The 57,671-nt window shown below is 37.9% G+C and carries 60 protein-coding genes and 2 pseudogenes (2 of these 62 only partly in view); 31 read left to right on the top strand and 31 right to left on the bottom strand.

Annotation, left to right across the window (positions count from 1 at the left end):
- The 3 genes from opcA to fbp form a co-directional block, all read right to left on the bottom strand.
- Window positions 1–772, bottom strand: partial view of a glucose-6-phosphate dehydrogenase assembly protein OpcA gene (gene opcA / locus CA730_RS21560; protein ID WP_096670424.1) — the 5' portion only. It extends 602 nt beyond the left edge of the window; 772 of the gene's 1,374 nt are visible here — the first part of the coding sequence; the start codon lies at window positions 770–772; its stop codon lies off the left edge, out of view.
- A gap of 112 nt (window positions 773–884) precedes the next feature.
- Window positions 885–2,414 carry a glucose-6-phosphate dehydrogenase gene (gene zwf / locus CA730_RS21555; RefSeq protein WP_096670422.1) on the bottom strand — a complete coding sequence of 510 codons (1,530 nt, stop codon included), beginning with the start codon at window positions 2,412–2,414 and terminating at the stop codon, window positions 885–887.
- A gap of 373 nt (window positions 2,415–2,787) precedes the next feature.
- The gene (fbp, locus tag CA730_RS21550; RefSeq protein ID WP_096670420.1) at window positions 2,788–3,825 is read right to left on the bottom strand and encodes a class 1 fructose-bisphosphatase; all 1,038 of its coding nucleotides are present in this window, start codon (window positions 3,823–3,825) and stop codon (window positions 2,788–2,790) included.
- A 418-nt stretch (window positions 3,826–4,243) separates the two neighbouring features.
- Here fbp and cruG point away from each other — a divergent pair, with 418 nt between their 5' ends.
- Both cruG and ndhO read left to right on the top strand, forming a co-directional pair.
- Entirely contained in the window at window positions 4,244–5,422 is a 1,179-nt protein-coding gene (gene cruG / locus CA730_RS21545; protein WP_096670418.1) for a 2'-O-glycosyltransferase CruG, read from the top strand.
- A 41-nt stretch (window positions 5,423–5,463) separates the two neighbouring features.
- A complete protein-coding gene (gene ndhO, locus CA730_RS21540) occupies window positions 5,464–5,679 on the top strand; it encodes an NAD(P)H-quinone oxidoreductase subunit O (protein WP_027401856.1) in 216 nt (71 codons plus the stop codon).
- A 339-nt stretch (window positions 5,680–6,018) separates the two neighbouring features.
- Here the strand turns inward: ndhO and CA730_RS21530 are convergent, their stop codons facing one another.
- Entirely contained in the window at window positions 6,019–6,369 is a 351-nt protein-coding gene (locus tag CA730_RS21530; protein WP_096670414.1) for a translation initiation factor, read from the bottom strand.
- An 11-nt stretch (window positions 6,370–6,380) separates the two neighbouring features.
- Window positions 6,381–6,866 (bottom strand): hypothetical protein, encoded by a 486-nt coding sequence (locus CA730_RS21525; RefSeq protein ID WP_096670412.1) that lies wholly within the window; start codon window positions 6,864–6,866, stop codon window positions 6,381–6,383.
- Window positions 6,867–7,269: 403 nt separating this feature from the next.
- Between CA730_RS21525 and CA730_RS21520 the strand changes: the two genes are divergently transcribed.
- Genes CA730_RS21520 through CA730_RS21510 form a run of 3 tightly spaced genes read left to right on the top strand, consistent with a single transcriptional unit; the run spans window position 7,270 to window position 11,286 of the window.
- Complete coding sequence (locus CA730_RS21520) at window positions 7,270–7,926, top strand: hypothetical protein (protein WP_096670410.1); 657 nt, start codon at window positions 7,270–7,272, stop codon at window positions 7,924–7,926.
- A 48-nt stretch (window positions 7,927–7,974) separates the two neighbouring features.
- Window positions 7,975–9,900, top strand: a complete 1,926-nt coding sequence (locus CA730_RS21515; protein WP_096670408.1) for a P-loop NTPase fold protein — start codon at window positions 7,975–7,977, stop codon at window positions 9,898–9,900.
- Between the two features lie 6 nt (window positions 9,901–9,906).
- A complete protein-coding gene (locus CA730_RS21510; protein ID WP_096670406.1) occupies window positions 9,907–11,286 on the top strand; it encodes a DUF1802 family protein in 1,380 nt (459 codons plus the stop codon).
- A gap of 73 nt (window positions 11,287–11,359) precedes the next feature.
- Here the strand turns inward: CA730_RS21510 and CA730_RS21505 are convergent, their stop codons facing one another.
- Genes CA730_RS21505 through CA730_RS21480 form a run of 6 tightly spaced genes read right to left on the bottom strand, consistent with a single transcriptional unit; the run spans window position 11,360 to window position 13,476 of the window.
- Entirely contained in the window at window positions 11,360–11,722 is a 363-nt protein-coding gene (locus CA730_RS21505) for an aspartyl protease (RefSeq protein WP_096670404.1), read from the bottom strand.
- Window positions 11,719–12,036, bottom strand: a complete 318-nt coding sequence (locus CA730_RS21500) for a hypothetical protein (protein WP_039204224.1) — start codon at window positions 12,034–12,036, stop codon at window positions 11,719–11,721. Before CA730_RS21500 ends, CA730_RS21505 begins: the two co-directional genes overlap by 4 nt.
- Window positions 12,037–12,079: 43 nt before the next feature.
- Window positions 12,080–12,442 carry an aspartyl protease gene (locus tag CA730_RS21495; RefSeq protein ID WP_096670402.1) on the bottom strand — a complete coding sequence of 121 codons (363 nt, stop codon included), beginning with the start codon at window positions 12,440–12,442 and terminating at the stop codon, window positions 12,080–12,082.
- Window positions 12,439–12,756, bottom strand: coding sequence for a type 2 periplasmic-binding domain-containing protein (locus CA730_RS21490; protein ID WP_027401848.1), 318 nt, complete (start codon window positions 12,754–12,756; stop codon window positions 12,439–12,441). The genes CA730_RS21495 and CA730_RS21490 overlap by 4 nt, the downstream gene beginning before the upstream one ends.
- Before the next feature lie 43 nt (window positions 12,757–12,799).
- Window positions 12,800–13,162 (bottom strand): aspartyl protease, encoded by a 363-nt coding sequence (locus CA730_RS21485; RefSeq protein ID WP_039204228.1) that lies wholly within the window; start codon window positions 13,160–13,162, stop codon window positions 12,800–12,802.
- Window positions 13,159–13,476, bottom strand: a complete 318-nt coding sequence (locus CA730_RS21480) for a hypothetical protein (protein WP_096670400.1) — start codon at window positions 13,474–13,476, stop codon at window positions 13,159–13,161. Before CA730_RS21480 ends, CA730_RS21485 begins: the two co-directional genes overlap by 4 nt.
- An 82-nt stretch (window positions 13,477–13,558) precedes the next feature.
- Between CA730_RS21480 and CA730_RS21475 the strand changes: the two genes are divergently transcribed.
- Both CA730_RS21475 and CA730_RS21470 read left to right on the top strand, forming a co-directional pair.
- On the top strand, window positions 13,559–14,143 hold the full coding sequence (locus CA730_RS21475; protein ID WP_096670398.1) for an L-threonylcarbamoyladenylate synthase: 585 nt from the start codon (window positions 13,559–13,561) through the stop codon (window positions 14,141–14,143).
- The gene (locus CA730_RS21470) at window positions 14,133–15,041 is read left to right on the top strand and encodes a sensor histidine kinase (protein WP_096670396.1); all 909 of its coding nucleotides are present in this window, start codon (window positions 14,133–14,135) and stop codon (window positions 15,039–15,041) included. The genes CA730_RS21475 and CA730_RS21470 overlap by 11 nt, the downstream gene beginning before the upstream one ends.
- On the opposite strand, the gene CA730_RS21465 is transcribed toward CA730_RS21470, so the two are convergent.
- From CA730_RS21465 to sufB, 5 genes are all read right to left on the bottom strand, one after another.
- Complete coding sequence (locus tag CA730_RS21465; RefSeq protein ID WP_096670394.1) at window positions 15,007–15,471, bottom strand: GNAT family N-acetyltransferase; 465 nt, start codon at window positions 15,469–15,471, stop codon at window positions 15,007–15,009. The two genes, CA730_RS21470 and CA730_RS21465, sit on opposite strands and share 35 nt — an antisense overlap.
- Window positions 15,472–15,762: 291 nt before the next feature.
- Window positions 15,763–17,028 (bottom strand): cysteine desulfurase, encoded by a 1,266-nt coding sequence (locus tag CA730_RS21460; RefSeq protein WP_096670392.1) that lies wholly within the window; start codon window positions 17,026–17,028, stop codon window positions 15,763–15,765.
- A gap of 135 nt (window positions 17,029–17,163) precedes the next feature.
- Window positions 17,164–18,501 (bottom strand): Fe-S cluster assembly protein SufD, encoded by a 1,338-nt coding sequence (gene sufD, locus CA730_RS21455; protein ID WP_096670390.1) that lies wholly within the window; start codon window positions 18,499–18,501, stop codon window positions 17,164–17,166.
- Window positions 18,501–19,286, bottom strand: a complete 786-nt coding sequence (gene sufC, locus CA730_RS21450) for a Fe-S cluster assembly ATPase SufC (RefSeq protein ID WP_096670388.1) — start codon at window positions 19,284–19,286, stop codon at window positions 18,501–18,503. The genes sufD and sufC overlap by 1 nt, the downstream gene beginning before the upstream one ends.
- Before the next feature lie 50 nt (window positions 19,287–19,336).
- Window positions 19,337–20,776 (bottom strand): Fe-S cluster assembly protein SufB, encoded by a 1,440-nt coding sequence (gene sufB, locus CA730_RS21445; RefSeq protein ID WP_096670386.1) that lies wholly within the window; start codon window positions 20,774–20,776, stop codon window positions 19,337–19,339.
- A gap of 237 nt (window positions 20,777–21,013) precedes the next feature.
- On the opposite strand from sufB, the gene sufR reads away from it, so the two are divergent.
- The 12 genes and pseudogenes from sufR (at window position 21,014) to CA730_RS21385 (ending at window position 29,254) form a co-directional block, all read left to right on the top strand.
- Window positions 21,014–21,691 (top strand): iron-sulfur cluster biosynthesis transcriptional regulator SufR, encoded by a 678-nt coding sequence (gene sufR / locus CA730_RS21440; protein ID WP_096670384.1) that lies wholly within the window; start codon window positions 21,014–21,016, stop codon window positions 21,689–21,691.
- Window positions 21,692–21,860: 169 nt separating this feature from the next.
- Window positions 21,861–22,925: an AAA family ATPase gene (locus CA730_RS21435; RefSeq protein ID WP_096670382.1), complete on the top strand. Its 1,065-nt coding sequence runs from the start codon at window positions 21,861–21,863 to the stop codon at window positions 22,923–22,925.
- A gap of 7 nt (window positions 22,926–22,932) precedes the next feature.
- The gene (locus tag CA730_RS21430) at window positions 22,933–23,847 is read left to right on the top strand and encodes a TOPRIM nucleotidyl transferase/hydrolase domain-containing protein (protein WP_096670380.1); all 915 of its coding nucleotides are present in this window, start codon (window positions 22,933–22,935) and stop codon (window positions 23,845–23,847) included.
- 146 nt (window positions 23,848–23,993) lie between these two features.
- Window positions 23,994–25,499 carry a serine/threonine protein kinase gene (locus CA730_RS21425; RefSeq protein ID WP_096670378.1) on the top strand — a complete coding sequence of 502 codons (1,506 nt, stop codon included), beginning with the start codon at window positions 23,994–23,996 and terminating at the stop codon, window positions 25,497–25,499.
- Between the two features lie 98 nt (window positions 25,500–25,597).
- Window positions 25,598–25,879, top strand: a complete 282-nt coding sequence (locus tag CA730_RS21420) for a hypothetical protein (RefSeq protein WP_096670375.1) — start codon at window positions 25,598–25,600, stop codon at window positions 25,877–25,879.
- Complete coding sequence (locus CA730_RS25810; RefSeq protein ID WP_231939904.1) at window positions 25,864–26,043, top strand: type II toxin-antitoxin system PemK/MazF family toxin; 180 nt, start codon at window positions 25,864–25,866, stop codon at window positions 26,041–26,043. The genes CA730_RS21420 and CA730_RS25810 overlap by 16 nt, the downstream gene beginning before the upstream one ends.
- Window positions 26,044–26,409: 366 nt before the next feature.
- Window positions 26,410–26,622: a type II toxin-antitoxin system HicB family antitoxin gene (locus CA730_RS21410; protein ID WP_027402416.1), complete on the top strand. Its 213-nt coding sequence runs from the start codon at window positions 26,410–26,412 to the stop codon at window positions 26,620–26,622.
- A 4-nt stretch (window positions 26,623–26,626) separates the two neighbouring features.
- On the top strand, window positions 26,627–26,842 hold the full coding sequence (locus CA730_RS21405; protein WP_407919809.1) for a type II toxin-antitoxin system HicA family toxin: 216 nt from the start codon (window positions 26,627–26,629) through the stop codon (window positions 26,840–26,842).
- A gap of 70 nt (window positions 26,843–26,912) precedes the next feature.
- Entirely contained in the window at window positions 26,913–27,560 is a 648-nt protein-coding gene (locus CA730_RS21400; RefSeq protein WP_096670373.1) for a Uma2 family endonuclease, read from the top strand.
- Between the two features lie 142 nt (window positions 27,561–27,702).
- Entirely contained in the window at window positions 27,703–27,963 is a 261-nt protein-coding gene (locus tag CA730_RS21395) for a hypothetical protein (protein WP_096670371.1), read from the top strand.
- 357 nt (window positions 27,964–28,320) lie between these two features.
- Window positions 28,321–29,091 (top strand): annotated as a pseudogene (locus tag CA730_RS26275) (SulP family inorganic anion transporter); the annotation flags it as partial.
- Window positions 29,081–29,254 (top strand): hypothetical protein, encoded by a 174-nt coding sequence (locus CA730_RS21385; RefSeq protein WP_231939903.1) that lies wholly within the window; start codon window positions 29,081–29,083, stop codon window positions 29,252–29,254. The pseudogene CA730_RS26275 and the gene CA730_RS21385, both read left to right, overlap by 11 nt.
- 66 nt (window positions 29,255–29,320) lie before the next feature.
- On the opposite strand, the gene CA730_RS21380 is transcribed toward CA730_RS21385, so the two are convergent.
- Window positions 29,321–29,968: a hypothetical protein gene (locus tag CA730_RS21380; RefSeq protein ID WP_096670369.1), complete on the bottom strand. Its 648-nt coding sequence runs from the start codon at window positions 29,966–29,968 to the stop codon at window positions 29,321–29,323.
- Between the two features lie 236 nt (window positions 29,969–30,204).
- Entirely contained in the window at window positions 30,205–30,531 is a 327-nt protein-coding gene (locus CA730_RS21375; protein WP_027402424.1) for a YbjQ family protein, read from the bottom strand.
- Between the two features lie 375 nt (window positions 30,532–30,906).
- Between CA730_RS21375 and CA730_RS21370 the strand changes: the two genes are divergently transcribed.
- Window positions 30,907–31,587: a tetratricopeptide repeat protein gene (locus tag CA730_RS21370; protein ID WP_096670367.1), complete on the top strand. Its 681-nt coding sequence runs from the start codon at window positions 30,907–30,909 to the stop codon at window positions 31,585–31,587.
- 77 nt (window positions 31,588–31,664) lie between these two features.
- Here the strand turns inward: CA730_RS21370 and CA730_RS21365 are convergent, their stop codons facing one another.
- Entirely contained in the window at window positions 31,665–31,814 is a 150-nt protein-coding gene (locus CA730_RS21365; RefSeq protein ID WP_027402426.1) for a hypothetical protein, read from the bottom strand.
- Between the two features lie 386 nt (window positions 31,815–32,200).
- Between CA730_RS21365 and CA730_RS21360 the strand changes: the two genes are divergently transcribed.
- Window positions 32,201–33,034 (top strand): SWIM zinc finger family protein, encoded by an 834-nt coding sequence (locus CA730_RS21360; protein ID WP_096670365.1) that lies wholly within the window; start codon window positions 32,201–32,203, stop codon window positions 33,032–33,034.
- An 11-nt stretch (window positions 33,035–33,045) separates the two neighbouring features.
- Here the strand turns inward: CA730_RS21360 and CA730_RS21355 are convergent, their stop codons facing one another.
- The 4 genes from CA730_RS21355 to psbD form a co-directional block, all read right to left on the bottom strand.
- Entirely contained in the window at window positions 33,046–33,669 is a 624-nt protein-coding gene (locus CA730_RS21355) for a Uma2 family endonuclease (protein ID WP_096670363.1), read from the bottom strand.
- A gap of 176 nt (window positions 33,670–33,845) precedes the next feature.
- On the bottom strand, window positions 33,846–34,835 hold the full coding sequence (locus CA730_RS21350) for a hypothetical protein (protein ID WP_096670361.1): 990 nt from the start codon (window positions 34,833–34,835) through the stop codon (window positions 33,846–33,848).
- A gap of 213 nt (window positions 34,836–35,048) precedes the next feature.
- Window positions 35,049–36,431 carry a photosystem II reaction center protein CP43 gene (gene psbC, locus CA730_RS21345; RefSeq protein ID WP_096670359.1) on the bottom strand — a complete coding sequence of 461 codons (1,383 nt, stop codon included), beginning with the start codon at window positions 36,429–36,431 and terminating at the stop codon, window positions 35,049–35,051.
- Window positions 36,415–37,470 carry a photosystem II D2 protein (photosystem q(a) protein) gene (gene psbD, locus CA730_RS21340; protein WP_096667244.1) on the bottom strand — a complete coding sequence of 352 codons (1,056 nt, stop codon included), beginning with the start codon at window positions 37,468–37,470 and terminating at the stop codon, window positions 36,415–36,417. The genes psbC and psbD overlap by 17 nt, the downstream gene beginning before the upstream one ends.
- A gap of 500 nt (window positions 37,471–37,970) precedes the next feature.
- Here psbD and CA730_RS21335 point away from each other — a divergent pair, with 500 nt between their 5' ends.
- From CA730_RS21335 to CA730_RS21320, 4 genes are all read left to right on the top strand, one after another.
- Window positions 37,971–38,540 (top strand): photosystem I assembly protein Ycf4, encoded by a 570-nt coding sequence (locus CA730_RS21335; protein ID WP_096670357.1) that lies wholly within the window; start codon window positions 37,971–37,973, stop codon window positions 38,538–38,540.
- Window positions 38,541–38,662: 122 nt separating this feature from the next.
- A complete protein-coding gene (locus CA730_RS21330; protein WP_096671716.1) occupies window positions 38,663–39,445 on the top strand; it encodes a peptidylprolyl isomerase in 783 nt (260 codons plus the stop codon).
- 94 nt (window positions 39,446–39,539) lie between these two features.
- Entirely contained in the window at window positions 39,540–40,676 is a 1,137-nt protein-coding gene (locus tag CA730_RS21325; RefSeq protein WP_096670355.1) for a beta-ketoacyl-ACP synthase, read from the top strand.
- A gap of 9 nt (window positions 40,677–40,685) precedes the next feature.
- Window positions 40,686–41,513 (top strand): class I SAM-dependent methyltransferase, encoded by an 828-nt coding sequence (locus tag CA730_RS21320; protein WP_096670352.1) that lies wholly within the window; start codon window positions 40,686–40,688, stop codon window positions 41,511–41,513.
- Window positions 41,514–41,564: 51 nt separating this feature from the next.
- Here CA730_RS21320 and gcvH read toward each other — a convergent pair whose 3' ends face one another.
- Together gcvH and gcvT are read right to left on the bottom strand one after the other, a co-directional pair.
- Window positions 41,565–41,957: a glycine cleavage system protein GcvH gene (gene gcvH, locus CA730_RS21315; RefSeq protein ID WP_096670351.1), complete on the bottom strand. Its 393-nt coding sequence runs from the start codon at window positions 41,955–41,957 to the stop codon at window positions 41,565–41,567.
- 82 nt (window positions 41,958–42,039) lie between these two features.
- Window positions 42,040–43,224, bottom strand: coding sequence for a glycine cleavage system aminomethyltransferase GcvT (gene gcvT / locus CA730_RS21310; RefSeq protein WP_096670349.1), 1,185 nt, complete (start codon window positions 43,222–43,224; stop codon window positions 42,040–42,042).
- A gap of 154 nt (window positions 43,225–43,378) precedes the next feature.
- Between gcvT and CA730_RS21305 the strand changes: the two genes are divergently transcribed.
- Window positions 43,379–43,876 (top strand): pentapeptide repeat-containing protein, encoded by a 498-nt coding sequence (locus tag CA730_RS21305; protein WP_096670347.1) that lies wholly within the window; start codon window positions 43,379–43,381, stop codon window positions 43,874–43,876.
- 237 nt (window positions 43,877–44,113) lie between these two features.
- Here the strand turns inward: CA730_RS21305 and CA730_RS21300 are convergent, their stop codons facing one another.
- The gene (locus tag CA730_RS21300) at window positions 44,114–44,392 is read right to left on the bottom strand and encodes a WD40 repeat domain-containing protein (protein ID WP_157750037.1); all 279 of its coding nucleotides are present in this window, start codon (window positions 44,390–44,392) and stop codon (window positions 44,114–44,116) included.
- A 113-nt stretch (window positions 44,393–44,505) separates the two neighbouring features.
- On the opposite strand from CA730_RS21300, the gene CA730_RS21295 reads away from it, so the two are divergent.
- Window positions 44,506–45,525 (top strand): transposase, encoded by a 1,020-nt coding sequence (locus CA730_RS21295; protein WP_053537527.1) that lies wholly within the window; start codon window positions 44,506–44,508, stop codon window positions 45,523–45,525.
- A gap of 51 nt (window positions 45,526–45,576) precedes the next feature.
- On the opposite strand, the gene CA730_RS21290 is transcribed toward CA730_RS21295, so the two are convergent.
- Window positions 45,577–45,900: a WD40 domain-containing protein gene (locus tag CA730_RS21290; RefSeq protein WP_096670343.1), complete on the bottom strand. Its 324-nt coding sequence runs from the start codon at window positions 45,898–45,900 to the stop codon at window positions 45,577–45,579.
- A gap of 344 nt (window positions 45,901–46,244) precedes the next feature.
- On the opposite strand from CA730_RS21290, the pseudogene CA730_RS21285 reads away from it, so the two are divergent.
- The 4 genes and pseudogenes from CA730_RS21285 to phnE form a co-directional block, all read left to right on the top strand.
- A pseudogene (locus CA730_RS21285) lies at window positions 46,245–47,270 on the top strand (transposase); the annotation flags it as partial.
- A gap of 1,263 nt (window positions 47,271–48,533) precedes the next feature.
- Window positions 48,534–49,505: a phosphate/phosphite/phosphonate ABC transporter substrate-binding protein gene (locus tag CA730_RS21280; protein ID WP_096670341.1), complete on the top strand. Its 972-nt coding sequence runs from the start codon at window positions 48,534–48,536 to the stop codon at window positions 49,503–49,505.
- Window positions 49,506–50,049: 544 nt separating this feature from the next.
- Window positions 50,050–50,814 carry a phosphonate ABC transporter ATP-binding protein gene (locus tag CA730_RS21270; RefSeq protein WP_096671712.1) on the top strand — a complete coding sequence of 255 codons (765 nt, stop codon included), beginning with the start codon at window positions 50,050–50,052 and terminating at the stop codon, window positions 50,812–50,814.
- 93 nt (window positions 50,815–50,907) lie between these two features.
- Window positions 50,908–51,654 (top strand): phosphonate ABC transporter, permease protein PhnE, encoded by a 747-nt coding sequence (gene phnE, locus CA730_RS21265; RefSeq protein WP_407919808.1) that lies wholly within the window; start codon window positions 50,908–50,910, stop codon window positions 51,652–51,654.
- A gap of 56 nt (window positions 51,655–51,710) precedes the next feature.
- On the opposite strand, the gene CA730_RS21260 is transcribed toward phnE, so the two are convergent.
- The 4 genes from CA730_RS21260 to CA730_RS21245 form a co-directional block, all read right to left on the bottom strand.
- Window positions 51,711–52,568, bottom strand: coding sequence for an alpha/beta fold hydrolase (locus tag CA730_RS21260; RefSeq protein WP_096670335.1), 858 nt, complete (start codon window positions 52,566–52,568; stop codon window positions 51,711–51,713).
- 221 nt (window positions 52,569–52,789) lie between these two features.
- Window positions 52,790–53,257, bottom strand: a complete 468-nt coding sequence (locus CA730_RS21255) for an NUDIX hydrolase (RefSeq protein ID WP_407919754.1) — start codon at window positions 53,255–53,257, stop codon at window positions 52,790–52,792.
- A 322-nt stretch (window positions 53,258–53,579) separates the two neighbouring features.
- Window positions 53,580–56,489, bottom strand: coding sequence for a hybrid sensor histidine kinase/response regulator (locus tag CA730_RS21250; RefSeq protein ID WP_096670333.1), 2,910 nt, complete (start codon window positions 56,487–56,489; stop codon window positions 53,580–53,582).
- A gap of 50 nt (window positions 56,490–56,539) precedes the next feature.
- Window positions 56,540–57,671 carry the end of a methyl-accepting chemotaxis protein gene (locus CA730_RS21245; protein ID WP_172891225.1) on the bottom strand. The gene runs 1,493 nt beyond the window's last position, so the window shows 1,132 of its 2,625 coding nt (coding positions 1,494–2,625); the start codon falls outside the window, past its right edge; the stop codon is at window positions 56,540–56,542.

Here is a 57,671-nt window from a genome sequence, read left to right as displayed (position 1 = left end):
TGAGTAAATCATCTTCTGGTGTATTAAAGTTGCAAGAATCAACAATGACATTATTGCAAACTGCGGCTAATCGTTTAAACAAAGGGTTGGCAGCATCCGGTGTCGCTTTCCACCAGAGGAACTTAGGTAAACCACCAATCAATAAAGCGGGAATCATGCCCCCAATGCGTTCTAACGCTGCAGCAGTACCAGTGAGTGTAATATATTCACAGCAAACAAGAGTGCTAGAAGACTGCTTTTGAATTGGGCAATAGGCAGAAACTTGAGCCTTTACCCCTTCATCATCCCCAGCAATAGGACATAAAGCAATGATTCGGCAGGGGTTACGGATAGCAATTTCGTCAGCAATGGTGGGACTTGTAGGACTGAAAGTATAGCCCATAGCGGCACCATGACTATCTCCATTTGGTCCGGTGTGCTGCTTTTGGAAATATTCTTGCCGCAAAGCAGTCAGAGTTTCTGGTGTTGCACTACCAGTTTCTGGAAGATGATGCTTTTTCTGTAATTCCTGCAATGCTGTTTTTGTTTGCGGTCCCAAAATGCCATCAATAGGACCCGTATAAAAACCTGTTGCAGTTAACAAATACTGGGTTTCTTCAGGTTCGTAAACCACCAAAGTGAATGTTGTGGCGCGGGTAGCAGCGGGTAAACCACCGTCTTCTCCCTGAATACCGTAACTTTGCCAAACTTTAGTCAGTTCTGCTTCAATTTCGGTGAGGGAAACATCCTTGGGCGCTTGTAAAGAATAAATTGTTGGTGCTTGGGAAATCATATTTGTCAGTTGTCAGTTGTTCTTTGTCAGTTGTTCTTTGCCAGTTGCCAGTTGTCAGTTGCCAGTTGTCAGTTATTTTGCTACTGACCAATGACCAATGACTAATGACTAATTAAAGTCTGCGCCAGCGGCGACCATCTTGGTTAATTAATAATTCTGCCTCTTCTGGTTCCCAAGTTCCGGCTTCATACTGAGGAACGGTTGCTGGATCTGCGGGTAAATCCCATACAGATAGGGCTGGTGTAACTACTTGCCAAGCTGCTTCTACTTCGTCTGCTCTTGTGAATAGAGTTTGGTCGCCCATCATACAATCAAGGAAGAGGCGGTCATAGGCATCGGAAGTGGCTGTAATCCCAAAAGAACCATAGCTGAAATCCATATCTACGGAACGAGTACGGAAATCACCACCGGGCATTTTTACATCAAAGCGGAGGGAAATACCTTCATTGGGTTGTATCCGCATGGTCAAAACATTGGGGTTGGCTTGCTGGGATGCGGAGGGGAACATTCTGGAGGGAACTTCGCGGAAGTGAATGGCAATTTCACTAACTTTTTTGGGCATCCGCTTGCCAGTTCTCAGGTAGAAAGGAACACCTTTCCAGCGCCAGTTATCTACCATAAATTTCATCGCCACATAGGTGGGGGTGGTAGATTCAGGATTAACTCCCGGTTCATTTCGATACCCTTCTACCTGTTGTCCTTTCATCCAGCCGGCACTGTACTGACCACGAATGGCTGATTTTGAGAGATTATGCACATCCGCTAATCGAGTAGCTCGTAGCACTTTGACTTTTTCTGTACGGATACTATCAGCATCCATAGCGTTGGGCGCTTCCATTGCTGTTAAACAATAAAGCTGCATGAGGTGGTTTTGCAACATATCCCGGAGTGCGCCGGCGGTTTCATAATAACCAGCCCGGTCTTCTACACCAACGGTTTCAGCTACGGTGATTTGGACATGATCTACAAATTGCCGATTCCACAAAGGTTCAAAAATGGCATTAGCAAAGCGGAAAACCAGCAAGTTTTGGACTGTTTCTTTACCTAAGTAGTGGTCAATGCGATAGACTTGGTTTTCTTTACAAAACTTTTGGACTACTTGGTTGAGGTTTTGGGCGGAAGCTAAATCACGTCCAAAGGGTTTTTCGATGACTAAACGATGTTTTTCAGGGTCGTCTAGCATTCCCCCTAGTCCTAGTTGTTTGATAGCTTCGGGGAAGAAGTTGGGGGCGACGGAAAGGTAGAACATCCGGTTTCCGCGTGTTCCCCGTTTTTCGTCTAGTTCTGCTAATAGGGTTTTGAGTTTTTGGTAGCCGGCTGGGTCGTCTATGTTCCCTGGGCAGTAGAATAAACCTTGGGAAAAGTCTTGCCAAAGTTCGCCTAGTTCTACATTAGCGTGGGCTTCTTCCATGCCTTTTTGCATCTGCTCACGGAAGTATTCATGACTCCATTCCCGACGGGCTACGCCTACAATAGTGGTTTCTGCGGGAATCCGTCTTTCTCTCCGCAATTTGTATAATGCTGGAACTAGTTTCCGCCAGGTTAAATCTCCAGACGCGCCAAAGATGACAATTATTTGTGGTTCGGGCATCCCTTGCTGCTGTAGACCGGCACGCAATGGATTTTCTAACAAACTGACCATAGGATTTTAGATTTTAGATTTTAGATTTGGGATTTGGGTTTGGGAAAGAGGCAAGAGGGAAGGGGCAAGAGGCAAGAGTAAATCTCACATTTCTTCATCTCCCCATTTCCTGATCATTCTCTATTTCCCCAATTCCCTCTACAGGTGAGAATAGCTTGACTTTGCCTTTTAAAGAGTTCATGAATGACACAGAAAAGACACGGAATGATTGTTGCAGGTATCTGGGGTAAAGAATCTAGAGTCCAGAATTTACAGTGATTCTCGTTCTTATGAAATGGAATAGATGGCGCAGCCCCTGCGCCCCTACGGGTTTTGTGATAAAAAACTGTATCTTAGAACAGGAAGTTTCATTGTTAATTAGTTGGGGTTTTGTCTAATTATCTGTTTTCAGAAAAGACATGACTTTGGCTACGTTTTCTTTACTACCAATAATTAATGGGGTGCGTTGGTGTAGTTTGGTGGGAACGACATCTAAAATATCCATTGTTCCTGTTGTTGCCACACCCCCAGCTTGTTCAATTAAAAATGCTAAAGGGGCGGTTTCATAAAGTAACCGTAATTTACCTTCTGGTTTTTGTAGTGTTCCTGGGTAGAGAAATACTCCACCTTGTAATAAAATTCTGTGAATATCGCTGACCATTGCACCACTGTAACGGGAACTATAGCCTTCCGTGCGATGAACATAACGGATATATTCTCTAAAAGGTTCTTCCCATTGCCAGAAGTTGCCGTCATTAACGCTATAAGTGGCGGCGTGATTGGGCATTTGGATATTTTCTTGACAGAGAATAAATTCACCCAGGCTAGGATCAAGGATGAAGGAATGTACTCCTGTACCTATTGTATAAACCAGCATGGTGCTGGGTCCATAAAGAATATATCCGGCTGCTAATTGTTTGCGACCATTGGTAAGTAAATCCTTGGCTTCACCATCTAAGTCTGCTCCTTCTTGCTGACGAATGGCAAAGATAGAACCTAAACTGAGATTGTTATCTGTGTTGGATGAGCCGTCAATGGGGTCATAAAGTAGAGTATAACGACCGATGGGGCAGTTTTCGGGGATATAGTAGGGTTTATCCATTTCTTCGGAAGCCAGACGACAGACTAGGCCGCTTTGGTTGAAGACGGAAATAAATACTTCGTTGGCGTAAACATCCATTTTTTTGACGGATTCTCCTTGGACGTTGACTTCTCCAGTGAATCCAAGAACTCCTTCCATTAAACCAGCACGACTCAAGCGACGGGCAACTAATTTACCCGCTAAAGCGATGCGGTTCATGAGCGCACTTAAATCCTGGGCATCGGGTCCAAAACTCTGTAGTTGTTGGAGGATGTGGCGGGATAATGTTGTACAATCACGATCTAAAGCTTTATCTGTGGATAAGTCCAAAGATTCTGATCCTTGAGTCATATTAGTTTCTTCCTAGCAGTTTGCTATGAGGTCGTGTTTATTTATGGCGATTTTCTATCGCTGTCTCTATCTTAGAAAGGGAATTTCATAACTTAGACGTGATTTTAGATAAACTAAAGAATTGAAAGATTAAGTAGATGTGCTAATTGAGGATCGAGATCACATTGAGGTTGGGGAGAATCATCAAATCCATTAATTCAACGTGAGTTCGACGAAAATAATTTGACCTCTCCTCGCAACGGGGCTACGGTGTATACACAAGTTGGAAATTGCCTGTTGGTTGTCATAAAACCCCACCCCTAGCCCCTCCCCGCTCTTCGAGAGGGGAACTGGATTTTCAATAAATTGTTCACGTCAATTTGCCTAAATTGCGAGAAGATTTAAACTAGCTAGTTTATACAAAAAGTCAGGGTTAAAATTGCTAAATATTATTCCACTCCTATTGCTACTTGTCCAAGTACCGGCAACGGCGATTTTGCTTTCCCGTTTGCTGAAGGGTCCTAGACGTGATCCAGCTTTAATACCACAACAGCCGACACCGGAACTTTTAGGCAGTGTGAGTGTGGTTGTACCGACGTTAAATGAGGCGTTGCGGATTGGTCCGCTTTTGGCTGGTTTGAGTCGCCAAAGTTATGAAGTTCGGGAAGTTATTGTGGTTGATAGTCGCTCTCAAGATGGTACTCCCGATTTGGTAAAAGCGGCAGCAGCGACTGACCCACGCTTTCGGGTGATGACGGATGATCCTTTACCTTCTGGGTGGGTGGGTCGTCCTTGGGCGTTGCATAATGGTTTTTTGTTCAGTTCTGAGGGGAGTGAATGGTTTTTGGGTATGGATGCAGATATCCAACCTGATGCTGGTTTGGTGGCGAGTTTGGTGAAAACGGCGATCGCTCAAGGTTATGATTTGGTATCTTTATCACCACAGTTTATTCTCAAGTATCCGGGGGAATGCTGGTTACAACCGGCTTTGTTGATGACGTTGTTGTATAGATTTGATCCGACGGGGATTTATACTGAACAACCGGAACGGGTGATGGCTAATGGTCAGTGTTTTTTGTGTCGTCGGTCTGTGTTAAAGGCTGTGAATGGTTACAGCAGCGCGAAGGGTTCTTTTTGTGATGATGTGACTTTGGCACGGAATATTGCCGCTAAGGGCTTTAAGGTGGGCTTTTTGGATGGGGCGAAGGTGCTAAGGGTGAGGATGTATGAGGGGGCGTGGGAAACTTGGAATGAATGGGGACGCAGCTTAGATTTGAAGGATGCTGCTTCTCCTGCTCAGATTTGGGGGGATTTATGGGTATTGTCGGCGGTGCAGGGTTTACCTATTTTGATTTTACTCGGTTATTTATTGCTTCCTTCTTTGATTTTTACACTGCCGTTAATGCTGTTGTTAGGATTGAATATATTTTTGGTGGTGATTCGTTTTGCTTTATTACTCGCGATCGCTCCCTCCTATGATCGCAAAGATGCCACTGGTGGTGGGTTATTCTGGCTTTCTCCTTTGGCTGACCCTTTAGCGGTGCTACGCATCTTTTTATCTGCATTTCACACTCCCAAGCAATGGCGCGGGCGGAAATATGGGGATGATGTCGGCTAAAATTTTTAATAAAACCGTTTATTTTGGAATGAGGGGAACTTATGGCTATTAAAAAAGGCAATATGGTGCGGGCTATTCGGGAAAAGCTGGAAAATAGTCTAGAAGCTCAAGCTAGTGATTCCCGTTTACCTAGTTATTTGTTTGAAACCCAAGGGGAAATTGTGGATATCAAGGGTGATTATGCTTTGGTGAAGTTTGGACAAGTACCAACGCCCAATATTTGGTTAAAGTTGTCACAGTTGGAAGAGTTTGCTTAATTTTAGATGTCGGCGTTGCTGATTAAGGGTATGAATTTGAGTCTCACGCCAAGGCGCAAAGACGCACTGAGGGTTGAGTTTTACAGCAAATTGTCATCAAACCTGGAATAAGAACCCCACCCCCAACCCCCTCCCCGCAAGCGATGAGGGGGCTAGGATGTACCTTATATGATTGGAAATCGCTGTAAATGTTCAATTTGGGAATTTCATACCTCAATATGGCTACGCCACGCAGGCTATCAGCAACGCCGAAATAGATATCTCCAAAAAAGTAGAGATGTTCCATGGAACGTCTCTACAAGGGTTGTGGAAAACGCAGATTTAATTTTCACCAGATAGTTAATTTTCCTCGTCGGCGGGGTCACCATAAGGATCTTCACTGGCGTGACGAACATTACCAAAGTTACCTTGGTCGGCGGGGTCGCCGTATGGGTCTTCACTGGCGGGACGAACATTACCAAAGTTACCTTGGTCGGCGGGGTCGCCGTATGGGTCTTCACTGGCGGGACGAACATCACCAAAGTTACCTTGATTGGCGGGGTCGCCGTATGGGTCTTCACTGGCGGGACGAACATTACCAAAATTGGCTTCGTTGAGGTCATCACGAGGTGGACGGATTTCTTCTTGATCTCGTTTATCGCCTAACCCTACTAAAAAATCTTTCGCTTTTTGCAAAAAGTCGTTAACCATGATCTGTTTCCTTATTGTGTTGCTTCTGGTAATTGAGTGAGATCCCGACCTGTGGTGCGTCCGTTATAGCCTTGGAAGTCACTATACTTTTGCGCTTCTGATTCGGGAACACGAATACCATCTGGGGGAGGAGTTACCCAGTGAGCGCGGTTTTGCTCATCACGGTAATATACGCGCCCATTTTTGGAGAGATAATATTTGCCTTTTGCTCCTGTTCCTTGAGCGTTTTTTTGTTTGTTGTAGAGATAGTAAAGAGCGGCTGCTCCCCCTAAAAGTGCCACTTTCTGACCTGTGGATAATCCTTTTTTGGCTTCGGGTTGATTTACTAAAGAGCGATCGCTCATGTTTCTACCTGCTGTATCATCAACAGGTGGTGGTACTGATGCGTTTCGAGAACCACCGCCACAGCCTGTTAATAAAAGAACTGAGAGTAATGTAGACATCAGTATTGCTTGCACGCGTAAACCGAGTTTACGCTCTTTATATATAGTCTTCATTCTTATTCCTATTATTTACAACTCTTTAATCTCCGTACAGACACAAAGGCAGATTTGAGCTTTTGTTTTTTCGTACCTAGAAAAAGATGGGTATAGTATTTGTATGTAATCATGAACTATTTTTGTCGGTCTTCCATCTTGCTGCTGATATAAGCGACTCTAATTTCTTACCTCTGCGGAAATATGCAATTAGGGACTTCCTACTCAAAAAATATCCCAATCCTGAGTATAAATGTAGGGGTTTAGCTCATGCTTTACCCTTACCTGTTCAGGGTATTTGCAGCATAAGTCATAAATATTGATATTTGTCTTATTTACATCAAAAGAGTCAATATTATTTGATCTTTGTCCTAGTAACAAATAAAATACTTATAATATTTTTTAGTTAAGTAGGATACTGAATATGAACGCCCAAGCCCAAAATTTACAGACTTTATATGCTAAAACTCGCTTGCTGCTTGCGTTGTGGGATTTAGGAGCAAATGAACAGGAAGTGAAAAAAGGTTTGCTGACGAAGCGGATAGTGGCTAAGGGTCAGAAAATGGCGGACTATAAGGGGATTTTAGAGGATTTACAGGAACAGGGGGCTGTTACTGTTTCTAAGACTGGTTATACTCTCAAGTCACCAATCGGTTTAGATGTATTGGGTGCGGGTTTGCGTAGTGGTGAGTTTAAGTTTGAGGGAACTATTGTGGGGACTTGGGCGGCTAATGCCTTGTTGCGGTGGATAGGTCAAATTAATGTAGTTGCTGCGCCGGTTGCGTCTGGTGGTGCGGTGATTGGTTCTTATGAGGAGTTTAAGTCTGTCGCGTTGGCTGTTTATGACAAGTTGAATAAAGATTATAGCCTAGATGATTTAGTACCTATTTATCGGATTAGAAGAGAAATAGGTGAACAAGTTAGCCGTGAAAAATTCAATAAATGGCTAGTAGAAATGCAAGCTGATGACATTTTGCAGCTAATTGCCGGGGAAATACCAGATTTTACCTCTGATAAACGGGAAGATTCAATTTCTATACCTGGTACACAACTACGTTCTTATGCTAAACGCTTGAGTTAATCAAATTATCCCCGCAGTTTTTAGTTCCTCGCACCATACCAAATCACCATGACAAATACCCCTATTTCTCCCATAGAAGCCGTTAACGCCGCAATTAATAGTCACAATCCATTTATTAACGCTGGGATTGTTAAAGAACAAGATGTTTGGGGAAAAGGAGTCCCCGACGTACCCACATTAAATGCCCATGCTTCTAATCAAGTTTTTAAAGCCATTGAGTTTGTTCGCAAAAGTCAATCTAGTCAAGATAAAGTAACTTCAATTGCTATTACTGCACAGCAGGGAGTTGGTAAAACCCATCTTTTGAGTCGTATTCGTCATGAACTAGAAAAAGTGGGTTGTGCTTTATTTGTTTATGCAGGTGGTAATAACTATACAGACTTAAATTTTGTTAAGTACCAATTCCAGCAAACTTTAGCAGATAGTCTTAGTAAAACTGGTAGTCAAGAAGTCATGCAATGGCAAGAAATTGCCGCAGCTATGGCCAACGAAGGTAGAGAAAATCCTCCTACTCCAGCAGAGTTAGTCAAAAGATTTGACCACGCTTATAAAAGTAGTTTGGCTAAAAATAAAAACTTAATGAATGCTCTGCAAAAACAGATTATTAGAAATAAGTCTGATGCAGATCCTTATATTATTCGAGCTATTCTATGGACACTTTCAGAAACACAAGCCCCTTTTGCAATTAAATGGCTATCTGGTGAAGAATTAGCTCAATTAAATGCTGATGAATTGGGATTACCCAATCCTAGTAAAACTAATCAAGATAGAGAAGCTGAGGCTCTTAAAAATATTCAACAAATTTTGAATTTAGTTGGTTATTACAACTCGATTATTATTTGTTTTGATGAAATAGATGTTAAAAATAACTCCACTGAGGATGGGTTCCCAACAGAAAGTGTAATTGCTAATTTCGTGAAAATTCTCCATGATACTTTGGAAAATTCAGACCTTAGTCAAGGCGTGGTTATTCTGACAGTTATGTTACCGGAAACATGGAGAGATAAAGTAAACTCCATTCAAGGTGGTACGCCTGATAGAATTTCCAAATTTACACAACGAAAACCAATAGATTTAAAACCTGTTAGTGCTGATTACATGGTACAGTTAGCAACGGTGTGGTTACGAGAATATTATAGTTCAAAAAATTTAATTCCTCCACATATACTTTACCCATTTGAAGAAAGTCATCTGAGAGAATACGGTAAAAATAAACCAACTGTTAGAGAAGCTTTGCGGTGGTGTGCTGATAACTTTAAGGTTGAAGAAGAGAAACTTTCTGATGATCCATTTGAAAGGTTTGAATTAGCCTTTACAAGAGAAAGTGAAGCCAAGATTGAAGAATATATAGAAGATAGTTCTCTTATCGCTGAAGCTCTATATTTTGGCTTTAATACTTTAAAAGGACAGACGTTAGAAGGAGTCATGATTGAAGAACTTACAAATGATATCAAGCCCAAAGCACACAATAAAAATTTTATCAACTTCAAAATTATTGGCAATGAAAATGGTAAAGAAGTAAAAATCGGTGTAGCAGTTATCCAAGATTCTCAATCTACATTAAATGCGTGTTTAAAACGGTTAAATGACTATCATACTTTTGATTTAACCCGTGGTTGTTTAGTGCGTTCTCATTCCAAAATAAAACAAATGAAAAAAACAGCAGCAACATATAGTTTGCTGAATGAGTTGATTTTACACAAAGGGGGAGAAAATGTAGATTTAATAGAAGATCAAATTCGCCCACTTGTAGCCATATTAGCTATTTATCAAAAGCGACAAAATTATAAACTAACAGAAGAACAGATTTTTGACTTTATCTCTCAGAATAAGATTACATTTGATAATCTGTTATTAAGAGAAATTTTAAGTGATCCATCTGGTGAGATACCTGAAGTTGATGATGCTCCCGATTGGGGAGATGATGATGTTATTGATAATGATGATGGTGGTTTAGATGAGTTATTTGGTTAATTAATTATGAATAAATACGTTTCAATTTATAACGCTTTATGTTTACCTGCGCCCGATGTTGAAGCTTTAATACAAGGGCAAATTATTGCCGCAATTCCTCGTAAATTGCTGACTCCTGGGCAAAAATTTGCTCTTTATCCTGTTGACACTTCAGTAAATGTGCTTTCAATTAAAGCATGGGCTAAATGTGAACTTTGCGAAATTCTAGATCAAACAACTCCTTTAGATATGTTATCTCAATTAACAATCTGGAAACCAGAAATATTTCAGGAAATATTACAAAACCGTCCGCATTTTTTTCTGGCTTATTTGCGGGTTTATCATTTACCTGAACCTTTGGAAATTCGAGCTATTCCCAACATTCAAGAAAAACTAGGAAAATTTGCACCTTTACCTAATAATATTTCTGTATCTGAAGATAAACCCGTATTAAGTGATTATGTATTTAATCAACGTAAACAACAACTAGAAAACCGCCAACCTCCCCTACATCCTGAATTAGAAGAATTGCAAAGTACATTATCGCAAATAGCCAATAATAACCCAGTAGCACAACAATTAGAAAATGAAATTAAAGTATTTTTAGGTTGGAGTAATGCACCAACTACAAATACAATAGATGCTGATTTAACTTGGATAAAAACCATAGCATCTTTAGGAGATAGAAGCATAGAATTTGAAGAGAAAAAAAATAGCTATCAAGCAGGTACAGACTTTGAAAACATCGCACGGGATAGCCTTGATTTTTTAGGATTTAAAGTTGAAACTGCTTATAAAGGTGGTGCGGGAGGTTTAGATCTATATTGTTCACAACCTTATCCTTTAGTGTGTGAATGTAAAGCAGGTAAAAGTATTCCTAGTGGTACAGTTGAGGAATTACTTAAACTAGGTGGAATGCACTTAGGTGCAGATAAATTTCTGAATTCACCAAAATTAGTAATAGGTCCAGGTAACGCTACTTCAGATAATCTCAAATCATCAAAAGAATGGAAAGTCAGTATTATCAAAGCTATGACATTACAAAAATTAGTTGAACTCAAAGCAAAATATCCAGGTGCGATAAACTTAATTGAATTAAAGCAATACTTAGAACCAGGACAAATTGATGATAAAATTAATGAATATATAGATAAAGTAGAAAAAGAGATTAAATTGCGATCGCATTTAGTGCAGTTAATTAAAAAGGCTGACAAAAAAGTGGGAATTGAGTATATTGAGGGTGTTTATGATGTTTCTAATCCACCACAAACTATATTGAACATTCAAGAAATGCACGACATTTTAATAGAATTATCATCACCATTAACAGGTTACTTAGGAAGAGAAAAAGGAACCGATTGGAAAACAGATAAATTCTACTACCTACGCGACTTACCAATTAATTAAAAATACTCTTTTCTCTCTTCTTTTCTTACCTTCGCGCTCTTCGTGCCTTCGTGGTTTATTTCCCCAAAATCATTCATCCCAAAGTCAAAACACCAGCTTGAAAATTCACCACCAAAGGCAAAAACTCCAACCACTCTGAACCCAATAAAATCTCCGTTAATTCATCTCCAGCATAAACAGGAATTTCATACTCTTGGTTATCCAATATCACCTTACCCAAATATCTTTCAAACGTGATTTCACCCTGAGCAGTTCGCAGAATTTCTTTATCTACATAATTCCAATTAAGTCCATCTAAATCTTGTGTATTAATAGCCATAAAGCCTGTGAAACCACTATCAAATAAAGCATCCACAGGCAAACTTAAACCATCATTAGCAACCAACTCAATTTCAAAAAATAGCTGCTTTTTTTCACCAAATTTACCCTCTATCATATTCTCCCAGTTGCTCCAGATTCATTCAAACAAAAAACGCAATGATCAGCATTTGGGTATTTATCGCGGGCTTTTTGATGTGCAATTTCTTTATCTTGATCAATTAAGTAATCACCACTATTTAACTCAATAGCAATATACCAACCATAATGTTCTTTGATCAACTCAGGACGTACACGCTCAAAAATTGTTCGATAACGTTGATACTCTGCCTCATTTTCAGCCTTACGTCTAGCCAACTCTTCCGGTGATAAAGTCAATTCAGGGAAAATTCTTCCTCTTCTTGCTGGTTGTTTTGGTGTTAGTTGAGTCATGTTTTTAAACCCCATTTCTAATATTATAATAATATCAAAAAAATCATCCCAAAGTCAAAACACCAGCTTGAAAATTCACCACCAAAGGCAAAAACTCCAACCACGCTGAACCCAATAAAATTTCCGTTAATTCATCTCCAGCATAAACAGGAATTTCATCCTCTTGATTATCCAAAATCACTTTACCTGAATAGATATCAAATCTTGACTCTCCCTGTGCAGTGCGTAAACGTTGCTTGCGTATAAATGACCAATTCAATCCTTCTAAATCTTGTTTATTAATAGCCATAAAGCCTGTGAATCCAGTATCAAATAAAGCATCTACAGGCAGATTTAAGCCTTCAGCAGTAATTAATTCAATTTCAAAGAAAAGCTGCCCCTCATCACCAAAATAACCCTGTATCATATTCTTCCTGTTACCCCTGTTTCATTGATGCGAAATAGAAAATGTATCACATTAGGATGTTTCTCCCGTGATTTTTTACTAGCGACTTCCATATCCTGATCAATGAAATAATCACCGCTATCTGGTTCTACAGCAATATACGAGTTATAATGTTCTTTCATCAACTCAGGCAGTAATCTTTGAAAAATTGCCCAACAACGTTGATAAAATTGTTCATCTTCTGCTTTACGTTTAGCTAACTCTTCCGGCGATAAAGTCAATTCAGGGAAAATTCTTCCTCTTCTTGCTGGTTGTTTTGGTGTTAGTTGAGTCATGTTTTTAAACCCCATTTGTACTATTATAATAGTATCCAAAAAATCATCCTAAAGTCAAAACACCAGCTTGAAAATTCACCACCAAAGGCAAAAACTCCAACCAGCGAGAACCCAATAAAATCTCCGTTAATTCATCTCCAGCATAAACAGGAATTTCATACTCTTGATCATCCAAAATCACTTTACCTAAATATAAATCAAAAGCTTTTTCTCCTTGGGCTGTGATCAATTCTTGTTCCCGAATAAACTGCCAATCTAGTGCTTCTAAATCTTGTTTATTAATTGCTAGAAAACCTGTAAAGCCAGTATCTAACATTGTCTCTACAGGTAAGTTTAAAGCATCAGCATTAATCAAATCAATTTCAAAAAATAGCTGCCCCCCATCACCAAAATAACCCTCTATCATATTCTCCCAACTGCTCCAATTTCATTCAACCGAAACATACAATGTACAGCATGAGGGTGTTTTTCTCGTGCTTGCTGACTAGCAACTTCTATATCTTGATCAACAAAATAATCACCACTATCAGGTTCTACGGCAATATACCAATTATAATGTTCTTTAATCAACTCAGGACGAACACGCTCAAAAATTGCCCGACAACGTTTGTGAAATGCCTCATTTTCAGCCTTACGTCTAGCCAATTCTTCCGGTGATAAAGTCAACTCAGGGAAAATTCTTCCTCTTCTTGCTGGTTGTTTTGGTGTTAGTTGAGTCATGTTTTTAAACCCCATTTCTACTATGATAATAATATCAAAAAAATCATCCTTAACTCAAAACACCAGCAGAAAAACCATCTTTATGAATCTTTCATTATCAGTCCTAATAGAATCTGCAAAAGCGGGAAAACTCATTAGTTTCCCTACAGATACCGTCCCTGCATTAGCCACCATACCAGTACAAGCAGAATTAATTTATGCTGCGAAACAACGCAGTTTTGATAAACCTTTAATCTTAATGGCTGCCAAAGCCGAAGATTTATGGGATTATGTTCAAGGTAGCCAAAGAGAATATCAAACCTGGCAAAAAATTGTTAATCAATATTGGCCAGGTGCTTTAACTTTAGTTTTACCAGCTAGTGACAAAATTCCCACTGTCATGAATCCTGTTGAACCGACTACTATTGGAATTCGCGTCCCCAATCATCCAGTTGCTCAAATTATTTTGGCGCAAACTGGTCCAATGGCGACAACTAGCGCTAATTTATCAGGACAACCAGCTTTAGAAACCAAAGCAGCTATAGAAGCTCAATTTCCAGAGGTTTTAACATTAGAATCAACGGAATACCAAGGTTTGGGAATACCTTCCACCGTTGCTAAATGGACAGGGAACAATTGGCAGATTTTACGACAAGGTAGTATTAAATTAGATAATTATGGATTTTAGTAACTGGCTATATTTAGGCGCGGGAATAGGATTAGGAATAGGTTTTTGTAGATTATTCCTTCAGTCTAGCAAATCTGCATCCGTTCCCGTTGAAAATGCTCCACAACAGCAAGAAAACCCACTTTTGGCAGAATTAGAGCAAACCCAATTAGCCTACTATCAGGCGCGGGAAATGAGCCAATTTCAAGGGGGTTTTTTAGCTAGGATTGGTCATGAATTGCGATCGCCTTTAGGGAGTATGATGGGTTTACATCAACTGATTTTGGCAGATTTGTGTGAAAATCCCCAAGAAGAACGAGAGTTTGTCCAACAAGCTTACGAAAAATCTCTGAAATTATTGAAAATAATTGATGAAATTCTCAATGTTTCCAAAATCGAATCTGGTAGAAATAAATTAGATATTCAGGCTTTTCAATTAAGTGAATTTCTCCAGGAAGTTTATGAACTAACTTATTTACTAGCCGTTAACCGCAATTATCCTTTTATTTTATCACCGTCAGATCCAGAAATTCAGATTTTGACAGATTACCATTGGCTCAAACAAGTATTAATTAATTTGATAGATACAACAGTTGCTAACATGGAAGAAGGGAATATACATCTTTCTAGCAACTTACAATCTCCAGATAATTGGGTCAATATTTGGTTAGACGTACCCACTGATACAGTAATCACAAATGAATCTCTAGATTTGATGAAATCAGAACCTCAAACAACTCAAGAAAATATAGATTTGTCACCAGGAATGAAACTTTCACTCAATCAACGTTTGGTAGAATTGATGGGAGGAAAATTAGAAATTTTGCCTTTTCCCACCAACCACAAAGAAACATCGCAGTTAACTAGACTGCAAATATCCATACCTATAGAGACTCTTGCAAACAAATCTCTTCACTGACAAAAGCATCAAAATTAGATTGATTATCTAAAACCATTGTTGTGGTATTATTGACTTGAAAACCAATCTTTTCATAAAACTCCCGTTGGTGCGTTGTCATTAAGTATACACGCTCTACCTTCTGCATTCTGGGATGACTTAAAACCGTTTCCACCAACTTGCTACCCAAACCGTTACCTTGATAATCTGGATGAATGACAACATCCCAAATTGTAGCGCGATAGATGCCATCAGAGGTGGCTCTAGCAAAACCAATTAATAATTCCCTATCCCAGATAGAAATAACAGGTTCACTGTTAGCAAGAGCTATACCCCAATCCTTAATACTACGTCCTTTTGCCCAAAAAGCAGCCAGATTAAACAGTTCTTGGAGTTGGGAAAGATCAATATCCGCAAGGCTTTGGCTAAATTGAATCTGAGAATATTTCATCTATAGAAACCTAATTATCGGAGTATCTTCGCTTCTGTTATGGCATATTTTCCTAGAAATTACTAACTTTGTATATGTATATGCAACATTTTCATTAGGGTCAGGATTCAATACAATACTGCTAAGATTCTGCGGGTAGGGATTTAGTCAACTTCAGCCTTGGCGAATGGAATTCACGGCTAGACAAACGAAGTCCGCCTGCGCGGACTAAGAAAAAATCAAAGATTTGAAACCCACGCAGGTGGGTTTTGTTTGTGTAGACGCGGTTTCTAACCGCCCGTTTAACTATTCTCAATCGCCAAACACACCAGCAAAAAAGTCCAAAGTCTCCTTCAATGCTTTGATGAAAATATCAATTTCTTCACGAGTATTGTAAAAAGATAAACTTGCCCGTGCAGTTCCTGATAAACTCAAATAACGGTGTAATGGTTGCGTGCAATGATGTCCAGCACGAATTGCAATACCTTCTTGATCTAACAATGTTGCTAAATCATTAGCGTGGACACCCTCTGCCGTAAAAGCTGCTAATGCGGCTCTCCCTTGCCCTTCAGCATTAGGTTTTGGTCCGTAGATTTTAATTTGGGGTATTTGCCCTAATTGCTCGAATAAATAGGCAGTTAATTCAGCTTCATAAGCATGGATTTTATCCATACCGATATTAGTAAGATAATCTATCGCTGCACCAAGTGCGATCGCTTCTCCAATAGCCGGAGTACCAGCTTCAAATTTATGGGGTAATTCTGAGTATGTGGAATGGTCTAAAAATACCTCTGCAATCATCTCACCACCACCGAAAAATGGCGGCATTGCTTCTAGTAATTCCAGCTTACCATATAAAAAACCAATGCCAGTAGGAGCGCACATTTTATGTCCAGAAGCTACCAACCAATCACAGTCCAGTTCTTGGACATCAATAGGAGTATGGGGAACACTTTGACAAGCATCAAGTAAGAATTTCGCACCGTATCTGTGAGCAATTTCGGCTATTTCTTTAACTGGATTTATACAACCCAATGTATTAGAAATATGAACGATAGAAACCAGTTTTGTTTTGTCAGAAATCAGGTTTTTAAACTGTTCTAAATCAAAAGTTTCTTCCGGTGTTAATTCAACAAACTTTAATATTGCGCCTGTTTTTTGGGCGACAAATTGCCAAGGAACGATATTACTATGGTGTTCCATTACCGAAAGAATAATTTCATCTCCCGGCTGTAAATTGCTCATTCCCCAACTGTAAGCAACTAAGTTAATAGCTTCGGTTGCATTGCGAGTGTAAACAATTTCTTGGCGTGATTTTGCATTAATAAATTTAGCAATTTTATCACGCGCACCCTCATAAGCATCAGTAGCCTTTCCACTGAGAAAATGTGCGCCACGATGAACATTAGAATTATATTGTTCGTAATAATCACGCCAAGCATTTAATACAGCTAAAGGCTTTTGAGAAGTAGCCGCATTATCGAGATAAACCAGGGGTTTACCGTGAACTTCCTGATGTAAAATTGGGAAGTCAGAGCGAACTTTATCAGCGAGAGATTTGGTAGAAGTGATGACCATTTTTAATAAAATGAACCACGAAGGGACGAAGGAAGCGAAGGGAAGAGGGTTACAGAGAGATTTTGCGTAAGCGCTGGAATTTAGGAGTTGAAGAAGTTTGAGATATCCTTCTTTAACTCCTAAATTCTGCCTTTTTTATAACTTATTAGTGAGACTTGTGACGGTTCTCAACAAACTTTCTCGCAAAGAAGGAACAGGAATAAAGTTAATAATTTCCATTGCGAAAGCATTAACTAATAATTTCCGGGCATTATTTTCATCAATACCGCGACTTTGCAGGTAGAATATTTGATCATCTTCCAATTGACTGACAGTAGCACCGTGAGCGCATTTGACATTATCAGCAGTGATTTCTAATTGAGGTTTGGTGTCAATTCTCGACTTAGATGATAACAGCAAATTGCGATTTAATTGAGATGCGTCAGTTAATTGCGCCAGTTTAGGAACAAAAATCTTACCATTAAACACACCATGAGCGCGATCGCCTATAATGCACTTGTGTAACTGTTTACTCACACCATGAGGATGATTTAAAGACAAAGCACTGTGAGTATCAGCCAATTGATTATCAGCAATCACAGTCAAACCATTCAGCGTCGTTTCCGTTTGCTCACCAGTTTGCAATATCTCCAAATTGTGACGAGATATCTTACCACCAACAGTCACCGCATTACAATTATAACGACTATATCGCGCCTGAGTAACAGCAGTTTTTCCAACATGAAAAGCCGCTTCACCTTCCCGAACAATTCTATTGTGACTCACCTGAGCATTTTCATTTACCCAAATTTCCGTCACACTATTGGTGAAGTAAACTCCCCCCTCTGTGTTCTCCGTGTCTTTGTGGTTCGTATATTCTTCAATCAAACCCACCTGAGAATTACCTTCAGCCACCACTAAAACACGAGGTTGGGAAATAGTTGCAGACTCAGCCGACACAGAAACAAAAAGTAAATGAATGGGAGTTTCCACCACCACATTTTTACCAACCCACACCACAGCGACATCATTTAAAGCTGCAGTATTCAGAGCAGTAAAAACTTCCCTTGTTCCCTCAGATTGTGCTAAATATTGCTGTGTAACTTCATCAGGTAAAACATCGAAATTACCAACTTTCACACCAGCAGGTAAATCTTCAGTATTAGATAAATCAGGTGCATAAACACCATTTACAAATACTAACCGCTGAGAAACTTCAGGTAAAATCATGGATTGTAGAGACGTTCCATGGAACGTCTCTACATTATTATTGAATGTTACCTGTTTCAGAGGTGATAAATCAGTAAATCGCCATTCTTCCTCGCGGGTATTGGGGATAACAGAATGACGCACCCAATTAACAGCACCGTCGCGCAAATCCTGTAACCAACCATCTTGTTTTGTAGTAGTTACCCGACTTAATAAACCAGTTAAAAAAGCATCTCTATCTAATAGAGAATCAGGAATAGAAGTAAGAGAAACTGGAATAGACATTACACACCCACTCCCAAAGCTTCTTCTAGAACCCAATCATAACCGCGAGATTCCAACTCAAGAGCCAACTCCTTACCACCACTTCTAATAATTTGTCCCTGCGCCATAACATGAACAAAATCAGGGACAATATAATCTAAAAGACGCTGATAGTGAGTAATCATAATCGTCGCATTTTCAGCATTAGTTAACTGATTAACACCATTAGCGACAATTTTCAGAGCATCAATATCTAAACCAGAATCAGTTTCATCTAAAATCGCTAACTTTGGTTCTAAAATTGCCATTTGCAGAATTTCATTCCGCTTCTTTTCCCCACCGGAGAAACCCTCATTCACACTGCGGTTCAGAAAAGAAGAATTCATCTTCACAACATCCAACTTTTCCTCAACCAAATCATCAAAATCGAAAGCGTCAACTTCCTCCAAACCTTGAGCCTTCCGACGAGAATTATAAGCCACCCGTAAAAAATCCAAATTACTCACACCAGGAATTTCCAGAGGATATTGAAAAGCTAAAAACACACCACCTCTAGCTCTGTCTGCTGCTTCCATTTCCAAAAGATTTTGTCCTTGAAAAACCACCTCACCACCAGTAACAGTATAAGCTGGATGTCCCGCTAATACCTTAGAAAATGTACTCTTCCCAGAACCATTTGGACCCATAATCGCGTGAACTTCCCCAGCGCGAACCTCCAAATTCAACCCCTTTAAAATCGGAGTTCCATCAACATCAGCCGTCAAATCCTTAACCGACAAAATCAAACCACTATTCTCAATAATCATCTTTTCTCTTCTCTTTCTTCGTGTTCTTCGCTTCTTCGTGGTTCGTTTCCTTAACCCACACTACCTTCCAACTTCAGACTCAACAACTTATCAGCCTCAACCGCAAACTCCATAGGTAACTGACTAAAAACATCCTTACAGAAACCGCTAATCATCATCGAAATAGCATCTTCCGAAGAAATACCCCGTTGAGCAAAAAAGAATAACTGATCTTCACCAATTTTAGAAGTAGAAGCTTCATGTTCCACCTTTCCCGTATTATTCTGAACTTGAATATAAGGAAAAGTATTAGCTTGAGCATTATCACCAATTAACATCGAGTCACATTGAGAATAATTTCTCGCACCCTTAGCAGTGGGATTAATCTTCACCAAACCCCGGTAACTATTGCTAGATTTACCAGCAGAAATACCTTTAGAAATAATTGTACTGCGGGTATTTTTCCCCACGTGAATCATCTTACTTCCAGTGTCCGCTTGCTGCATATTATTTGTTAATGCAACCGAGTAAAATTCACCCACAGAATTATCACCAACTAAAACGCAACTAGGGTACTTCCAAGTAATAGCAGAACCTGTTTCCACTTGAGTCCAAGAGATCTTAGAATTGACACCTTGACACAAACCACGTTTAGTCACAAAGTTGTAAATTCCGCCTTTACCATTAACATCGCCAGCGTACCAATTCTGTACAGTTGAATATTTAATTTCCGCATTATCTAAAGCTACCAATTCTACCACCGCAGCGTGTAATTGATTGCTGTCGTACATGGGTGCTGTACAACCTTCTAAATAAGAAACATAACTACCTTCATCGGCGACAATTAATGTCCGTTCAAATTGTCCCGTATCTCCGGTATTAATGCGGAAATATGTAGACAATTCCATTGGACATTTTAGTCCTTTAGGAATATAAACGAAAGAACCATCACTAAATACAGCCGCATTTAAAGCTGCGAAATAATTATCAGCAATGGGAACAACGCTACCCAAATATTTTTTAATCAGTTCTGGATGTTCTTGCAAAGCTTCGGAAAAAGAACAGAAAATTACGCCATCTTTGGCAAGTTTTTCTTTATATGTAGTGGCGACAGAAACACTATCAAAAATCGCATCAACAGCAACATTAGTTAATCGCTTTTGTTCATTTAAAGGAATACCTAATTTAGCAAATGTTTCCAATAAAGTGGGATCAACTTCATCTAAACTATTGAGTTTGGCTTTCTTTTGTTTCGGTGCGGAATAATAAATAATATCCTGATAATTAATAGGCGGATATTGGACATGAGACCAAGTTGGTTCTGTCATTTTCAGCCATTGGTGGTAGGCGCGGAGGCGATATTCCAACATGAATTCCGGCTCATTCTTTTTAGCGGAAATCAGGCGGACAACATCTTCGCTTAACCCACGCGGGATAGTATCGGCTTCAATATCGGTAACAAAGCCGTACTTGTAAGGTTGGTTGACTAAGGTGGTGACGGATGCGCTCATCGGTTCTCTTGTGTTCTCTTTAAAGGTCGGGCGACGGGCTGCATAAAGCTAGTTCCCGTTTTCTGTTACCGATTCCTAACAGGACTGCTAGAATAGGTTTAGCGACTAAAACAACTCGGCTGTTGTTTAATCTATTTTCATTGTACGATAGATTAACAACAACAATGTTGTTTAAGTCAAATTTTCAGAAAAAAAGTTTTTTATTTTGGGACGTTTGCGAAGCGTCTAGTAAAGAAGATGGCGACTACCCAGCAGACCTCAACTAAGCAGGATATCCTAGAGTATCTATTGAAGCACTCACAAGCAACGGCTGTTGAGTTGGCGAACTTTTTGGATGTGAGTCCCCAAGCGATTCGCCGTCATTTGAAGGATTTAGAGACGGAGGAGCTAGTTATATATTCGGTATCAGCACAGCCGAGTATGGGCAGACCGCAGCACGTTTATCACTTGAGTCGGGGAGGAAGACAACACTTACAAAAAAGTGCCAACCGCTTAGGTGACGGTTATGGCGAGTTTGCGGTTTCTCTCTTGGACACTTTAGAGGAAACTGTGGGACGTGACCAAGTAAAGTCTATTTTACGGAAACAGTGGGAACGTAAAGCCCAAGAATATCATGAACGGGTGGGTAATGGTTCTTTACAGGAACGGGTCGCAAATTTGATAGAATTGCGAAAGGCTGAAGGTTTTATGGCGGAGTTTCACCCTGTGGAATCAGATGCTAGTGGTGGAGGTGGAGAGAGATTCATTTTTGTGGAACATACCTGCGCTATTTCTGATGTTGCGGAATCTTTTCCCAGCGTTTGTGGTCATGAATTGGAAATGTTTGCGGCTATTCTCCCAGATTGTACTGTGGAACGGACTCATTGGTTGATTCATGGTGAACATCGTTGTGGTTATTTGGTGGAAAAAAGTTAGGTGGTTGAGTGGAAGTAATTGAACGCAGATAAACGCGGATAGACGCAGATAAGGAAGTCCGTTATTTTTGTTGTGGATGTGGGATGAAAATAGATGATTTTACAATTAATTGATCAGGGTTTTGCGGTGCTAAATATATATTGAAGAGTATACTGAAAAGCAAATTAATATGAAAGTTCAAAACGTTAAGCTAAAACATTTTAAGAAATTTCGAGATCAGGAGTTAGATTTTACTGATACTGAAACAGGTTTAGCAGAAGATTTAATTGTTATTATTGGTCCGAATGGTGCTGGAAAAACCAGCATTTTACAAGCTATTGCATCCACATTAGGTACAGCTACAGAAAGATTAAACAAACCTGCTGATTTAGATTGGCCAGGATTTAACTATGAATTATTAGGTAGTAATTGGTGTGGATCTCCTACCAATGTTACTATTAATGTACAATTTTCTAAATCAGAACTGCAAGCTATCAGTGAATTTCACCAAAAATTACGGGAAATGGGACGTGATTTACCAGTTTCTCCTGCTCAAAAATATCTTGTTAGCTTAAAATGGCAAGGAGAAAGTGTAACAGCAAATAGCGCAGCAGAATTATTTCAATTTAAAGGACGAGAATATGCTAAACAGTTATTTCGTTCTGAAGGATTTTCAGTGTTTGAAAGAGTGGGTACAGTTTTTTGGTACACAGAACAGAGAACAGCAACCAGTCTCACTCCTGAAGATCCAAAAAATCAATTAGAAATTACAGAAGATATTCTACGCGATCGCCTAGCAAAGTGGCAAATGATTCATGAGAAATATAGCAAAAATGGTAAAAGTTTCCGTCCAGGAGCAAAAGACTTATACGCAGAAATAGCAAGAATTTATAAAACTGTTTTTCCAGGACGTGAATTTGCAGGTTTAGAAATGCGAGATAATATTGATAATATTCTGACTGAACCTTGGTTTTATATTTACAACAATAGAAATAAAAACCACTATGAATTTTCTGAAATGTCTGGAGGAGAACGGGCTACGTTTCCTATACTTCTGGATTTTATGAATTGGAATATTCATAATTCAGTGATTTTAATTGATGAAATAGAATTACATTTACATCCACCAATGCAACAAGCTTTACTGAGAACTTTACCAAAACTAGGTAAAAATAATCAGTTTATTATTACTACTCATTCTGATTATGTAGCCCAGTTAGTACCTGAATCATCTATCAGAATCATAGAGGAGTAATTAAATTGTGGGAGTAGTTCGGAATAAAGTTATTTTTTGTGAAGGTGGATCGGAAAGTCTAGATTTCCAATTAATTAATAATAAGGTATTAGAAAATCTATCAAATGATATCACAATTATTCCTGTGGGTGGTAAATTTAATTTTTCACTTTTTATTCAAGCCTATTTTTCTATAGATAAAAATAAAAATGATGAAAATCAAAAAGCTACAAAAAAATATATTATTTTTAGAGATCGTGATTTTGATATTGAACCTACATCAGAAAATAAGTTACTACAAATAGATAAATTAGGAAATAGAGCTTTCCTATCCCATCGTACTTGTATTGAAAACTATTTACTTGATCCTCAACTCATTCATCAATATTGGATAACCCAATATGCAGAAAAATTAGAAAATCCTACTATTTTTCGATGGGGACACAAAGATTCACCAGGAATTGATAAAATTGCTCAATGGATAGAAGAAGCTGCGAAGAATCTACAAGATTATCAAGCTGTTAGATGGGCTTTAGGTAATTTATGTCAACTTAGTGCTAGTAGAAAACAGTTAGACACAAGCTGGACTAAAGATACAATTCCAGATTCTCTAGATTTATCTGATTGTAAAAATCAGGCTTTATCATTAATTAATGAATTTAAAAATACAGTTGCGGAAGTGACAATAGATAAGTTTGAAGAGAATCTGAACAGGTATTTACAGCTTTTTCATCAAGAGGAATTTTGGCAACAAAAGCAGTATTTAACTTGGTTTAATGGTAAAGATATTTATAAAGCAATGCACAGAATTAGTCAAGATAAAAAAAGACCATATAAATCATATATCTCTATGTATGATTTTTCTAAATGGGCAATTAATCATATTGACATTAATCAATATCCTGATTTAATGGAATTGAGAAGTAAAATAGAACTGCTTTAAAACCAATACAGGACTTACGCAACTGGCACTGTGGAACGGACTCACTGGTTGATTCATGGTGAACATCGTTGTGCTTATTTGGTGGAAAAAAGTTAGGTGCTTGAGTGGAAGTAATTGAACGCAGATAAACTAGGCATTTATAACCTATGGTTTGGCAAAAAGGGTATAAATTACAGGGTGGAAGATACGTTATGGAAAAAGTCTTGGGAGAAGGTGGTTTTGGAATTACGTATCAAGCACAACATACACTTTTAAAGCAGTGGGTAGTGATAAAAACGCCGAACGAAATCCTAAAAAATGATTCTGAATACCCCCATTATGTAAAAAGATTTATTCAAGAAGGACGCAAATTAGCACAACTTTCTCAACAACCACACCCGAATATTGTCCGTGTAACAGAATTATTTGAAGATGATCAAACATATTGTTTAGTAATGGACTTTGTCCCGGGTGAAAGTTTATTTAATTTAGTCCAAAAAAGGGGAGCATTACCAGAATTAGAAGCGGTAGGATATATAAAACAAATTGGAGAGGCTTTAACTTTTGTTCATCATCAGGGTTTAGTTCATCGGGATGCACACCCTGGTAATATTATGGTACAAAAAAATGGCAAAGCTGTATTAATTGACTTTGGAATTGCTGGGGAAATAATGCCCCAAGATGGATATTTTACTTCTGATCATCCTGCTAATATTGCTTTTGCACCCTATGAACAAATGGGAGGTAATAGACAAGTAACGATTGATGTTTACACTCTTGCTGCTTCTTTATATTATGCGGTTACAGGTAAACGTCCTGAAAGTTCGCTAGATAGAAAGTTATATAATAAGCCTTTAATTCCTCCTAATAAATATGTTGTTGGTATTAGTAATGAGTTGAATCTGGCAATTCTGAAAGGTATGAATTTAGAAGCAGGAAATCGTCCTAAATCAATGGGTAAATGGTTGAATTTATTGCCTGATTTTAGTAATCAGGTTTATCAGGTTAGTCAGAAAACTCAATATAAAACCATTAGGACTGATAAAGCATTTCCTGTTATTGTAGGTGTTAATAATTCTCCAAATACAAGGGTAAATAGTAAGAATATTCCTTGGGTTAAATTGGGATTTATTGGTTTTTATTATTTAGTTTGTGGCTTTTTATCAGGACCTTTACCTTTACTTATGACTTTAACTTCGGCCTTAGCTTCGGCTTTAACTTCAGTTTCGATTTTTACTTCTGTTCCGAATGACTTGTTAGTTACAGCTTTGGCTTTTTGGTCTGCACTTTTGCTTTCTGTGTATAAGTATGGTCAATTGAACCAAGTTTTGGTTGGGGTTCACGGTTGGGTTTTGTATTCTTCTCTACTTTTTTTGCTTGCTGCTTCACGTCCCAATAAGGAGCGATATTTATTTTGGTTGCTTTTATTTATACTAATATGTTTCTCACTAATAAATTTACTATTCAATTCAAATTATTTATTGTTTGTACTAACTGGAGGCTTTTTTGTTTCTGCGGTTATATTTTTGTTCGCTTATCCTCGTGCAAAACGAGATTTAACCAAATCTTTGAGCAAATGGCATTCATTTGGAATTTTAGCAGGTACATCTTTATTAGGCTTATTTTTAGGCTGGTTAACCTATCAAATCTTACCAATATTTGCAAATGGCTAAACCTGCAATTTAGATCCCCGACTTCTTTGATAAATTATCATTGCTTATGATACAATATAATCGAGTTCCAAAAATCTAACTACATAAATATAAAAAATATGAACAACCTATCAATTCCAGCGCAAACATTACAAGAAGCATGGGAAAAAGGTTTACAGCAAGGTTTAACCCAAGTTGCTGTAAATATGTTACGAGAAGGTATTGATTTAGATTTTATCGTCAAACTAACTGGACTGCCATTAGAAGTAGTTAAAAATTTACAAGCTGTTGATACAGATGATAATAAAATATTGGTCAAAGAATTTTTAGAAGTGAGTGAATCATCATTAAATAAAATTTGGCTTAATCCAGAGGAAGACGAAGCATGGAAGGATCTATAGAACATTTAATTAAAGGTGATGTGATATCTGTTCCTTTTCCTTTTTCTGATACATCTACCACAAAAAAACGACCAGCTTTAGTTATAACTGAATCGGACAATAATAATATTATAATTTGTCCTATTACCAGTAAACCAGGACGAGATTATGAAATTAAGTTATAAGATCAAGATTTTAGAGTTGGTAAATTAAATTTAATCCCTTGTCATATTCGCCCTAATATTATTGCAACGGTTGATAAAAGTAACGTAATTCGATACATTGGAAAAATCAAAGATGATAAACTTCATCAAGTGATTAGTACAATTATTGAAATTATAGAAAAACCATCATCACCTCCTCCAGCATCAAAAGCTTGGGAAAGAAGCAAAAAACCAAAATGATGAAATTACTGATACCCGACTTCTTTGATAAATTATCATTATTTACCAAAGATTAAATTAAGAAGTCGGGGATCTTTCGTTTGTGTTATAATGAAAATCTAGTATTGCTAACTTTATTAGTAAACTATCGCAATGACAAATAAAATCATGAAAAACAAAGAATTTTATGTAGTAATTGAAAGAGATGAAGATGGTATGTATATTGGTGAAGTTCCTCAACTAAAAGCCTGTTATAGTCAAGGAGAAACTATTGATGAACTCATGAAAAATATTAAAGAAGTTATTGAAATGTGTTTAGAAGAACTAGAAGAGGAATTAACCACAGAATTTATTGGTGTGCAAAAAGTAGTATTATCATGACTAAATTACCAACACAGGAGAAGAACTGATTGCTGCACTAGAAAAATCAGGTTTTTATATAGTCAGACAAAAGGGAAGTCATGTAAGAATGAAACATGAAGATAATCGAGTTGTTTCTATTCCTTCTCATAGTGGTAAAACTATCGGAAAAGGTTTATTAGTAAAAATAATTCGAGATGCAGATTTAACTAAAGATGAACTGATAGAACTTTTAAATTAGTTTTTAAGGAGAACTTCCTTATTCCCTAAAGTGATATAATAGAACAATTAAAACTGCGAGGTAAATTTCTATGGTAACTCTAGCACCTACTCACAGCGACACTCACACCAATAGCGTCATCCTCCATAATATTTCTTGGAATACTTTTGAAAGGATTTTATTAGAAACAGGTGATGATCGTCATAATAGGTTTACTTATAATCAGGGAATATTAGAAATTATGACTCCATTAATGCCCCATGAACATAATAACCGTTTGTTACAAAATCTAATTATTGTTTTAGTTGAAGAGTTAAATCTCAATGTCAAAAGCACTGGTTCATTAACTTGTAAAAGAGAAGATTTAGCTAGAGGTGTAGAACCTGATTCTAGTTTCTATATTCAAAATGAACCAATTATGAGAAATAAAACAAATTTAGATTTAACTCAAGATCCCCCACCTGATTTAGTCATAGAAGTTGATTATGCTAGTTCTTCTATTGATAAATTACCGATTTATTTAGCTTTAGGTGTTCCTGAAGTTTGGCGTTATGATGAACCTGTGATGCAAATTTATAGTTTATCTGAGGATAAATATATTCCTTGCAATGGTTCACCAACTTTTGCGAATTTACCTTTAAATACAGAAATTCCTCAGTTTTTAGCTTCTAGTTTACAAGTGGGTGAAGTGTCAATGATTAAGAATTTTCGGAGTTGGTTAAAAACACAAATTTCCTGATTAAATTAAGCAGTCGGATATCTGGGCATTATTTTTTTAAGGTTGAGTTACTTATTGCTCTGCTTTTATTGCTCAGGGGTAACAATAATATGATTTAATGGTAGAAAGGCAATTTCTCGATTAAACAGAAGTTTGAATTTTTATGGATATCTCACCTAATCAATCATCTACTCAATTTTTATCTTCAGAAGAATCTGCTCAAGTTGATGCGGCTTTGTTATCTTCTCCTGAGAAGTTTTTAACGAGATTGACTATTTCTTCTTTGAGAATTTTACAATATATTGCTAAGGAATATGATGTGTCTATTGAGGAGTTGACGACAAAACAAATTATTACCTGGTTTGAAATAGACGCGAAAGTGAGAAGAGAGAAGGGAATTGAGGAAGCATTTTTGAAGTGGTAAGTTGTGGTATCTAGAATATCCTGACTTACCGAGATATTTCCACTGTTCAACGCCAATATAGAGTATTAGGGGGTTGACAATTGATTTGCAATTTGCTATAATGAACTCGATGAGGAAGGACTATCTTGCAATAAGTATAATAAAAATCGCGTATCTGGTAGGCAGCGATCTTATCTTTTAGAGAACAGAATTAAACTTTACTAACAATTAAATAACACAATTAACGAATTGTCTATAAGAGTTGAATTGACAATATGGCGATCGCAAATACCCTCCAAGAATCAAAGCTTTTGCGTATGAGGCACTGGTTTAGTAATCTGCGTGGCGATTTGACGGGAGGATTAACAGCAGCAGTAGATTAATAATACAATACCCGGTTCTTTGGTGGGGTTGGTGTTAGCGACGGGAATAGCTGCTGGTTTCCATCTGAATGTTCCCACAATTGGGGCTATTCCCCAATCTTTACCCCTGCCTCAAGGGATTCCCCATTGGAATGATTTTAGTGTCATTCGAGAATTAATTAATCCGGCTTTGGCTTTAGCCGCATTGGGAAGTATTGAATCTTTATTATCAGCGGTTGTAGCTGACGGTATGACTGTCAGTGAGAAACATAATAGCGATCGCGAATTAATTGGTCAAGGGTTAGCAAATATCATTGTCTCATTTTTTGGTAGTATTCCCGCCACAGGGGCGATCGCGCGGACTGCTGTTAATGTTCGTTCTGGCGGTAAAACCTGACTATCTGGAGTAATTCACGGGGTTGCCTTAGCCATTATTGTTCTCACTTTAGCACCTCTAGCAGCGCGAGTCTTAGAATTAGGGAAAGAAATTGCCGTTTATCGGGTAGATGGTCTGGTATTTTTTGGGGCTGCGGAGAGATTTGCTACCTTCCTCAGAGATGAACCAGAAGTTAAATATTTAATTCTGCGGTTGCGGTTTGTGCCAAATATGGATACGACTGGATTAGTGGCTTCAGAGGATATTTACCACGACTTAGAACGCCATAATTGCCGCTTAATTCTCACAGGTTTACAACCGGAAGTTAAGCAACTACTGGAACGTTCGGGATTATTGGAAACAATTGGACAAACCAATTGTTTTGAAACAACCACTTGCCATGATGATTGACTCTAATTTAAGTAAAGATCCAGAACGAGAGTTGCAAGTACATACAGATTATTTAAATCAAGCTTATTCATCAATTCGCAGTCGCTATCCTGATCTTGAAATTGAACTGTATTTTGCAACCCTCAATCTAGCAGAATTTCAACAAATTCTCCCAACAATTTAAAAATGTAACATCATTAATTCCCAGAAAGCGTTACTAGCAAATTGGTTTAATAATTGAATTGTTCAATCAAGAATTGTAATTATTAAGTCTAGAGCTACTAGAGGTGCTACGCGCACCGGCTACTGCTCCCGCTAAAGAAGCAAGTAAACCTAACAAAGAACCAAATACAAACCACCACAAATTTCTGGAAGTTGCAGCAGCAATGTCACGAGTTTGTTCAGCAGTTAAGGTTGGTATATTAGGCGTTATTACATTACCTTGTTGCTGTAGTTGATTAATAATTTCTCCTGCATTATAAGCAGCTAAACCAAAAGTACCCAATACTCCATTTGCTAACAGAAAAGAGCTAAGTGCTAAAGTCGTTGCCCAGAGAATTGCGCCGTTAAGTACTGCTGTGTCCCGGTGCATTGGTCCGCAGGCACGGGTTGTGATCCAAGCACCAATAAATAGAGACAATAATAAAGCAATTGTCGACCAAATTCCGACATTACTAATAGTATTAGGAGTAATACTTCTCGGTGCTAAGGATTCGGCAATTCTCCCTGCACCCAGCGCGCTAAACAAGGAACTCAATATTAATTGACTTGCTAAAGCCACTAACACACCGGAAACTATCGGACCCCAACGCACGCGGTCTCGATATTCCGTTACTCTACTAGCTACCAAAGACTCAGGAGGACTAATATCCTCACCTACTCGATTTACGTATGACATAGCTACTTTTCTCCCTTGCTATTGCAGCAAAGTTGCTCATGTATTATCTTCTTTTCAAGCAGAAAAAATCCTCTGTTTTAAATTCTTTCTTCTCAAATTTTCTTATGGCTTATGTTTAAAATTAAATGACAAATTATTATTTTCAATCTCTATCAATAGAAAGAGTTTTTTTGTCTTTCTTTAGTTATAAATTTCTAGATGAGTAAAGGTTTGAAAATTACAAAATTAGAGAAATATTAACGAATTTTCACGGCTGTACCCGTAGCTGTAATTACTAATAAAACACCAGATTGATCAACATTAATTGTGCCTGTGTCAACGGCAATACCAACAACAGCATCTGCGCCTAAACGTTGCGCTCTTTGTTCTAATTCTTCCATTGCTTTGCGTTGTCCTTCTTCAAAGAGACGCTCATAGCTGCCAGTGCGTCCACCGACAATATCCCGAATACTCGCTAAAAAATCCCGGAGAAAATTGCTACCATAGACAACTTCGGCAGTGACAATGCCTAAGTAGGATTGAATTACAGCACCTTGAATCACATCAGTAGTAGTTAAAAGCATAAACTTATGGAGAAATTAGATGACTATAGCCAAATTCCGGGTAAAACCTCGCTGCATACCCCATTATATACCCAACACGGCTTAATTATTTGATTCTCCGGGTAAGGGTTTAGCAGTGCTAAACCCTTACAAATCTGGGGTTTTCGTGATTCTACAAAAGTTCATGTTTCAACCGTTTTGAGTATACCTACAATTTTGTGAATTTATCATTATCTGTTGGCGAAAGGATTAAGTTGCTATAGTTCTGAAGATGTCAAATAATTTTAAGAAATTATTGATATTCTGTAAATGTGAATAAATACAGATTACAAATATCAATATTTTTGTTTTAATATACGAATAAAAACGGGTTAAGAAAATTTAGGAAAATTTAGTATGTACAAAAAAACATCAGTCCTGTTAACTGCCTTATTATTAGGATGTTTATTTACTAGCACACCTATAGTAGGGAAAGCTGATGTCCTACTGACACAGGTGAATAATTCAGAGTTGAAAAACTTGATAGATGAGGGAAAAAGACTGGTAGATTCTAAAGATTATAATGGAGCGATCGCCATTTATCAACAAGCCGCAAAATTAGATCCCAAAAATGAGAGAATTTATGCTGGGATTGGCTACTTATATACTCAACAAGGCAATTTTACCTCAGCTTTAGATGCTTATCGTCGAGCCATTGCCATTAATCCTAATAATAGTGATTTTTACTATGCTGTTGGTTATCTTAAAAGTAGCACACAAGATAACAAAGGCGCAAAAGAAGCTTACCGTCGGGCTATTCAATTAAATCGGAATAATGTCAACGCCTATTTAGGATTAGGAGTTTCTCAAACTAGTTTGGGTGATTATCAAGCAGCTATGTGGGCTTATGAACAAGCTATTAATTTAGATAAAAATAATCCCCGCACCTATGAGTTAATCGGTTCTATGTTTAAACAACGACGACAAACGACACAAGCAAATAAAGTTCTCAAGAAGGCATTAAATTTATATCAGCGGGGAAATGACACAGAAAGTGCTGCAAGAATACAAGCAATGCTGCAAGAAATAGGCGGTTAGAATCAATTAAAAATAGGGACCTGGCATCAAAATTTTTACCTTGTCCCTACTTTTATGATGGAGGAAAATCTTCAGTGTTACCAAGCTGCTTTACCTTTTTTATATATTTTCCCTGTAAAGGGCTGTACCCCAATCACAGGATAGGCATCATTAGCAGGGGTGAAAATCCGCATGAAGGCTTCAGAAATAAACTGAGCCATATCAGCAAACATTTTGGAGATAGCCATAATACTATAGCCCCTTTTTTTTAATCTTTCTAATCGGTGACATTTGTACTTTAATACTGTGATTATCTATTTGCCCATATTCTTCATATATCTATACTAAACACAATCTTTTTTTAAATAACTTTGCAATACTTTAGTATTTCCTGATGCAATACTGCTCGGTTAAGGAAATCAAGTAGGCTAAAACTCTTGAAATATCGTTGTTTATAATGCCCAAAAAAGGCTTAACCGAGTAGTATTGATTTGGTAGTATATGACTGAAGGCGGTTAAAACCGCCCGTGTCGCTTATATCTCAGGGCTAAAGCCACTGAGCTTTACGCTTACCGGATATTTCTGTAAAAATGGAAACAATGAAATTGCTGGCACCACAAAAATATCAAAGATTATGAGTAACGAAACCTTACAAGCAAGTCGGGAATGGTGGTCACAAAGATGGTTAGATTTACTAGATTCTTACCGATTTAAAAAGCGCTTAGAACGGGCAAGAAATTATTCTCGACAAGGAAATATTCTGAGTATTAAATTTAAAGCTGCGAAAGTATTAGCGAGAGTACAGGGTAGTGAAGCAGAACCTTATAAAGTTTCTTTATCTCTTGATGCTTTTAGTGAGGAGGAATGGGGTTATGTGGTGGAAAGTATGTCTCAAAAGGCGATTTTTGCGGCTAAGTTATTAGCGGGAGAAATGCCACAAAATATTGAAGAGGTTTTTATCAGTAACGGGTTATCATTGTTTCCCTTTACTCTGACTGATGTTCACAGTAAATGTTCTTGTCCTGATAAAGCTGTTCCTTGTAAACATATCGGTGCAGTATATTATCAATTAGGCGATCGCTTTAGTGAAGACCCTTTTGTATTATTTCAACTACGTGGGCGTACCAAAGAGCAAATCATCAGTGATTTACGCCAATTACGTAGTAGTAAAAATGTCGAGACAATTCAAGTAACATCGGAAATTCAACCAGAAGTTTCCGAAAGTCAATACCCTGTTACAATAGATAATTTTTGGCAATATAATGAGCCTTTAGAATCGTCTTTGGTCGTAATTTCACCTGCTGTTAGTGAAACAGTATTAGATATATTAGGGACAATTCCTTTAGCAAAAGATGAAGAAAATACAACTAATTCTCCTGCTGGTGATTTGGTGATGAAATATTTAAAAGCCGTTTATCAAGATGTCAGTCAAAAAGCTTTTTTAGCAGCGATGAATGTGGGAGGATGAATATTTTTTAATTATTTCTGATGTACCCATTCCCTAACAGCTTTTCTAATTGCCCTTCTACCATTTGCTCGGTGTTGTTCAATTATTTTTGGTAAATCCCGAATTTCTAAACTAGGAAATACCAAACTTTCCTCGGATTCTAGATATTCCCCAGCTTGCAAAATATAAATCTTCAACTCACCAGAATCATAACACCAAATCTCAGGAACTCCTAAACGAGCATAAATTGGAAAACGATCTAACGATTTACTAGTAACATCAATTTCTAAAGCCAAATCAGGAGGTGGATCTTTTTGCAAATCTAAATCTAATCTACCTCTAACTAATGGTTCATTTTGAAAATAAAAGCAATTATCTGCCTCTATTCCTGCCATTTTGCGTTCTTTTTTCCAGGTAGTTGAACCTAAACTTTCATAGTCTAAATCCAACTCTTCAGCGATATCTTTAACTGCATCACTAATTACTTCTTTATATTGTTCGTGTTCTGGTAAAGGGGTCATAATTTCCAAATTTCCATCATCATAAGCCACCCTAGCAGCACGATTTTCTCCCAAGTCTTGCAGAAGATTTTCAAACTGTTGCCAACTGATGTTATGAAGCATGACTCTACCAGCGCGATGTTTGGTTATGATCATTTGTATATTTGAAAATAAAATACAAGTTAATTTAATTATAGCAACTGGTAGAGAGGAAAGTTAAAACTAGGATTTACGCAAATGTGATACTAAATATTTTTTGTAGGGTGAGTCAGACTCGATAACTCAGTAATAATGAATATATTTTCAACATCTGACACACCCTAAATTGTAAATTAGAATTGGTAAGAAATACCAAGAGAAAAAACAGGATAAACACTTAACCAATTCAGATCGCTTTCTTGTTTTTTCCTTTCTGCTTCGATGTTACTATTAATTTCCGCTTTTAAAGCCTCCGTTGCATCTGGACCAAACCCAGGTGTTAATGATACCTTTGGGGAGCCAGCAAACATTACACCTAAATTTGCCGAAAATCCCAGATGTTTACCAGGCTTCACAGCATTACCCCAACCCAGTCCAATATATGGTGCGACACTGTTGGGAAAGGAAACTTGAGAGTTCAATGATGTAAGCACAGTTGTGCTGTTATAGTCTTTGTCATTGATCCTAATGGTCACACCATTCTTGGGTTTCCCAGTTCCTTCCAAATTATTATCTTGAAACACCAAACCTCCGGTCAAATGAAAACCACCATTTTTCCAAGGTAGGTAGTCAATTAAGGTAGACACATTAAATAGGTTGAGGTTAGCTTTATAATCAACATCGGACAAGCTAACATCTCTACTTATACCTAAGCCATTAATGCCTAATTTAGCATTGACATTAGGTGTTATGGACTTAGTGACTGTTGCACCAACACCTAATGTACTAATTTCAGGTGTAATTGCCCAACCGCTAGTTTTTGCAGAAGTTTCACTCTTTTCCCCCGTAGGTTCAGATTTAACTTCCTCTGGCTTTGTTACTGGTGTGGTGACAGGCTGATTAGTACAGCGGGAATTTAAAGGATAATTTTTACAGAACTGATCTAAATCCAGTGGTCTTTTTGCCAGTAAATCACCAGCACTATAACTGAAAGTTCCTGGTTGAGGATGAGTTTCAGTTTTTTCAGGAGTGATTGATGTGGCAATAACTTCATTTGTAACTACTGGCTGAGTAATTGATTCTGCAACAACTTCCTCAGCAATAACAACTTGATTTATTGATGTCCCCATTACCAAACCAGCAGCAACTGTCAATACAGAAGTGCTGAACTTTAGCTTATTCATTACTTGACCCTTAGTAAGATTTATTTGTTACATTGTATATTAGCAGCAATGTTTAATTATTGTAAGTACCTGTGCAAAATTTATTTTAAATTTTTACTCTTACTTAACAAAGTTAAATGCGTTAACTTACACAGAAAACTACAAAAAAAGCCCTTGCGGTTAGGCAAGAGCTATCAAAAGCATTATATTGTCAGTAATTAAGCCCAGAAAAACCTAGTCGAGGTCAGGCATAAACATTACTGGTTCTGTTTCACGGTTAATACCCTTCTCAAAACCACCAGCAGCAGCACGGGCGCGGCCTGCGTGCCATAAGTGACCAATGAGGAAGAAGAATCCTAAAACGAAGTGTGAAGTCGCCAACCAAGCACGAGGAGACACATAGTTGAATGAGTTAATTTCCGTAGCCACACCACCCACAGAGTTCAAAGAACCCAAAGGCGCGTGGGTCATGTATTCAGCGGCACGACGAGCTTGCCAAGGCTGAATATCATTCTTGATTTTTTCCAAATCAAGACCGTTAGGTCCACGAAGAGGCTCTAACCAAGGACCACGAAAATCCCAGAAGCGCATGGTTTCACCACCGAAGATAATTTCACCGGATGGAGAGCGCATCAAGTATTTACCTAGACCGGTAGGACCTTGTGCAGAACCGACGTTAGCACCCAAGCGTTGGTCACGAATCAAGAAGGTTAAAGCTTGAGCTTGAGAAGCTTCAGGACCAGTAGGACCGTAAAATTCGCTAGGGTAAACGGTGTTGTTAAACCACACCATAACGCAAGCGATGAACCCCATTAAGGAGAGCGCACCTAAGCTATAGGATAGATAAGCTTCACCAGACCAAATGGAGGCACGACGTGACCAAGCAAAAGGCTTGGTGAAGATGTGCCAAATACCACCGGCAATACAAGTTAAACCAATCCAAATGTGACCACCGATAACATCTTCCATGTTATCAACGCTAATAATCCAGCCTTCGCCACCGAAGGGAGCTTTGATTAGATAACCGAAGATGATTGCAGGGTTGAGTGTGGGATTAGTAATCACACGCACATCACCACCACCTGGAGCCCATGTATCATAAACTCCACCGAAGAACATAGCCTTCAGCACCAATAACAACGCACCGCATCCCAGGATGATCAGGTGGAAGCCGATGATGTTGGTCATTTTGTTCTTGTCTTTCCAGTCATAACCAAAGAAGGCAGAATATTCTTCTAAGGTTTCAGGACCGCGAACGGCATGATAAATACCGCCAAATCCTAGAACTGCGGAGGAAATCAGGTGAAGTACACCCACAACAAAGTAGGGGAATGTATCAAAAACTTCACCACCTGGACCAACGCCCCAACCCAGTGTGGCGAGGTGAGGAAGCAGAATCAAGCCTTGTTCGTACATAGGCTTTTCTGGGATGAAGTGAGAGACTTCAAACAAAGTCATTGCTCCAGCCCAGAAGACGATTAAACCAGCATGGGCAACGTGAGCGCCAAGTAGTTTACCAGACAAATTGATTAAACGGGCGTTGCCGGACCACCAAGCGAAGCCGCTTGATTCTTGGTCGCGTCCACCACTAATAACTCTATTAGAGAGCGTTACCACGTGGAAGTACCTCCTCTGGGAATACGAACTGTTCGTGGGGTTGATCTTGAGGAGCCATCCAAGCGCGGATACCCTCGTTCAGTAAAATGTTTTTGGTATAGAAAGTTTCAAACTCTGGGTCTTCTGCTGCCCGTAATTCTTGGGAAACGAAGTCATAAGCCCGCAGGTTTAATGCTAAACCAACGATCCCAATGGAACTCATCCACAAGCCTGTCACAGGGACAAACAACATGAAGAAGTGCAACCAACGTTTGTTGGAGAAAGCAACACCGAAAATCTGTGACCAGAAACGGTTTGCTGTCACCATAGAGTAGGTTTCTTCAGCTTGGGTGGGGTTGAAAGCGCGGAAAGTGTTTGCACCTTCACCGTCTTCAAATAGGGTGTTTTCTACTGTGGCACCGTGGATGGCACAAAGTAAAGCTCCACCTAAGATTCCCGCTACACCCATCATGTGGAAGGGGTTGAGTGTCCAGTTGTGGAAACCTTGTAGGAATAGGAGGAAACGGAAAATTGCGGCTACTCCAAAGCTAGGTGCAAAGAACCAGCTAGATTGTCCTAGAGGATACATCAGGAACACGCTGACGAATACGGCGATAGGACCGGAGAAAGCAAGGGCGTTATAAGGACGAAGACCGACGAGACGGGCGACTTCAAATTGGCGTAACATGAAGCCAATCAAACCGAATGCGCCATGTAGGGCTACGAAAGGCCACAAACCACCGAGTTGAATCCAACGGGTGAAGTCACCTTGAGCTTCAGGTCCCCACAGAAACAACAGGGAATGTCCCATGCTGTTGGCTGGTGTGGATACTGCTACTGTTAAAAAGTTAGCTCCTTCTAAGTAAGAAGATGCTAGTCCGTGGGTGTACCAGGAGGTGACGAAGGTTGTACCAGTTAGCCAACCGCCTAATGCGAGGAAGGCACAGGGGAATAATAATATTCCTGACCAACCTACGAATACAAAGCGATCGCGCTTTAGCCAGTCGTCTAATACGTCAAACCACCCTCTACTGGGGGCGCGTCCAACTGCGATGGTCATTTACTAAAATCCTCGTTTTTACTAAAATTTCAACGTTTTTTAAGCAGTGTTTCAGCAAGTTTACTGATTTATATCATCTGCCGTGAGGAACTAAACGTTTTTTTTACAATTCTAGCAGCCTTACAGACGCTAAGATTGTGAGAACTGACTGCTTGACAAAGTGATCATTTCTCATAAATTATGACATGATCGGCTACCGTTAACCAGCAATCTAGGTTTTGGTAACGTAATGATTCTTAACTTATCACATTAGTCAGAATTTGGGCTGGATATAGAACAGGAAGTTAAATATTTTCTATCAGAATCAGAATTTTAACAATTTGACACAGATTTTCTCATAAATCTTCGTAGGGGCGCAGGGCCTGCGCCCTAAATTCTCTCAATGGCCTGCGCCCTAGAATCCTTGAAGTTGAGGATAAAATTCATTGTCATCTGTTTGATAACTTGCAATCCAGACTGGTTCAGTGGCAGACTTGAGAAAGATAGTCCAAGGTAGTTTAATGACCGTATCAACAACAATTAATAAAAGCGAGAACCTCCTCTCTCAAAAGGTTCTTGGTTCACGTCGGTTTAGTAACTACTGGTGGGCAAGTATTGTAACTATGGGAGCCAGTGGTTTTTTCTTAGCTAGTATTTCTAGTTATCTCAAAGTTAATTTACTCATAGTTACTGATGCAACACAACTCATATTTGTCCCTCAAGGATTGGTGATGGGACTATATGGTGCTGCTGGCTTGCTATTAGCTACATATCTGTGGCTTGTAGTTCTATGGGATTTAGGTGGTGGTTATAATGAGTTCAATCGGGAAACGGGGACATTAAAAATCTTTCGTTGGGGTTTTCCCGGAAAAAATCGTCAAATCCAAATTGACGGCAGGATTTCAGATGTACAATCTGTCAAAATTGTGATTAAGGAAGGTCTGAATCCTCAACGCGCTTTATATCTTCGGGTCAAAGGTAGACGGGATATTCCCCTTACACGAGTAGGTCAACCGTTATCTTTGGCAGATTTGGAAACCCAAGGTGCGGAATTAGCTCGTTTTTTAGGAGTATCTTTAGAAGGACTCTAGCAGTTTTGGCGTTTGGATTGGTGAACAACAAACAAGATCCCGGACTTCTTAAAGAAGTCCGGGATCTAAGTAATAATTGGCAAGAACAGATTAAGATATTTTGATTAATGCAGTTACTAACAATGCGGTTTAAATTTCCACAATTTTTTGTAGTTCTATTGATGATTGGCGCTTTAACTTTGGGAGGATGTGCGAGTAATATAACATCGTCTAGTGCATCCCCAACTGCAACAGCTACCTCAGACACGACTACTAGTGCAAAAACAGTATCAGAAACTATTAGCGAGAGTGTTCCTGGAATCAAAAGTTTGCCACGTCTTGAAGGTAAGGCTACGGTGGTGATGACGGTGAAGCGTGGAGAAGTAGTTAACCCCACACAAATTGAGATGGAAATAGATGGGACAAATGCGCCAATTACTGGCGGTAATTTTGTGGATTTGGTTCAAAAAGGTGTTTATGACGGGTTAGTATTCCATCGTGTTGTGCGCGAACCTCAGCCTTTTGTAGTTCAAGGTGGAGATCCACAAGGTAAAGACCCCAAATTTCCCGAAAGTAGATTGGGAACTGGTGGTTATATTAATCCTCAAATTAAGACTGAGCGACGGATACCGTTAGAAATTAAACCAAAAGGCGCAAAAGATCCTATTTACAGTAAGACTATTACTGAGAAGCCTGTGTTACAACACAAGCAAGGAGCGATCGCTATGGCTAGATCACAGTCCCCGGATTCTGCTTCTTCTCAATTTTACTTTGCTTTAGCAGATTTATCATTCTTGGATGGTAACTATGCCGTGTTTGGTAATGTTACCAAAGGTTTTGAGGTAGTTAACAAAATCCAGCAAGGCGATCGCATTGAGTCTGCTAAAGTCACGAAAGGTGCAGAAAATTTGAAAACTGCTCAGTAGTCAGTAGTCCGTTGTCAGTTGTCAGTTGCAAAATAATTGATAATTGACTTCTGATAACTGCTGAAATCTAAAATCTAAAATCTAAAATCTAAAATTGGTTAGAGTTGTTGTGACTGGGATTGGTCTAGTTTCTGCTTTAGGTGAAAGCTTAGAGGCTAATTGGCAAAATCTATTATTAGGAAAAACGGGAATTAAATTACATCAAATATTTCCAGAATTGGGAATCATTCCCCTGGGATTAATTGCTGAAAAACCTTCTTTATTAAATACACTCACGGAAATAGTTGTTAATTCAGCCCTACAAGATGCCGAATTGGTAGCACCTTTGTTTGATTGTGCAGTGGTAGTTGGTTCTAGTCGGAGTTATCAAGCATCTTGGGAGATAATGGCGCGACAGATATATCAGGAAGAGGCAGAATTAAACTTAGACAATTGGTTAAATACTTTACCACAAATGAATGCGATCGCTATAGCCCGAAAAATAGGCTCAACAGCAGCAGTTTTAGCACCAATGGCTGCTTGTGCAACGGGAATTTGGGCGATCGCTCAAGCTACAATGTTAATCAAAACGGGGCAATACCAACGAGTAATTACAGGGGCAATAGAAGCACCCATAACCTCCCTGACAATAGCCGGATTTAGGCAAATGGGGGCTTTAGCCAAAACAGGTGCTTATCCCTTTGATTTGCAGCGAGAAGGCTTGGTACTAGGTGAAGGTGGTGCTGTCTTGATTCTCGAATCTGCGGAGTTAGCTACCCAAAGACAAGCGAAGATTTATGGAGAAATATTAGGTTTTGGCTTGACAGCAGACGCATATCATGGGAACTCACCAGAACCAGCAGGTAAAAGTGCCATCATAGCCATTAAGCAATGTTTAGAACGTAGTCATATTTCACCCACAGACATAGACTACATTCACACTCATGGTACAGCTACCCAGTTAAATGACCGAATGGAAAGTAAAATTATTCAACACTTATTTTCCCCAAAATTAGCGATTAGTTCCACCAAAGGTAGCACAGGTCATACATTAGGAGCATCAGGAGCTTTAGGTGTAGCTTTTTCACTCATGGCATTGCAAAATCAAATTTTACCCCCTTCTGTAGGACTTCAGCAACCAGAATTTAATTTAAACTGCATCACCTCAGCACAAGAACGTAAAATTCAGCAAGTCCTATGTTTTAGCTTTGGTTTTGGTGGACAAAATGCTGTCATAGCTTTGGGAAATTAAGGATCAATTATGAAAGAAATGGAACTACTTAAAAATCTATATTCTCAAGACTTAGAAACCAGAAAAAACTGGTATTCTCATGTTGCAGAAGCTTATAATAAATTCAGACATCGCTATCCACAAGAAATTATTAATGGTGCTATAGAATTCACCCAACTTTCCAGCAAAGCTAATATTCTAGAATTAGGTTGTGGACCCGGGAATGCAACTTTAGCATTTGCTAAATTAGGTTTTTCCATGATCTGTCTAGAACCAAGTTTAGCAGCTTGTAATTTAGCAAGAAAAAACTGTGAAATGTATCCACAGGTAGAAATTCACCAGAAAACCTTTGAAGAATGGGAACTAGAAACTGGAAAATTTGATGCTGTTTTAGCAGCAACTTCTTATCATTGGATTGATCCTGAATTTGGTAATCTCAAGATTAATCAAGCTTTAAAAAATGAGGGGTCCTTAATTTTGCTGTGGAATATGACGCCACAACCAGAATATGAAGTTTATCAAAGTTTCCGAGAAATATATCAAAAGTATGCTCCACTTTTGGATAGATATGAAGATATGCAAACTCAAAAAGAGATAGTGCAGTCTTTAGGACAAAAAGCCATTGACTCAGGTAAATTCAAAAATTTAGTTTCCGAACAAGTTGTCTGTAAAGTTAATTATTATATGGATGATTTTTTATTACTTTTAAGCACTTATACTCCATACCTAAAGCTAGATATAGAAACTAGAAATAGTTTATTTACAGAATTACGAGAAAACATCGCAAATAACTATGGAGGCAATATACAAATTACCTATATCTCAGCTTTTCAAGTTGCCAAAAAAGCTGAGATATAGTTTAATTGATGCCCTTTTTTTTCATTTTCGGGAATGTATGAGTGAAATTATTTACACACCCAACACCTGATCACTATATTCATCTGCTGTTAATGTATCCTCATTAACTTCATCAGGGTCATTGATGCGAACTTTTAAGAACCAACCCTCACCATAAGGGTCTTCAGTTACTTGTTCTGGATCATCTATTAAAGGTTGATTGCGTTCTACAACTGTACCAGTAACAGGCGAATTCAAATCTTCAACAGCCTTCACGGATTCAATAGAACCAAATGTATCTCCCTTGGTAATAACATCACCAATATCCGGCAGTTCCAAAAAGACAATATCACCCAATTGTTCTATAGCAAACGCAGTAATACCAATAGTGGCAATTTCTCCATCTAAACGAACATATTCATGGGAATCTAAGTATCGAAAATCCTGGGGATATTCTAAAGACATATCACTTTCTCTTCCACGTTAAAAAAAATGGTGTTACAAGAGTAACCTAAAAGACATTATTCCTTAAAAACCTCAAAGATTATCAGTTAGTAACACGATTCTTTGAGCGATAAAATGGGCGTTTCACAACTACCGCAGGGTAAGCTTTACCGCGAATTTCTACATCTAGCTGCTGCTTAAGCTTTGCTAACTGGGTGGGAACGTAAGCTAAAGCGATGGGATAACCGAGTGTGAGTGAGAGAGTACCACTTGTTACTTCTCCTACAACTTCTTTGGAATATAATACGGAGTAGCCATGACGAGGAATATTGCGTCCTTGTGTTTGCAAACCGACGAGTTTACAGGATATTCCTTGGGCTTTCTGCTGTACTAAAACTTCTCTGCCAATAAAATCACCCTTGGTATCTAAATGGACTAACCAACCTAAGCCAGCTTCTAGAGGTGTGGTGGTATCGTCAATATCTTGCCCATAAAGTGCCATTGCCGCTTCTAAGCGAAGGGTATCTCTACAACCAAGTCCGCAGGGAACAACACCAGCATTATATAAACTTTGCCACAAGTCTATACCAACGGAAGAATCTACCATTACTTCAAAACCATCTTCGCCAGTGTATCCTGTGCGGGCGAGGAATGCGTGTTTGCCAAAAATGGTCGTTTCTAAATGCCCAAAAGCCTTAATGGGTGATAAGTCTGTTGTGACTAGGGATTGCAGATGATGAGTAGCTGTTGGTCCTTGAACGGCAATTAAGATTTTATCCCGTGATAGGTCTTGAAATTGGACTAGATTAGGATCAAGATGTGCTAATAGCCATTTTTTGTCTTTGTCGGTAGTTGAGGCGTTAACGATGATGACTAGATTTTGCGTCCCAGTGCTGTCTGTATTTTGGTAATAAATAATGATGTCGTCAATGATTCCGCCTTGGGGGTTAAGCAATACGGTATATTGTGCTTGTCCAGGTTGTAACCGACTTAAATCGGAAGGAACTAAATACTCCAGTTGGGAAATCAGGTTTTTACCTTGGAGGGTAAATTTGCCCATGTGAGAAATATCGAACATTCCAGCGGTATTCCTAACGGCATGGTGTTCTTGGGTGATACTGCTATATTGTATGGGCATTTCCCAGCCCCCAAAGCTGGTAAATCTGGCTTTGAGTTCTACACCCATTTGATATAAAGGGGTTCGTTTCAGAGATTGGGAAGCTGGGAAATTTGGGGGGGTTTCCCCATGAGCAACTGGCGATGAGGTAATATTTTCTTGATTAGCCACAGGTAGTTATTTATATTGACGTTTACGTGCGATCGCATCTCAACATTTATCTATCCTACGAGATCGTTGTTAATTTAGCAGAAAATCACTTCTGCATCCTTCCTGCGGTTTAATGATTAATGGTGGAATTGTTGAGATTTATTAAGCAAAAATTATGAAGTATCGCTCAATCTTGGCTAGTGTGATTTTAGCTCTAGTGTTGTTTGTGTTTCCCCTATCAGCGCAAGCAGCAAGTTCTTCTAGTGTTACTAATTCTCTTGTAAATAAGGGAATCGGGGGGAAAGACTTTTCTGGACAAAGTTTAATTGGGATTGAGTTTACAAGCGTGAAATTAGAAAATACTAATTTTAGCGATGCTGATTTACGTGGTGCTGTATTTAACGGTGTTTTATTGGATGCTGTAAATTTTCATGGTGTGGATTTTAGTCAAGGAATTGCTTATTTATCAAGATTCAAAGATGCCGATTTAAGTGATGCAGTTTTTACAGATGCGATGATGTTGCGTTCCACTTTTGATAAAGTTGATGTCACTGGTGCTGATTTTACCAATGCAATTTTAGATATGGTACAGGTAAAAAAAATCTGTGTTAATGCTAGTGGTGTAAATTCTAAAACAGGTGTAGATACCCGTCAATCTTTAGGATGTAAGTAAAACCCCATATCCCCTTCATTAATCAGAAGGGGCGTTAAGAGGTTGTTTGAAAAGTATTAGATAAAACAGATAATCTCCAGAAACCTAACCACCCTTCCCTACCTCTCCTCCTAAGAGGCTATCGTGTACACACAAGTTAAATTACCCCCCTTAATCCCCCCTTCCAAAGCGGGGAAACCGGAAAAATTAGTTCCCTGTTCCCTGCCTTCACAGACAACTTATTCAGCAAACCCTATGCTAATTCGTGGAATTTGCGATCGCACCCAAACCTGTCAATGTTTCTAATTGGGATGAGGTTAAACCAGTAGCTTTATAAACATTCATACCTTCGTAGGGGCGATCGCTGGTTAATACTTGTATACATTTTGCCATATTCACATCCCAAATTCTAATTGTACTATCGGCACTACCTGTGGCAAAAGTATCTTCATTCACGATAGTTAAACTAGTAACAGGTGCTTGATGATCAGTTAAAATATGGAGACATTTTCCTGATAATAATTCCCAGATTCTCACTGTACTATCCAAACTAATAGTAACTCAGAAGTGTTGAATGTTAGGAAAAGATTAAAAAAAAGTACCATAATTTGATACAATCTAAAAAAATATAGATAAAGAATTATCAAATTATGCGCTTAAAGAATTTCCCAGAAGTGGTCAAAACAATATTGAAACCATTGCCCAAAAAAGATTATCCAGTTCTGGACACATTTTCATTTGTATCAGTGTGGTTACAGTATGTCATGGATAAAAGTATAGTGAGTATGAGAGATTTATTTCAAAGACTAAATAATCAAGGGATAGATTTAAAAATATCAAATTTTTCCAAGGCAAGTAAAAAGAGAGATACTCAAGTATTTTTGGAGATAATAACTGAATTAAACAATCAACTGAGAAAGAAAAAAGGAAAGGAAGAAACCCAAGCATTATTTCCTATAGATTCAACAATTATTACATTAACAAGTAAATTATTATGGAGTCAAGGATATCATCAAGTAAAACTATTTTGTGGGTTAGATAGTTTGACATCAGAAGTTGGTGGAATGGTGATTCATTTTGGGCAAGGACATGACCATAAATATGGACAAGAAACAGTAGAAGCAATTCCGTCAAAAGGAGTAGGGATAATGGATAGAGGATTTGCATCCTCCGAAAGAATATCTGAATTAAAACAACAAAAAAATAAAGCTTTTGTCTTAAGAATTAAAAATAATGTCACTTTAGAAATGCTAGAAAATGGTAATTGTAAAGTTGGCAAAGATGAAAGAGAAGTGGAAATTAGAGTAGTAGCATTTTGTGATATAGAAACTAAGAGTGAATTTCGTTTAGCAACAAACTTATTAAATGAAGGAGAAGAGCAAGTTAGTAATCAAGAGATTATGGAAATTTACATACAAAGATGGCAAATTGAATTGTTATGGAAATTCTTAAAAATGCACCTCAAGTTAGACAGACTTATGACAAAGAATGAGAATGGAATTAGAATTCAGATAATGTGCTGTTTAATCGCTTATTTGATATTGCAACTAATAGAAATACCGCAAGAATTTGGCAAAACTTTATTAGATAAACTCCGTTATCTTCAGTCCTATATGTGTCAGGAAATAAGTTATGTTCATTGGTTTAGAAAACTTATTTGGATAAGATGAAAAATAGCACTTATAGGCTAAGTTTATTTCAATATGTAAAGTTTTATTACGCTATTCAACATTTCTGATAGTAACTATTAGTTGATCTTGTTTCATAAAAATTAGACCTACGAGTTGAACAGGATGTCCTTTTAAAGAACCAAGAAAAGTATTACTTTCTAAATGCAAAATTTCCACTTTAGCATTATCACTACTAAAAGCGAGATAAGCATGATCTTGACTGAAATTTAAACCATTCCTGATATCATTAATATTAGATTTTTCCCTTTGAAAAATCTGATCTAAACAATTTTGTGAGAGATCATAAAGAAAAATTTGACCTGTCCTGGTATCTAGAGCTAATAAATTACCATCATTTGACCAAACTAATTTCATAATTTCAGTAGTTGGTATTTCTAATTCATGATGATATTCATTAGTCTCACATCTTGCACCTACCGAATAAACCCGTAGAGAACAAATAATAAATACAAAAATATGACAGTGGATAATGAAGTAATCCAGGTTGCTTAATGTTGTATATATAACATAGCAAAAGTATTTTTACGTAAAAAGCCAAAAAACTAGATTCAGGGACTTAATTCCTGGATGAAGACAGTGCAAATGTTGTGTCCTGACTGGTCAGTTTGTTAAATATAGGAAAAATGTAGGGTTTTGCGGTTATTAAGCTCAAAATATGAGAAAAAGGGCGTGAAGTATATTTCCTAAACAGCAAGACAATGCTTGCCCACGCCCAAGATTTAGTTTACAACCTCAAAGAATTGATGCCTACGAAGTACCAAAAAGAGAACCTAGAAACAATGCTGGGGCTATTTTTGGAAGCAGAGGGACATCCCTTACCTGAACATTCTCAAACAAAGTCTTCAAGTGCATTAAGCCGATTTTTAAATCTCAACCCTTGGTCAACACGGGATTTAATTCGTACTGTTCGTCATCAAATATTAGAGACCGTTTTAAAGACCTTATCTGAATCAAGTCCAGGACGGAGACCGTTTCTACAGGTAATTGTTGACCTGACAACTCTTGAAAAACGTGGAAAATTCAAAGAGTTTGAGCATTTAATCTCCGTCTATAACGGTAAGAGGGGATTGCATCTAGTGGTGCTATATTTGATAGTCGGAAGATGGCGAATTCCTTGGAACTTCCGGGTATGGAGATGTAAAGGTACTCCGTCACAGGCACAGTTAGGACTAAAATTAGTCCAACGTTTGCCAAAATTACTAACCAAACACTTTCAGGTGATGATTTTGGCAGATACAGCCTTTGGTAGTGCGGAATTTCTTCACGGTATCCGTCAGCTTAAATATCATGCAATTACAGGTTTAGCGATTAACCGTAAATTAGTTGATGGCAGAATTTTACGACATCTCCACAAACAAGGACAACAGGTTCGTTTGGTTGGCTTAAAGTTTCCTGTTACCGTGGCTTGGTATTATCTCAACCGTGATGGTAGGTTAGAAAAACGCTTTGTTCTATCCACTAGACCTCTCAAAGCCAGCACTATTAAATGGTGGGGTAAACGACGGTGGCAAATAGAGGGCTGGTTTAAAACTGCAAAACACCGTTTCGGTTTACACCGTTTTGGTCAAAGTACAATCTTGGGAATGTATCGCTGGCTGATTCTTTCTTTAACTGCTTATCTTCTAGCTCACTGGAGTTATTTGCAGACTCAGTTACCATTACCACCTGATTGGGGTAACGCTGCACAAACTGCGCTTGAATCACTTTTTCCCAATATAGTTGTGTCTCTTATTTTACTGGATATTCAGCGATTAATTCCACTCGCACGTAGTTGTGGTTTTGACATCTCTATTTCCAGGTGCAAGATGTGAGTAAGAGAAGTCCACAGAATGATTGATCCTATAATGAGAGAAGATAATTTCAGTGTGCAGCCTTAACGGGTGACAAGGTGACTAAACAGCTTGTTTCATAAGGGATAGAGCCTGAAAGCCACGTTGAAAAAAGAGGTACTTAAGTAATTGGACAAAAATATTTACAGTCATTGCGAGCGAAGGGAAGCAATCACAACCCTTGCGAAATGCTTGCAGCAGCGCAACGCTTACGCAATCACATTGTGTAATTAATTCTATCTCACTACTTACTTATTCAGCAAACCCTAAATATCACTAAAATTAATAATATTGACAGGTTGCTTATCACTTTCTTGTCAATTTTTCAATAGGTAATTTTGGCGATCGCTCAAATTAGATCATTTCTGAGCAAATTCATGGCTAAAATTGTTGAGGGAATAGCTATTAATTTGTAAAGTTTTGTATTAGCCTGGGAAATTAATTTCTGAAACTACTGTCAATAAAGGGTTTGAGACTAACATCTTCTGAAAGATCCAAAATTGACAATAACAACCCAATTATGAAATTCTCTGAAATTATAGCAAATCGCTGAAAGTATAGCAACCTCGTTGATAAATAGAAAAGATTCTCAATTAATTATTAAGAAAATCTAAAGGCAATTGCTAAAAGTTATAAATATCAAAAGTATTATTAATTTTATATAATTCAAGCTTATCATACAGCCATTATGAATAATCTATCTGATAAATAGCATCTAGGATAAAACTAATAGCATATTATTAGATTATAGTTGTGGGATAGCGAAACACTATCCAGTCTTGTGGAATGTGGGATGGGCATACTATGGCTAACGCCACGCTACGCTAACGACAAGTGTTACAGTGAGCTTGCGATGCCCTGAGCTTGTCGAAGTATGCCCGCACCACAAGAAATTTTGGGATATTTTTTTAATTGGAAGTCTCTAATAGCCATTATACTACATATTAATACTTAAGTTTATTGGTAATTTATGTTATTTATTTAACTATTGTTAATGAGATTTTGGAAACTTACGCATATTACATAATGAAGTACGGAAGGTCAGGGTAAAAAAATTTTGCTTATTGACTTATATTCTTAAAAAGTCTATAGTTTTTGATGGAGTTAATTGCAAGTAATTTGCAAAAGTATTGAAAATATTCTTAGTGGAGTAAAAAAATGGTAGTGAGTAAAAAAAGCTTTTGGGGTGTTGGTGGCGGATTGTTAGCCTTGACAGGAATGCTGTTAAGCGGTTTGGAGTCTACCCAACTAGCCATAGCTAACCCTTTAAACAATCAACCAGCACCACGCTTAATTGCTCAGAAAATCAGTCCTTTAACTATAGTTTTTTCTAGTCGCTCTGATTCTACAGACTTGCAAAATAAAGCTAATAATGTAGCTGCTTTTTTATCTAAGGAGATAGGGATACCCGTTAAGGCGCAAGTAGGTGATGAGACAGCCGCAGTAGAAGCTTTAAGAGCGAATAGGGCTGATGTAGCATTTTTAAGTAGCCGTCCGGCTTTAAAGGCTGAACAATTAGCAAATTCTCGGTTATATTTGGCGGAAGTTCGTAAAAATTACTCCGGTAGATATACTTATAATTCTATTTTTGTTGTTCCTAATAACAGCCAATTAAAAAGTAAGAATTCTCCCAAAGCAACTTTAGAAAAACTCAGGGGAAAAACTATTGCTTTTACTTCTCCTACATCTGGTTCTGGATTTATTTTTCCAGTGGGTGAGTTAGTAAAACAGGGTTTTGTTCCTAACCGTGATCGCTTGGAAAACTTCTTTGGTAAAGTTAGTTATGGTGGAAATTATAGTAAAGCCTTAGATGCTGTAATTAGAGGTCAAGCGGATGTAGCTGTAGTTTCAGAATATGCTCTTTTCCCTCCATATTTGGCGGCTGAAAATAGAGATAAAGTCAGGATATTACATAAAATTTCTGGTGTTCCGGCTCATGGTATTGCGATTGATGATGATGTCCCAGTTGTCATGAGAGAAAAGCTAATTAATGCCTTGCTGAAGTTAAATAAATTAGAAAATAATCAATTACTAAGCGGTTTATATAATTCCACAGAATTGGTCAGGATTGATCATAATCGTCATCTTCAACCAGTGCGGGAAGCCTTGAAAAATGCGGGAATGGAGTAGGGGCAAACCCCCTGTGGTTGCCCAAGAATCGGGGTAGGGGCAAACCCCCCGTGGTTGCCCAAGAATCGGGGTAGGGGCAAACCCCCTGTGGTTGCCCAAGAATCGGAGTAGGGGCAAACCCCCCGTGGTTGCCCAAGAATCGGAGTAGGGGCAAACCCCCTGTGGTTGCCCTGATTGATGGGGGAATTGGGCAAACCCCCTGTGTTGTCCCAAATACCGGGGTAGGCACGGGGGCGCTACCTCACAAGGGTAGGTTTTTAATATTGTCTGTGAAGGCAAGACTGGGAAGACTTGGAGGGAACGTAGACAAGGAAGATTTTATCCGCACAATAGTCTTTTAACGGTGTGTTATTGTTGCCAAAAAACATCATCCTGTAGGGTTTTCCTCCCTTGTCACCTTGTCCACCTTGTCGCCCAAGTCTTGCCCTCACCAGAATGTAAAAAACCTACACCTGTCAGGGGGGCGCTACCCCTACATTAGGTGAAAGGTCAGCATTGAGAATTAGAATATTGATTGTTTGATGAAATTTTCACAAAACCAGTTATGATACTTAAATCTGAAGTAATTACAAATTATCATTTATCTAAAAGTAACGTGAATTTTATTGAATGTTGTCATTTGCGAACAGATTATATTGCTTCTTTAAAACGTCCGATTTTAAATAATATTAATTGCCAAATTAATCAAGGTGAGTTTGTAGTCTTGTTAGGATTGAATGGGGCAGGTAAATCAACATTATTAAAATCACTTGTCGGTTTAGTTCCCTTGATTAAGGGGGAAATTAAAATTAATGGTGTGTCTGTAGGTGAGCAAAACTTACCGCAAATCCGTCGAGATGTGGGAATGCTATTTCAGGGAGGGGGTTTAATTCGCCAATTATCAGCAATTGATAATGTTTTATGTGGCAGATTGGGGGTGAGAAAGACGAGACAAACTTTATTTGGATTTGGGCAACGCGATCGCACATTAGCCTTAGAATTATTAACACAACTAGGTTTGAAAGAACAAGCATATCAAAAAACTAGTAAATTAAGTGGTGGACAACAACAAAAAGTAGCGATCGCTAGAGCATTAATGCAATCTCCACAAATACTTTTAGCCGATGAACCCACCACCGGTTTAGATGTAGTAGCCTCACAACAAGTCATGGCAACTTTATCAGAATTGCATCAACAAGGATTAACTATAATTACCGTTTTACATGACTTAGCTCTAGCTACAGAATATGCTCAAAGAGCGATAATTTTAGATGGTGGGAAAGTAGTTTATGATGGCAAATGTGAAAATTTACAAGAGCAATTTTCATAACCTATCTAAGTAAAATAATTAAAATTATATGGAGTAATTTAAACCATGAAAAAATTTTCTAGTTCACAAATTTTTCATCGTTATCCTTGGTTTATGCCTTCACTTGTCTGCCTATTAATGATAGGAATTTATATTTGGGCATTACAAGGATTAAAAGTTGATCTGAAATTATTAAAAGATAGCTGGCCTTTTATCACAGACTTTATTTATCGGTTATTTCCTCCTAACTTGCAAGTATTAGACATTGCCATTAAAGGATTAATTGAAACCGTGCAGATGTCCGTTTGGGGAACATCCATAGGTGCAGTTTTATCCTTACCAATTGCCATAGCCAGTTCTAATAATATCGCTCCTTTATGGTTAAGATGGATAGCAAACATACTGCAAAATGCTGTGCGTTCCGTGCCTTCAATTATCTTAGGTTTAATCTTTGTAGCTGCTACAGGTTTAGGCGCACCCGCTGGAACATTGGCATTGTCAATATATACTATTGGCTATCTTGCTAAATTTTATCAACAAGCTATAGAATCAGTAGATTATCATTCCTTAGAGTCTTTACAGGTAATTGGGGCATCAAAAATACAAATTGCTCAGTATGGGATATTGCCACAAATATTACCTTTAGGATTAGGTTATACCCTGTGGATGTTTGAATATAATATTCGTGCTGCTTCGGTTTTAGGAGTAGTTGGTGCTGGGGGAATAGGATTTCAATTAAAAAGCTATATAGATGGTTTTGAATATACCAAAGCCACAACCATGATGTTAGTGCTATTAGTAGTAGTCACAGTGATTGATTGGTTTAGTAGTAAATTACGCCGATATTTAGAGTCAATTTAGTCTTAATCCCAATAATTACCTTCCTAGATTTAAGACTATTCTTCCTTCTTCCTTCTTTATCCTGACTCCTGACTCCTGACTCCTGACTCCTGACTCCTGACTCCTGCTATATTAATAAAATCCCAAATAGCTTCCGCGACAACACCAGCACAAGTTTCTGATAAATTACTTTCTCCATGAGCAATATTATGTAACTGAACTTCAGGAATTAATCGAGCATAAGTATTACTTTTAGATATAGCAGTTTGTGTATCTTGACTACCTTGCAAAATCAAACAGGGAACGTTAATTTCCGGTAAGCGGGTTTCTAATAATTCTGCTTCTATTTCTGGTTGCTTGCGATTAAAAAGTAATTGACAAGCCGTAGAGGATTGTAACAATGTTTTTCTTAATTCTAAATTTCTAGCAATTTTTTCCTCCCAACCAATCAATTTAACAAAAGGTATAATTAAGCGTAAAAATTTAATTATCAAGGGTGAAAAATAAAATAACCGCCGTTTTTGTTGCCATTCCTTTTTTTGTCCTTCCGCTGCAACACCCTCTGGTGATAATAATATTAAGCCAGATATTTGCTCTGGATATTTTAAAGCATAACTAGCCGCAATCCAACCTCCTAGAGAATTACCAGCTAAATAGACCTTTTCTAATTTTAAAGCTTTTAAAAAATCAGCTAAACATTCGACTTGTAAATTGATGGAATGGTGAATTTTAGGATTTGCTGATTCACCAAAACCTAACAAATCCGGTGAGAAGCAATGGATTTTTTCAGCTAATAATTCCATTGTGGATACCCATTCGCTACCATCATTCCATGCACCATGTAGAAAAACTACGGGTATTCCTGTACCAACTTCACGCCAAAACAATACGCCTTGACTAAGTTTTATTCGGGAGTTACGAAATAAAATATTCATTTATTTTAATTTACTAATTTAGTTGTCTAATAGTTGTCTAAGTTGTGCAATTTCCAATTATAGACTTTGGAGTTATAGCAACGGTCAAGGTGGTTAGGACATGAATTGTTCGTGTCAACGTACCGTAGGTATTCATGAAACTCCGTCCACAACAGGTTTTTACTCCTGACTCTTGACTCCTGCTATAATTTCCCAACCCAAAATTTTGAATTTTCCATCTTTTAGGCAAGTGTTGTTAAACCATTTAAGTAGTCTTGTAACTGACGAAAATGATCATGAGACATATCTGGTTTTGGTAAAGAACTAGGAGGAAAAGCTTGGATTTCCATAACTTCTAAGGTATCTTTGATTGCCATTTCTCCTTGAACTTCAACTTCAACAGTAATACAGATAGAATGAATCCGAGGATCACGATCTGGTGAAGAGTAAACTCCCACTAAACGGCGAATTTTGACTACTTCTAACCCTGTTTCCTCTATCAATTCTCGACGGACTGCATGAGGAACATCTTCTCCCCAATCCACCATACCACCAGGTAATGACCAACGACCATCATCTTTTCGTCTAATGAGGACAATTTGACCATCAGGTAAAACAGGGATAATACTTGTACCAGTAATAGGGTGTCGGAATATAATACCCAGTACCGTTTGTCCAAAGTGCCATAAGCTCCGTGTGGACTGAATCATTGGTGTAAAAAAAGTCAGAATGTTCAAGTTGAAAGTTACTTTGTTGTATTCTAAGTAGGTTAGCATTGAAAATCGTCGTTATGGCAAGGCAAGAGGGAAGAGGGTTTGGGCGATTTTACTTTTCTTCACACAAATTGGTTTTATTGTGTTCACCTACTTATATATTTTTAACAAAGTTTAGGCGTTTAATTCCCCAGCCTCTAAAGGCAGCAAGTTTTCTGTCGGGGTCTAAATCCCTGTTGCCAAACTTAATTACGAATTACGAATTCCAAATTACGAATTCCAAATTACGAATTCCAAATTACGAATTCCAAATTCCAAATTACGAATTACGAATTAATCTTGTTTCTGCAATCTGGAAAATTATTTCTTCTAATGTCCGTAATAATTCTTGCTCATTGTACGGTTTAGAAAAATAAGCTTTTGCTCCTAATTGCATAGCTAACTGACGATGCTTACTACTACTACGGGATGTTAACATAGCAACAGGAATATTTCTCAACTCTGTATTGTTGTTGATTCGCTCTAAAAAGCTATAACCGTCAATACGAGGCATTTCAATATCACAGATCACCGCTTGGACTTGCAAACCACTTTCTAGCTTTTCTAAAGCTTCTTGACCATCTTTAGCCTGTTCTACTTGATACCCGCCTTTTTCCAGGGTTAGTGCTAGGTAACGGCGGACGTTAATGGAATCATCAACAATCAAAATTATACCTTTTTTGCAACCAGGTTGATTGATAGTGGTTACTTTTGGCGGTTTGAGGAATGCAGTTTGTAGTCTTGTGGTTGGTAATTTATTACTGATGTGGGGACGTTCGCCTGTCGTAATCCAAGATACTAAATCATTGGTATTAATTAGGGGAACTACTCGACCATCACCAAGAATTGTACAGTTATTAAAACCACTGGGAAGGGGAATACTACCTTCTACTTGACGAATAGCTACTTCTTGTTCACCCCAGCAGCGTTCTACTTGAACTGCGACTTGTTGATGATCATGTTTGACTATCAATACACTTGTAGCATTAATAATCGGCAGAGTTTCTATTTCTAAGTTATTGTAGCGGGAGCAATTAAACTCAAAGTATTTATTGAGACGCAGTAATGGTAATTGATTGTTTTGCCAGTTAATAAATTCTTTCCCGTCTTGGGAGAAGATTTGCTCCTGTTCTAGTAAGAAAATTTCCTCGATTACGTCTGTAAAAAATGCTAACACTAAGCGATCGCTCTCAACCAATAAAACCCGCGCGACTGATAAGGTAAATGGTACTGATAAGGTAAACTTTGTCCCTACTCCAGCTTGGGTGTCAACATTCACATCTCCTCGCGCTAATTTCAGATTATTACGAACTACATCCATGCCTACGCCCCGACCAGATAAAGCTGTTACCTGTTCCGAGGTACTAAATCCTGGTTCAAAAATCAATGATAGTAGTTCTTCATCACTAGCGATCGCTAATAAAGAATCATCCAAACCCATTTTTAAAGCCCGGTGACGAATTTTGTCTAAAGAAATACCTTGACCATCATCACGAATAGTAATAATCGTGCGATTACTGTGATAGGCTGCTTTCATTTCAATCAAACCTTGTTCAGGTTTTCCTTGATTTTTACGAGTAGTAGGATCTTCAATTCCATGATCAAAAGCATTGCGTAACAAGTGCATCAAAGGCTCATTTAAAGCCTCCAAAATACCTCTTTCAATTAAAGTATTTCCACCTTCAATTTTTAATTGTACATTTTTTCCATACTCAACGTTTAAATCCCTAATAGCTCTAGGAAAACGTTCTACTAAATCGGAAAAAGGACGCATTCTCACCTGGGTTAATTGTCTTTGTAATTGTTTAGAAGTTTTATTTAGTTTTCTTGCTATTTGGTCTGTATCGTCCACACTTAATTGAATATCGCTGGTAACTTCTGCAACTTGGACAATAGTTTCCATCACATTTTGAGATAATAAATTCAGTTTTTGATAGCTATCTTGTTCTATAAAATTATTTTCTGCTTCTTGATTACCATGATTAGGTGATTCGTCTGACAGATGATTATGAGTTATTATTTTTGCGTAGGCTGTTCGCAGTTCTTGATTTTCCTGATCAAGAATTTGGACTCTTTGACTGAGATTACGCACTAATTTACGTAATCTTTCCATTTGCACATTTAACCCATTACGTTGAATAATAACTTCTCCAAATAAATCATTAATTTTTTCTAAATGTTTACTAGGAATTCTAACTGTATTTTCCTGGTTTTCCCTTTCTTTAGGCGGTGAATTAATATCACTTTTACGTTCAGTATATTTATAATCTATGGGGATATTTTCTGAGGTTGATACTCTATCAGCACTTTCTGGATATAATTCAACATTTTCTAATAAATCAAAATCAGAAATAGCTGATTTATACAATAAATGATCTTGCTGATTTGCTAAAATCGGAGGACGATCATGAATAACTTCACCAAAATCAATTCTAGTTGGTAAATTATCTCGTTGATTACTTAATACTAAATTTTGAGATTGTCGCCATGCTTTTAATGCTAAATCAGCAATTTCTAAACAACTATCAGGGTCAGTTTCTAAATAATGGCTAACTGATTGACATAGTTGGGTAAAAGCTGTTAATTGCAGCATTTCTCCTAACCCACCTAACTCAGTTGCCATCATTACCAACTCTGCTCTTAATCCCGATTTATTACTATTTTTTAATCTAGCTTCTAGGTGTTGTAAATACTCTTCAACTTCAGTTTCAAATAATAAAGGGATAATTTCTGTGTCATCTTCGGATGATAGCAAAGTTGTGATATTTTCTGGAGTCGGTTCACCTAAACGCTCATAAAGTTCGTCAAAAACGGGATAACAAAATTTTCTTAACCAACTATCATCCAGATTATTACCCTTTGCCAGTAACTCAACAATCTGTCGTAGCCAATCAACACTAGATAGTAATAAACTTTGTAAATGAGTATCAAGTTCCAAAGAATCTTTTTGAGTCTTTAAAACTTTAAAGGCATCTTCCAATTTATGAGCTAAATCACTTAATACGCGAAATCCCATCATTGCTGCTCCACCTTTAATAGAATGGGCGGCTCGCATTGCAGCGTTGATATGTTCTAATTCAATACGTTTGCTGATGTCAATTTCCAGTAATACCCCTTCTAAAGTATTGAGATAATCAGTTGCTTCTTCCAGAAATTGCATCTGGATTTCCAATTCTTTATCTTTAGTCATTAGTCATTAGTCCTTAGTCATTATTTATTAATTCAGAACAAATGAGAATATCAATTAGGTGGGAAAGTCTCAATAGTATCTTTTAACTCTTGAGAAATATCTACTGCTTTTTGTAAAGATTGGGAAACTTGACGCGAATTATGACTATTACGTGCTGATACAAGAGTAATATCTTTAATAGTTTGACTAACAATTTGTGATGTTTGAACTTGAGATTGAGTAGAACTTAAAATTGACTGAACTAAGGTATATATTTGCTGAGATACATCAACGATTTGTTGTAAATTATGCTTGGCATTTTCGATAATATTGCTGCTTTGGGTAACTTGATTAGTTCCCATTGACATAGTTTTTAATACTTCACCTGTTTCTTGTTGAATTTTGGCAATTATTTCCTCAATTTCTTGAGTAGCGGCTGCACTTCTGGCGGCTAATTCGCCAACTTCTTCAGCTACCACTGCAAAACCTTGACCTTCTTCTCCGGCTCTTGCAGCTTCAATTCCCGCATTAATTGCTAATAAATTAGTTTGCATGGAAATTTGATTAATTATGGAAACCACACGAGAAATTTGTTGAGAAGATTCCCCTAAACGTCTCACTTTTTTAGTTATTTCATCAACCGTTTCTTGGACACAGAAAATATTTTGCAATGTTAAATCCATCTCTGCTCCAGTTTTAGTAGCTGTATGGTTAGCATCATTAACAATGGTGACAGCTTGCTGTGCTATATCAGCGATAGATTGAATAGTAATGGTCATATTTTCAATATTTTCTAAGCTTTGGTGCATTTTTTCAGGTTCTAGAATTGCCTCTGTGGTGAATTTTTCTAAATAAACATTTACTTCACTAACAGCTTGTTGAATTTGGTTCACAATTGGCTGAATACTATCCTGAAAATTCTGGATTTCTAGAGAGTCTTGATTAATATTTGTTTGACTATTAGCTTTCAATTTTCTGATCTCTACTAGGAGATGAGATTGTTCTAAAGCATAGCCGACTTGTGTAGCAATTTGGGTTAAAAAATTAATTTCTTCAACTTGCCAAACATGAGGATGATGACAATGATGAGCAATCAAGAATCCTTGAATTTCTCCATGACTTAAAATTGGTGCAGTTAAACTACTTTGTACAGAAAATTTCTTTAACCATTCGATATAACTGCTGGTTAAATTTGCTTCTTGT

Source organism: Dolichospermum compactum NIES-806, from assembly GCF_002368115.1.
GTDB classification, from domain to species: domain Bacteria; phylum Cyanobacteriota; class Cyanobacteriia; order Cyanobacteriales; family Nostocaceae; genus Dolichospermum; species Dolichospermum compactum.
This window is presented reverse-complemented; position numbering and strand designations above follow the sequence as displayed.

Bases quoted from the DNA above. Each gene is read 5' to 3' on its own strand.
- sufB (WP_096670386.1), bottom strand. From the start codon at position 20,776: ATGAGCGCATCCGTCACCACCTTAGTCAACCAACCTTACAAGTACGGC.
- CA730_RS21335 (WP_096670357.1), top strand. From the start codon at position 37,971: ATGACCGTATCAACAACAATTAATAAAAGCGAGAACCTCCTCTCTCAA.
- CA730_RS21480 (WP_096670400.1), bottom strand. From the start codon at position 13,476: ATGACTCAACTAACACCAAAACAACCAGCAAGAAGAGGAAGAATTTTC.
- CA730_RS21295 (WP_053537527.1), top strand. From the start codon at position 44,506: ATGCGCTTAAAGAATTTCCCAGAAGTGGTCAAAACAATATTGAAACCA.
- CA730_RS21305 (WP_096670347.1), top strand. From the start codon at position 43,379: ATGAAGTATCGCTCAATCTTGGCTAGTGTGATTTTAGCTCTAGTGTTG.
- CA730_RS21460 (WP_096670392.1), bottom strand. From the start codon at position 17,028: ATGGTCATCACTTCTACCAAATCTCTCGCTGATAAAGTTCGCTCTGAC.
- zwf (WP_096670422.1), bottom strand. From the start codon at position 2,414: ATGGTCAGTTTGTTAGAAAATCCATTGCGTGCCGGTCTACAGCAGCAA.
- CA730_RS21500 (WP_039204224.1), bottom strand. From the start codon at position 12,036: ATGACTCAACTAACACCAAAACAACCAGCAAGAAGAGGAAGAATTTTC.
- CA730_RS21255 (WP_407919754.1), bottom strand. From the start codon at position 53,257: ATGATTCAGTCCACACGGAGCTTATGGCACTTTGGACAAACGGTACTG.
- psbD (WP_096667244.1), bottom strand. From the start codon at position 37,470: ATGACCATCGCAGTTGGACGCGCCCCCAGTAGAGGGTGGTTTGACGTA.
- CA730_RS21525 (WP_096670412.1), bottom strand. From the start codon at position 6,866: ATGAAGACTATATATAAAGAGCGTAAACTCGGTTTACGCGTGCAAGCA.
- CA730_RS21350 (WP_096670361.1), bottom strand. From the start codon at position 34,835: ATGAATAAGCTAAAGTTCAGCACTTCTGTATTGACAGTTGCTGCTGGT.
- CA730_RS25810 (WP_231939904.1), top strand. From the start codon at position 25,864: ATGGAAGGATCTATAGAACATTTAATTAAAGGTGATGTGATATCTGTT.
- sufC (WP_096670388.1), bottom strand. From the start codon at position 19,286: ATGATTATTGAGAATAGTGGTTTGATTTTGTCGGTTAAGGATTTGACG.
- CA730_RS21490 (WP_027401848.1), bottom strand. From the start codon at position 12,756: ATGACTCAACTAACACCAAAACAACCAGCAAGAAGAGGAAGAATTTTC.
- gcvH (WP_096670351.1), bottom strand. From the start codon at position 41,957: ATGTCTTTAGAATATCCCCAGGATTTTCGATACTTAGATTCCCATGAA.
- CA730_RS21510 (WP_096670406.1), top strand. From the start codon at position 9,907: ATGAATAAATACGTTTCAATTTATAACGCTTTATGTTTACCTGCGCCC.
- CA730_RS21425 (WP_096670378.1), top strand. From the start codon at position 23,994: ATGGTTTGGCAAAAAGGGTATAAATTACAGGGTGGAAGATACGTTATG.
- CA730_RS21485 (WP_039204228.1), bottom strand. From the start codon at position 13,162: ATGATAGAGGGTTATTTTGGTGATGGGGGGCAGCTATTTTTTGAAATT.
- CA730_RS21400 (WP_096670373.1), top strand. From the start codon at position 26,913: ATGGTAACTCTAGCACCTACTCACAGCGACACTCACACCAATAGCGTC.
- CA730_RS21380 (WP_096670369.1), bottom strand. From the start codon at position 29,968: ATGTCATACGTAAATCGAGTAGGTGAGGATATTAGTCCTCCTGAGTCT.
- CA730_RS21435 (WP_096670382.1), top strand. From the start codon at position 21,861: ATGAAAGTTCAAAACGTTAAGCTAAAACATTTTAAGAAATTTCGAGAT.
- CA730_RS21420 (WP_096670375.1), top strand. From the start codon at position 25,598: ATGAACAACCTATCAATTCCAGCGCAAACATTACAAGAAGCATGGGAA.
- CA730_RS21495 (WP_096670402.1), bottom strand. From the start codon at position 12,442: ATGATACAGGGTTATTTTGGTGATGAGGGGCAGCTTTTCTTTGAAATT.
- CA730_RS21475 (WP_096670398.1), top strand. From the start codon at position 13,559: ATGAATCTTTCATTATCAGTCCTAATAGAATCTGCAAAAGCGGGAAAA.
- CA730_RS21280 (WP_096670341.1), top strand. From the start codon at position 48,534: ATGGTAGTGAGTAAAAAAAGCTTTTGGGGTGTTGGTGGCGGATTGTTA.
- CA730_RS21505 (WP_096670404.1), bottom strand. From the start codon at position 11,722: ATGATAGAGGGTAAATTTGGTGAAAAAAAGCAGCTATTTTTTGAAATT.
- CA730_RS21365 (WP_027402426.1), bottom strand. From the start codon at position 31,814: ATGGCTATCTCCAAAATGTTTGCTGATATGGCTCAGTTTATTTCTGAA.
- CA730_RS21360 (WP_096670365.1), top strand. From the start codon at position 32,201: ATGAGTAACGAAACCTTACAAGCAAGTCGGGAATGGTGGTCACAAAGA.
- CA730_RS21470 (WP_096670396.1), top strand. From the start codon at position 14,133: ATGGATTTTAGTAACTGGCTATATTTAGGCGCGGGAATAGGATTAGGA.
- phnE (WP_407919808.1), top strand. From the start codon at position 50,908: ATGCCTTCACTTGTCTGCCTATTAATGATAGGAATTTATATTTGGGCA.
- CA730_RS21465 (WP_096670394.1), bottom strand. From the start codon at position 15,471: ATGAAATATTCTCAGATTCAATTTAGCCAAAGCCTTGCGGATATTGAT.
- ndhO (WP_027401856.1), top strand. From the start codon at position 5,464: ATGGCTATTAAAAAAGGCAATATGGTGCGGGCTATTCGGGAAAAGCTG.
- CA730_RS21260 (WP_096670335.1), bottom strand. From the start codon at position 52,568: ATGAATATTTTATTTCGTAACTCCCGAATAAAACTTAGTCAAGGCGTA.
- CA730_RS21520 (WP_096670410.1), top strand. From the start codon at position 7,270: ATGAACGCCCAAGCCCAAAATTTACAGACTTTATATGCTAAAACTCGC.
- CA730_RS21270 (WP_096671712.1), top strand. From the start codon at position 50,050: ATGATACTTAAATCTGAAGTAATTACAAATTATCATTTATCTAAAAGT.
- CA730_RS21320 (WP_096670352.1), top strand. From the start codon at position 40,686: ATGAAAGAAATGGAACTACTTAAAAATCTATATTCTCAAGACTTAGAA.
- CA730_RS21515 (WP_096670408.1), top strand. From the start codon at position 7,975: ATGACAAATACCCCTATTTCTCCCATAGAAGCCGTTAACGCCGCAATT.
- CA730_RS21355 (WP_096670363.1), bottom strand. From the start codon at position 33,669: ATGATCATAACCAAACATCGCGCTGGTAGAGTCATGCTTCATAACATC.
- CA730_RS21395 (WP_096670371.1), top strand. From the start codon at position 27,703: ATGGATATCTCACCTAATCAATCATCTACTCAATTTTTATCTTCAGAA.
- sufD (WP_096670390.1), bottom strand. From the start codon at position 18,501: ATGTCTATTCCAGTTTCTCTTACTTCTATTCCTGATTCTCTATTAGAT.
- CA730_RS21250 (WP_096670333.1), bottom strand. From the start codon at position 56,489: ATGACTAAAGATAAAGAATTGGAAATCCAGATGCAATTTCTGGAAGAA.
- sufR (WP_096670384.1), top strand. From the start codon at position 21,014: ATGGCGACTACCCAGCAGACCTCAACTAAGCAGGATATCCTAGAGTAT.
- CA730_RS21410 (WP_027402416.1), top strand. From the start codon at position 26,410: ATGAAAAACAAAGAATTTTATGTAGTAATTGAAAGAGATGAAGATGGT.
- CA730_RS21370 (WP_096670367.1), top strand. From the start codon at position 30,907: ATGTACAAAAAAACATCAGTCCTGTTAACTGCCTTATTATTAGGATGT.
- fbp (WP_096670420.1), bottom strand. From the start codon at position 3,825: ATGACTCAAGGATCAGAATCTTTGGACTTATCCACAGATAAAGCTTTA.
- CA730_RS21530 (WP_096670414.1), bottom strand. From the start codon at position 6,369: ATGGTTAACGACTTTTTGCAAAAAGCGAAAGATTTTTTAGTAGGGTTA.
- CA730_RS21290 (WP_096670343.1), bottom strand. From the start codon at position 45,900: ATGAAATTAGTTTGGTCAAATGATGGTAATTTATTAGCTCTAGATACC.
- CA730_RS21385 (WP_231939903.1), top strand. From the start codon at position 29,081: ATGATGATTGACTCTAATTTAAGTAAAGATCCAGAACGAGAGTTGCAA.
- CA730_RS21330 (WP_096671716.1), top strand. From the start codon at position 38,663: ATGCGGTTTAAATTTCCACAATTTTTTGTAGTTCTATTGATGATTGGC.
- CA730_RS21375 (WP_027402424.1), bottom strand. From the start codon at position 30,531: ATGCTTTTAACTACTACTGATGTGATTCAAGGTGCTGTAATTCAATCC.